Origin of the sequence: Micromonospora sp. NBRC 107095, assembly GCF_030269705.1 — a bacterium.
Classification (GTDB): Bacteria; Actinomycetota; Actinomycetes; order Mycobacteriales; family Micromonosporaceae; genus Micromonospora; species Micromonospora parva.
On the sequence record NZ_BSTU01000003.1, the window covers coordinates 115,343 to 172,592 of the forward strand.

Sequence of the window (57,250 nt, forward strand, 5' to 3'; positions counted from 1 at the left end):
AGGACAGCGAGGCGGACGAGGCGACCGCGCTGCGGAGCGCGGCACACCGGTTCAACCAGGGGTTGGCGACGTACCTGGACGCGGAGGAGGCGCTCCGCGCCACCGGCGACGACGGGCTGCGCGACGCGTTGGCGGCGCGGCGCAACTGGGTCCGGGCCACCTACGACTGGTCAGTGGTGGCTGCCCGGTACGCCTGATCGGCCGTCCGGTTGGTGGGATGGGACGGCTGGACGATCACCAGGGCTAGCCGATGCATGGCCACAGGCAATACTCTTCGGTAACCATCATGACGTGACGACCGTCACGCCACCACCCCCGAAGGCGGCTACAGCGATGGCTCTCGATGTACCGTACCGCTCCATCCCGGACATGTTTCTCAAGCGCGTGGCGGCCACCCCCGACCGGTTCGCGTTCGCGTCCCCGAACCCCGACGACTCGGGGCCCGTCTGGCTGACCTGGGCGCAGGTCGGTCAGCGCGCCAAGGCGGTCGCCGCTGGCCTGCACGGCCTGGGCGTCGGCCAGGAGGACCCGGTCGCGATCCTCGCCAACACCCGGCTGGAGTGGGTGATCGCCGACCTCGGCATCATGTGCGCCGGCGGCGCGACCACCACCGTCTACCCGACCACCGAGCCGACGGACGCGACGTACATCATCGCCGACTCCGGGTCGAAGGTGCTGTTCGCGGAGAACCCGGCCCAGGCGGCGAAGATCGCCGGGGCGACCCTGCCCGCGCTCACCCACGTGGTGCTCCTCGACGGTGCCGTCGACCCGACCGCGGCGATCACGCAGTTGACGCTCGCCGAGTTGGAGGAGCGCGGCACCCAGGCGCTGGCCGCCGAGCCGGATCTGATCGACATGCTGGTGGCCGGCATCGGCCCGGACCACCTGGCCACCCTGATCTACACCTCCGGCACCACCGGGCAGCCCAAGGGCGTCGAGCTGCTGCACGGCGGCTGGTGCTGGGAGGCGGTGGCGCAGGCCGAGGTGGGACTGCTGCGCGACGACGACCTGCAGTACCTGTGGCTGCCGCTGGCTCACTCGTTCGGCAAGACCCTGCTCTGCGGCGCCATCCACGTCGGCCTGCCCACCTACGTCGACGGCCGGGTGGACAAGCTGGTCGACCTGCTCTCGGTCATCCGTCCGACGTTGATGTGCGGCGCTCCCCGGGTCTTCGAGAAGGTCTACAACAAGGCGGTGACCACCGCGCAGGGCGCCGGTGGCGCGAAGGCGAAGATCTTCGGCTGGGCGGTCGGCATCGGCAAGGAGAAGATCGCCCTCGAGCAGGCCGGCAAGCCGGTGCCGGCCGGCCTGAAGCTGCGCTACGGGTTGGCCGAGAAGCTGGTGTTCAGCAAGCTCCAGGCTCGCCTGGGTGGCCGGATGCGGGTGCTGGTGTCCGGCGCCGCGCCACTCAGCCCGGAGATCGCCACCTTCTTCGCTGCCGCGAACCTGCCGATCTCCGAGGGCTACGGCCTGACCGAGACCAGCGCCGGCAACTTCGTGAACCCGCCGTCCGGGCTGCGGATCGGCACTGTGGGCCGGGCGATGGGCGACCTCGAGTGCAGGATCGACACCGACGGGGAGATCCTGGTCCGCGGTCGGCCGGTGATGCGCGGCTACCACAACCTGCCGGAGGAGACCGCCGCCGCGTTCACCGAGGACGGCTTCTTCCGCACCGGTGACATCGGCACCCTCGACGAGCAGGGCTACCTGCGCATCACGGACCGCAAGAAGGACCTGGTCAAGACCTCGGGCGGCAAGTACATCGCGCCGTCGCACATCGAGGGGATGTTCAAGGCCATCTGCCCGTACACCTCGCAGGCGGTCGTCGTCGGTCAGGCCCGCAACTTCTGCACGATGCTGGTCACCCTGGACCCGGACGCGATCCGCGGCTGGGCCGCCGGTGGCCCCCTCGAAGGGCGCAGCTACTCCGAGATCGTCGCGTCGGCAGAGGCCCAGACGATGGTCGAGGAGTACGTCGCCCAGCTCAACGCCAAGCTCAACCGCTGGGAGACGATCAAGAAGGTGGCGATTCTGCCGCGCGACCTGACGATCGAGGACGGCGAGATCACCCCGTCGTTGAAGATCAAGCGGCGTGGTGTGGAGAGCAACTTCGCCGCCGAGATCGACAAGATGTACGCCGGCACCCTCGCCGAACTCTGAGCCGAGTGGGTCCCGTGCCGGCCGGCGAGCCGGCACGGGACCTCACAGGTGGTGGCCCCGCCACCTGGTGTGTTCCTCCTCCGCGGCGAGCTGTTCCTCGAACGCCATCTGTCGGACCCCGCTGCGCCGCCGCGAGTCGACGACCGTCTGCGCAGCCACGGCCAACGCCGTGGCCACTGCCAACATGGCCAACGCGATCAGCTCGGGCAGCGCCCCCGCGACCGGCACCAGCGCGACCAGCAGCAGGATCCCGCCGATCGTGGGCCAGCGGGGAGCACCGAGCATCTTCCGGCCGAGGACGATGAGCGCGAGCAGGTAGAGCCCGACCCCGCCGTAGAGCGCGAGCAGGTCGAAGCTCGGCAGCGGAACGCCCCAGCTCGGCGTACTGGGATCGGCACCCTGGTGGATCAGCCCCTTGAGCCCGAGCGCGAACAGGATGATGCCGGCGATGACCGGCAGGTGCAGGTAGCTGTAGGCGTTTCGGGCCAGGGCTGCGCGGGCGTCCGGGTCGCGGGTGCGGTGCAGGGTCTGTTCCATCCCGAGCGCCAGGGTGTCGAAGTACGCCCACCACATCGCCGCGGCCACCGCGATGCCGAGGACCGCGGCGAACAGCACCGGCCAGGTCAGCGGCAGACCGGTGGTCTCCTCGGGACTGAATCCGAGGGAGATGATGGCCTCGCCGAGGGCGACCAGGACGATCTGACCGTGCCGCTCCGCCCAGTGTCCGGCGGAGAGCACCGTCCACCCGGTGCCCTTCAGCGCCAGTCCGGCGCCGTACTCCACGCCGATGGCCGCGATCCAGCACAGCAGGCGGGCCACCGACTCGGCCGTTCCGTCGAAGAGCCGCTGCGGCAGCAGCCCGGCGACCACGATGAGGCTCGTGGCCAACACCGCCGGCAGGGCGAGCAGTTGCCAGCGTCGACGCACGTTCAGGTCCCGGCGGCCGAGCCACAGGAAGATCACCGACTCGCTCGCCCGGACCAGGAAGTAGCAGGCCGCGAAGACCAGTGGACCGAACAGGCCACCGGGACGGTCGACGAACGCCTTCGGCAGACTCAGCGCCAGGACGAACGCGGCGGCGATGGTGACGAAACCGACCGCCGGGACGATGCCCTGGTCGGTACGGATCAGGTTGCCCAGCACGGCGAACCCGGACCAGCACCACCACAGCAGGGCCAGCAGCACCAGGTACTGGACCAGGCTGCGGATGGTCGGATTGCCGGCGGTGGCCGTGGTGACGTGCAGGAAGGCGAAGACGAAGACAAGGTCGTAGAAGAGTTCGAGCGGGGTCGCCCGCGAGCCCGGCGCGCTCCGGCGGACCCCGCGCGCCCCCCGGTCCTCGCCCATCAGGCGATTGTGGCAGTCGAACAGGGCCTTCCGGGCATATCGTCGCGATACCTGTGCTGGCCGACCGGCGACGATGACGCCGACGGGGCATGGTGGCCGGCGACGGCTCAGGCGATGACGGCCGGCTCCCGCCAGCGCTGTCGACCCGTGCGGTCCAGGTCGTAGCGGATCGCCGCGATCCGCCCGACGGCCTCCACCAGGTCCGCCGCGGGCAGGGTGAACGGCAGCCGCAGGAAGCGCTCCAGGGTGCCGTCCAGGCCGAACCGGGGGCCGGGCGCCAGTCGTACGCCGACCTCCTCCGCGGCCCGGGCCAGCGCGCTGGAGACCGGGCCGTCCAACTCGGCCCACAGCGTCACTCCACCCCGCGGCACGGTGACCCGCCACTCGGGCAGTTGGTGCGCCAGCGCGCCGAGCAGGGCGTCCCGCTGCACGGCCAACTGGACTCGGCGGTCGGCGACGATGGCCTCGGCGTCGGCGAGCAGGTGCACCGCGACCAGTTGGTCCAGCACCGGGCTGGCCATGTCGACCCCGACCCGCACGGCGGCCAGTCGCTGCACCTGCGGCGCGGACGCCCGCACCCAGCCGATCCGCAGGCCACCCCAGTAGGGCTTGCTCATCCCCCCGATGCTGATCACCCGACTGTGCCGGTCGTAGGTGGCGACCGGGGGTGGCGGCTCGGTGCCGTCCATCGACAGGTCCACGAAGGACTCGTCGATGACCAGGTCGGTGCCGACCGCGTGCGCGGCGGCGACCACGCGCTCGCGCAGTGCGGCGGGCATCAGGTGCCCCGTCGGGTTCTGGAACTCCGGAATCAGGTACGCCAGCTTCGGCCGGGTCTGCCGCAGACTGCCCAGCAACAGGTCGGGCTCCCAGCCGGCGTCGGCGGCCAGACCGTGGGTGGTGATCCGGGCCCGCCGGCCGGCCAGCGCGGCGAGGGCGTTGGGGTAGGTCGGGGACTCGACGAGCACGCTGCCGCCCGGGGCCAGGGCGAGCCGCAGCACCAGATCCAGTGCGTGCTGGGTGCCGCTGGTGACCATGATCTGATCGGCCGAGGTGGGCAGACCCCGGGCCGCGTACGCGTCGGCCACGGCCTCACGCAGCTCGATGATGCCGGTCGGGTGGTAGCCGGCCCCGCTCAGGTAGCGGGGCAGGTCCTCGGCGGCGGCCCGGGCGGCCGACAGCAGCTGCGGTGGGGCGGCCAGCGCCGCGACGCCGAGGTCGAGCATCTCCCGGTCGTCCAGCGGGGTCCACAGCCCGGTGCTGGCCACCCGGTGGTTGCCCGGCAGCATCGTCCAGCTACCGGCCCCTCGGCGGCTGGCCAGGTGCCCGCTCTCGCGGAGCTGCCGGTAGGCCGCGGTGACAGTGGTCCGACTGATCCGCAGCGCCTCGGCCAGCTCCCGTTCGGCCGGGAGGCGGACGCCCAACGGCAGCCGGCCGTCGGCGAGCAGCCCGCGCACCGAGCCGGCCAGCGCGGCGTAGTCGGGGCTTCGCCGCCGGCCCGGCAACGCATGCCACTGCCCGAGCAGACGGGCCAATTGGACACCGCGTACCTGCCCGGTCATGGCCACTCCTCGGATATTGGCTTCTTCCTCGATGAGGATTGGCACCTAGGGTGGCATGCATGGCACTGCTTGGCAATCTGCGGCACCGGCCGGTCCGACGGCTGGTCCAGCTCTACCTCGGGCTCACGCTCTACGGCGTCAGCATGGCCCTGATGATCCGCTCCGACCTGGGCCTCGACCCGTGGGACGTGTTCCACCAGGGGCTCTCCGAGCTGACCGGGCTCTCCTTCGGGACGGTCACCATCGGCGTCGGCGCGCTGGTCCTGCTGCTCTGGATCCCCCTGCGGCAGCGGCCCGGCCTCGGCACGGTCAGCAACGTCGTGGTGATCGGCCTGGTGGTGGACGCCACGGTGGCCCTGCTGCCCGCGGGTGGCCCGCTCAGCGTCCGGACCGCGATGCTGATCACCGGGATCGTCGCCAACGGCGCCGCCACCGCTCTGTACCTCGGCGCCCAGTTGGGCCCCGGCCCTCGCGACGGCCTGATGACCGGGTACGTGGCCCGCCGGCCTGGCCGGTCGGTCCGGCTGGTGCGCACCGTCATCGAGGTCACCGTGCTGGCGCTGGGCTGGCTGCTCGGCGGCACGGTCGGCGTGGGCACCGTCGCGTACGCGTTGGCCATCGGTCCGTTGGCCCAGTTCTTCATCCCGCTGTTCGCCGTGCCGGAAGCTCCGGCACCCGATAGCGCCGTGCCGGAGGGCGGCACACCCGACCGCCCCGCTCCGCCACCGGGTAGCCCCGCGCCGGTCACGCCCGCCGGCTGAAACCTCACCGACCGTCCGCGAACCGGTACGTGGTGGTGGTGCTGCACACCGGTTGGCGGGTGGGTGTTCCCTTCCGCGACGCGCGCCGTCATCATCTCTGCATGGGGGAGAACGGTTGGCGCTGGACGGACGCCTGGATCTTCGTGTCGCTCGTCATCGCGAGCGGCGCCGGACGGCACCGTCGGTCGGCGACAAGCCGACGACCGGAGGGCGTTCGCCTGGCCGACGTGCTCTCCACCGCCGACCACCTCAACCACGCGATCCCGCAGCGGCACGAGGTGGAGGCCGCGGTCCAGCGGCTGGTCGGGGCCGGGCTGGTCAGCGTCGCCGACGGCTGGTTCCGGATCACCGCCGAGGGTGAGACGCTGTGGCGTACCCGCCCGCGCGCGGGTGTGGCGACCATGGTGGACACCGTGCAGGGTGTGTTGACCCGTCGGCACGCGCCCGGCAGCGCCGACTGGATCCTGGACGAGGCCGACCACGCGGCGGCCGTCCAGGAGTATGCGGTCCGGTCGATCCCCACCCCGCGTCGGTCACCGGAGGGGCACTCGGGCGAGCGCTGAGCGGCTCAGCGCACCGGGTGGCCGCCGAGGCGCAGCGCGTCCTTGACCTCGGCGACGGTCAGTTCGCCGAAGTGGAAGACGCTGGCGGCGAGCACCGCGTCCGCGCCGGCGCCGATCGCGGGCGGGAAGTGGGCCACCTCACCGGCGCCCCCACTGGCCACCACCGGCACGTCCACGACCGCCCGCACCGCGGCGATCAACTCCAGGTCGAAACCCGCCTTGGTGCCGTCGGCGTCCATCGAGTTGAGCAGGATCTCCCCCGCGCCCAACTCGGCGCCCCGGTGTGCCCACCACACGGCGTCGATGCCGGTGCCGCGTCGACCCCCGTGCGTGGTGACCTCGAAGCCGCTGGGCGTGGCACCGGTCGACGACCGGCGCACGTCGAGGGAGAGCACGAGCACCTGCCGGCCGAACCGGTCGGCGATCTCGGCGATCAGCTCCGGTCGGGCGATGGCGGCGGTGTTGACGCCGACCTTGTCGGCCCCGGCACGCAGCAACGTGTCCACGTCGGCGACCTGCCGCACCCCACCGCCGACGGTCAGTGGGATGAACACCGACTCGGCGGTGCGGCGTACCACGTCGAGCATGGTGCCGCGGTCGCTGGAGGACGCGGTGACGTCGAGGAACGTCAACTCGTCAGCGCCGGCCCGGTCGTACGCGGCGGCCAACTCCACCGGGTCACCGGCGTCCCGCAGGTCGAGGAAGTTCACGCCCTTGACGACCCGTCCGGCGTCGACGTCCAGGCAGGGGATCACGCGTACCGCCACGCTCATGCCGCGAGCCTATCCTCCGCAGACGGCACGGCGGCCGACCCGATCGGGTCGGCCGCCGTGGGAGAGGTCCGCGTCACACCCGGACGAGCATCTTGCCCAGGTTCTCGCCGCGCAGCAGGCCGAGGAACGCCGCCGGGGCGTTCTCGATGCCGTCCACGATCGTTTCGTCGTAGGACAGCGTGCCGTCGCGCAGCCAGCCCGCGACGTCGCGCACGAACGCCGGTCGCACGTCGTGGTGATCGTTGACGAGGAAACCGCGCAGGGTGAGCCGCTTGCCGATGACGAGCGCCAGGTTGCGCGGGGCGGCCGGCGGCTCGGTGGCGTTGTACTGCGCGATCATTCCGCAGATGGCGGCCCGACCGTGCAGGTTCATGGCCGAGATCGCCGCCTCCAGGTGGTCGCCGCCGACGTTGTCGAAGTAGACGTCGACGCCGTCCGGGGCGGCGGCCCGCAGCGCCTCGCGGACCCCGTCGTGGTAGTCGAAGGCGGCGTCGAAGCCCAGCGCCCGCAGCCGCTCGACCTTGGCCGGCGAGCCGGCGCTGCCGATGACCCGGCCGGCGCCCTTGAGCTTGGCGATCTGGCCGACCAGGCTGCCGACCGCGCCGGCGGCGGCGGAGACGAAGACCGTCTCGCCGGGCTTCATCGCGGCCACCTCCAGCAGCCCGGCGTACGCGGTCAGCCCGGTCATGCCGAGCACACTCAGGTACGCGCTGACCGGGGCCACGCCCGGGTCGACCTGACGGACGGCGGTCGCGTCGAGCAGCGCGTACTCCCGCCAGCCGAGCCCGTGCTGGACGGTGGCCCCGACGGCGATGTCCGCCGCCTCGCTGGCCACCACCTCGCCGATCGCGGCTCCGTCGAGCGGCGCGTCGAGCGCGAACGGCGGCACGTACGACTTGACGTCGTTCATCCGTCCGCGCATGTACGGGTCGACTGACATGAACTGGTTGCGGACCACGATCTGGCCTGGTCCGGGCGTCGGGACGTCGGTCTCGACGAGCCGGAAGGTGTCTTCGGTGGGCCAGCCCTGGGGGCGGCTGGCCAGGTGGATCTCGCGGTTGCCGGTCACGGGTGGTTGTCCTCTCGTCCGCGGGTGGGGGCCTGGTGCCGCGATGTCACGCGGGCAGGGTCTCGCGGACGGTCAGCGTGACGTCGACGTTGCCACGGGTGGCGTTGGAGTACGGGCAGACCTGGTGGGCCTGCTCGACGAGCTGCTTGGCGACCTCGCGGGACGCGGCGGGCAGGTCGACGAGGAGCTGCACGGTGAGCCCGAAGCCGCCGCTGCCGTTCGGGCCGATGCCCACCTCGGCGGCGACCACGGAACCGGTCACGTCAGCCTTGGCCCGGCGGGCCACCACCCGCAGCGCGCTGTGGAAGCAGGCCGCGTAGCCGGCGGCGAAGAGCTGCTCGGGGTTGGCCGCACCGCCGGCGCCGCCCATCTCCTTCGGCACGGCCAGGTCGAGCGCGACAGTGCCGTCGGAGGTCTCAACGTGGCCGTCCCGGCCGTCGCCGGTGGCGGTTGCGGACGCGGTGTAGAGAACCTGCATGGTGCTCACTGCTCCTTCTGTCGGTGGATGGTGTCGGTGACCCGGGTGAGGGTGTCGCGCAGCGCCACCAACTCGTCGAGGCCCAGCCCGGTGGCCTGAGCGATCCGCAGCGGGACGTCGCCGAGCTGCTCGCGGAGCGCCCGGCCCTGCCCGGTGAGGCCCACCTCGACCCGCCGCTCGTCGCGGGCCGACCGCCGCCGCACCACCAGGCCCGCCCCCTCCAGCCGCTTGAGCAGCGGGGAGAGCGTGCCGGAGTCCAGCCGCAGCTCGGCGCCCAGCTCGGACACCGTGGGGGCGTCGTCGGGACGCTCCCAGAGCACCAGCAGCACCAGGTACTGCGGGTAGGTCAACCCGACCTCGTCGAGGATCGGCCGGTAGACGTCGGTCAGTGCGCGCGACGCGGCGTAGAGCGCGAAGCACACCTGCCGGCGCAGCACCAGGTCATCGGTCACCGTTGAAAAGTAGCCCACAATTAAGTTGTGCACAACTTATCTGTCCGCGCGTTGGCCGGCAGGCCGACCGGTTATCTGTCCGCGCGTTGGCCGGCAGGCCGACCGGACGCGTACCTCAGCGACCGCCGAGGTACGCCTCCAACTCCACCTCGACCAGATGCTCCGGATCCAGCAGACCGGCCACCACCACCAGGGTCGCCGCCGGCCGGACCGCACCGAAGACCGCGTTGTGGGCCCGACCCACCTCGTCGGCGTGCAACCGGTCCGTCACGTACATCCTCGTGCGCACCACGTCGCCCGGCTCCGCACCCACCTCGGCGAGCGCGGCCAGCCCGATCCGCAGCGCCTGCGCGGTCTGCGCGGCCGGATCACCCACGTGCACCACCCGGCCGTCCACCGTGGCCGTGCACCCGGCCGTCCAGGCCCGCTCACCGGCACGGACCACCCGGGAGTAGCCGTAACGCTGCTCCCACGGGCCACCCGAACCGAGCCGAGTCGTCGTCACGCCTCGGCCAGCGTCCGCAGCGCCTCCGCCACCGTGAAGGCACCCGCGTAGAGCGCCTTGCCGGCGATGACACCCTCCACCCCGACCGACTCCAGGGTCGCCAACGCCCGCAGGTCGTCCAGGGTGGACACCCCACCGGAGGCGATCACCGGCCGGTCGGTACGGGCACACACCTCGCGCAGCAGATCCAGGTTCGGCCCGCGCATGGTGCCGTCCTTGGTGATGTCGGTGACCACGTACCGGCTCGCGCCCGCCTTGTCCAACCGCTCCAGCACCTCGTACAGGTCACCGCCGTCGCGGGTCCAACCCCGCGCCGACAGGGTGTGACCCCGCACGTCCAGCCCGATGGCCACCCGGTCGCCGTACTCCGCCACCACCCGGTCACACCAGACCGGATCCTCCAACGCGGCGGTCCCGATGTTCACCCGGGCCGCCCCGGTGCCCAGCGCCGCGCGCAGCGACTCGTCGTCCCGAATGCCACCGGACAACTCCACCTTCACGTCCAACTGGCGCACCACCTCCGCCAGCAGGTGCGCGTTGGTGCCCCGACCGAACGCCGCGTCCAGGTCGACCAGGTGGATCCACTCCGCGCCGTCCCGCTGCCAGGCCAGCGCGGACTCCAACGGGTCACCGTAGACGCTCTCGCTTCCGAGGGCGCCCTGCACGAGCCGGACGGCCCGGCCGTCAGCGACATCCACGGCGGGTAACAGGGTGAGGCTCAACGTCTTCTCCTCGATCAGGTACGACGGTCCAGGGCGATCACGACGATCGCCGGCAGTACGAGCAGCAAGAGCACGATCAGCGCGATACGCAACGCCAGGTTGTCAACGAACGTCCAGATCAGGATCAACGCCGCGCCGGTGAGCAGCACGATCGCGGCCCGCTCACCCCGACTGTGCCGGGCCAGCCGCCCGGAACGACCCCGCCGCAGCCGCGGCGTCAACCGACGGACCACCGCCCGACGGCGCTGCCGGCGAGCGACCTGGCGCTGCCGGACCGCCCGCTCCCGGGCCTGCTCCGCCTCCCGCTGCGCCCGCCGGCGGGCCCGCTCCCGACTCACCGCGACACCCGCCGACCGGGCACCGCGCGACGACGCTCACCCACCGCTGGGCAACGTGGCGAGCCAGTTGCGCAGCAACGCGGCACCGGTCTCGGCGGACTTCTCCGGGTGGAACTGGGCCGCCGACAACGAGCCACGCTCCACCGCCGCGACGAAATCCGTGTCGTGGTGGGCCGTGGTCACCGTGGCCCCCGCGGCGGCCAGCGCCGCCGGGTCGCCCATCGCGTACGAGTGGACGAAGTAGAAACGGCTCTGCTCCGGCAACCCGGCGAACAGCACCGACTCCCGGGGAGCCCGGACCGTGTTCCAGCCCATGTGCGGCAACCGGGCGGCAGCCAGCCGGGTCACCCCGCCGGGCAGCAACCCCAGCCCCTTGGTCACCACGCCGTGCTCGTCACCGTGCTCGAAGAGCACCTGCATACCCACGCAGATGCCCAGCACCGGCCGGCCAGCAGCCACCCGCTCGGCGATCACCGGACCGGCGCCCAACGCCTCGATCCCCGCCATGCACGCCGCGTACGCGCCCACACCCGGCACCACCAGACCATCGGCGGCAGCCGCGGCGGCGAGATCGTCGGTCACCCGGACATCCGCCCCGGCGGCGGCCAGCGCCCGCTCCGCCGAACGCAGGTTGCCCGAGCCGTAGTCGAGCACCACCACGTCACTCATGCCACCACCCCGATCACCCGTTCTCCGGCAGCAGCCGCAGAACCCCGGCGACAGTGGCGAGCACCGCGAGCGCCGCGGTGACCAACACCGCGACCTTCGGCGCGCCCTGCCGGTAGAGCGACCAGGTGCCACCCACCAGCACCCCGGCCAGGATCAACAACAACGTCGGCAACGCCGCGCTCATCAGAGCCACCTTCCATTCGCGACTGCGGGGCTCCGCTGCGCTGCACTCCTCGCGCTCATCAGAGCCACCTTCCATTCGCGACTGCGGGGCTCCGCTGCGCTGCACTCCTCGCGCTCATCAGAGCGCGCCCTTCGTGCTCGGGATGGCACCCGCCGAACGCGGGTCGATCGACGTCGCCTCGCGTAGGGCGCGGGAGACCGCCTTGAACTGGGCCTCCACCACGTGGTGCGCGTCCGGGTGACCGCCCGGCCGGGCCGCCCGCAGCACGTCCACGTGCAACGTGACCCGGGCCGCCTGGCCGAAGGACTCCCAGATGTGCCGCGTCATGCTGGTGGCGTACACCGGGCCGATGTACGGGGCGAGCACCGGCTCGTCGTGCACCACGTACGGCCGACCGGAAAGGTCCACCGCGGCCCGGACCAGCACCTCGTCCATCGGCACCGTCGCCGAGCCGTAGCGCCGGATGCCGGCCTTGTCGCCCAGCGCCTGGTCGAAGGCGGCACCCAGGGCGAGCGCGGTGTCCTCGATCGTGTGGTGCGCGTCGATCTCCAGGTCACCCACGGTGCGCACGGTCAGGTCGAAACCGCCGTGCCGGGCGATCTGGTGCAGCATGTGGTCGTAGAAACCGACGCCGGTGCTGATCTCGGCGGCACCGGTGCCGTCGAGGTCGATCTCGACGAGGACCTTGGTCTCCTTGGTGATCCGCTCCACCCGGGCGGTCCGGCTCATTGAACAGTCTCCATCGCAGAAAGGAAGGCGTCGGTCTCGGCGGCGGTGCCGGCGGTCACCCGCAGCCAGCCGGGAAGGCCGACGTCACGGACCAGCACCCCCTGCGCCAGCAGGGCGTTCCAGACGACGGTCTGGTCGCCGCCCACCTCGAAGAGCACGAAGTTGGCGTCGCTGTCAGCGACCCGCAGCCCGCGCTCGCGGAGCGTCGCCACGATCCGGTCCCGCTGCGCCATGATCGCGCTCACCGTACCGAGAAGGGCATCGCGGTGGGCCACCGCCGCGCGGGCGGCGGCCTGGGTGAGCGCGGAGAGATGGTACGGCAAACGGACGAGCTGCACCGCCTGCACCACCGCCGGGTCGGCGGCAAGGTACCCCAGCCGGCCGCCGGCGAAGCCGAACGCCTTGCTCATCGTCCGGGTGACCACCAGCCGCGGGTGCCCGGGCAGCACCGCGAGGGCGCTGACCGTCCCCGGCCGGGCGAACTCGGCGTACGCCTCGTCGACGACCACCATGCCGGGCGCGACGTCGAGCACCGCGGCGATCACCGCCGGGTCCAGTGCCGTGCCGGTGGGGTTGTTCGGCGAGCAGAGGAAGACCACGTCCGGCTGGTGCTCGCGGACCTGGGCGACCGCCTCCTCGGCGGTCAACCCGAAGTCGACGCCGCGCTCGGCGGGCACCCAGCGGGTGCTGGTGCCGAGGGCCAGCAGCGGGTGCATCGAGTACGCCGGAACGAAACCGAGCGCACTGCGCCCCGGGCCGCCGAACGCCTGCAACAACTGCTGCTGGATCTCGTTGGAGCCGTTGGCCGCCCACACCTGCTCGACGGTGAGCCCGTGCCCGAGATAGTCGGCCAGGTCGGCGCGGAGCGCCACCGCGTCCCGGTCCGGGTAGCGGTTCAGCTCGCGCAGCTCGGCCGCGATGGCCTTGCTGATCGCCTCGACCACCGGCTCCGGCACCGGGTGGGAGTTCTCGTTGGTGTTGAGCCGCACCGGCACGTCCAGTTGCGGCGCCCCGTACGGCGACAGCCCTCGCAGGTCGGCACGGATCGGCAGGTCGTCAAGGCTGCTCACGCCGACCCTCCCGGGAAACGGGCCTGGACCGCCTGGCCGTGCGCGGGCAGGTCCTCCACGTTGGCCAGGGTGACCACGTGCGGCGCCACGTCGCGTAGCGCGGCCTCGGTGTATTCGATCAGGTGCACGCCACGGAGGAAGGACTGCACGGACAGACCGGAGGAGTGCCGGGCACAGCCGCCGGTGGGCAGCACGTGGTTGGAGCCGGCGCAGTAGTCGCCGAGCGACACCGGCGACCAGGCGCCCACGAAGATCGCCCCGGCGTTGCGGACCCGCAGCGCCCACTCCCGGGCGTCGGCCGTCTGGATCTCGAGGTGCTCGGCCGCGTACGCGTCGACCACCCGCAGCCCCGCCTCAAGGTCGTCGACCAGGACCACGCCGCTCTGCTCACCGGTCAGCGCCGTGGTGACCCGCTCGGTGTGCTTGGTCGCCGGCACCTGCCGGGCCAGTTCGGCCTCGACCGCCTCGACCAACGCCGTCGACGGGGTGACCAGCACGCTCGCGGCGAGCGGGTCGTGCTCGGCCTGACTGATCAGGTCGGCGGCCACGTGCGCCGGGTCGGCCGTGTCGTCGGCCAGGATGGCGATCTCGGTCGGCCCGGCCTCGGCGTCGATGCCGACCACGCCGCGTAGCAGCCGCTTGGCGGCCGTCACCCAGATGTTGCCGGGCCCGGTGATCAGGTCGACGGGGTCGCAGCGCAGCTCACCCGCCGGGTCCACCGCCGCGCCGTACGCCAGCATCGCCACCGCCTGGGCCCCGCCCACGGCGTACACCTCGTCGACGCCGAGCAGCGCGCACGCGGCGAGCACCCGCGGATCGGGCAGGCCGCCGTTGTCCTTCTGCGGCGGGCTGACCACCACCAGCGAGCGCACCCCGGCCGCCTGGGCGGGCACCACGTTCATCACCACCGTCGACGGGTACATCGCCAGGCCGCCGGGCACGTAGAGGCCGACCCGGTCGACCGGCAGCCACCGCTCGGTGACCGTACCGCCGGGCACCACCTGGGTCGTGTGCTCGGTGCGCCGCTGGTCGGCGTGCACCCGACGGGCCCGGGCGATGGACTCCAGCAGCGCGGCCCGCACCGCCGGGTCGAGCACCCCCTCCGCCTCGGTGATGGCCTCGACCGGCACCCGCAGCACCTCCGGGGAGATGCCGTCGAACCGGACACTGGCCTCCCGGATCGCTGGGTACCCATGCTCACGGACGGCCTCCACCAGGGGCCGGATGCGCTCGACGGCGACGGACACGTCGAGCTGGGCGCGGGGCAGCAGACGGCGCGGGTCTCCGAGACCGTCGCGCAGGTCGATCCGATTCAGCACCCTTGCGAGTCTAGGCGGCCGACCCGAGGTCCACCCGAGCCGCCCGTCCGCCGGGACGGTGAGCCGGACCACGCCCCGGTGGGCGAGATTGGTTAGGCTCGACCCTGTGACCGCACGGCTGCCGGTGTTCCCGCTCGCAACGGTGCTCTTTCCCGGGTTGGTGCTGCCGCTGCACATCTTCGAGGAGCGCTACCGGGCGCTGGTCCGACACCTGGTCGGCCTGCCCGAGGGCGCCCCCCGTGAGTTCGGCGTGGTGGCCATCCAGGCCGGCTGGGAGGTGGCGCCCGCCGGTCCCGGTGCCCGGGCGACGCCGGGCGTCGGCGAGGTCACCCTGCACGAGGTGGGTTGCACCGCTGAGCTGCGGCAGGTGACCGAGCTGGCCGACGGTGGTTTCGACATCGTCACCGTCGGCCGCCGCCGGTTCCGGATCGCCGAGGTCGACGACAGCGCCGAGCCCTACCTCACCGCCGACGTGGAGTGGCTGCCCGACCCGGGCGGCCCGGACGAGTTGGCCGACCTGCTGGCCGCCCGGGTGATCGCGGTGTTCCGGCAGTACCTCGGCCTGATCCGCTCCGACCCGGAGGAGATCTCCGAGCAGCTGCCGGAGGACCCGACGGTGCTCTCGCACCTGGTGGCGGCGACAGCGGCGCTCACCGTCGACGACCGGCAGCGGCTGCTGGCGATCGACGACACCGCCTCCCGGCTCCGCGCCGAGCTGCGGCTGCTCAACCGCGAGGCGGCTCTGCTGCGTCAGGTGCGGGCGGTTCCGGTGCCGCTGGCGGAGCTGGCGTCCCCGCCGACACCCAACTGAACTCCCCCGGCTCGGGCTCCGGGCGCAGCCCCGGCCACCGTGACCAGCCCGCCAGCAGGGTGTACATGACCGCGGCCCCGAACGCCGGCAACAGCAGGTTGCCGTGCGGCACCGGCAGCACCCCGAGCAGCCAGTCCACCCCGCCGGCGCGCAGGTCGGCGGGCTTGTCGAAGGCCTGCCCGACCGGGGCGGTCGCCAGCAACCGGTCGAAGGTGGCCAGGCCGATCCGCCGTCCCACCTGCCAGGCCACCGGCGCGGCGACCAGAGTGCCGAGCACCGCGGCGACCAACCCGACCGGGCCTCGCCGCCGACGCAGCACGACCCACAGCGCGAGCGCCACGAGCAGCCCGAAGGCGAGCCCGAGCAGGCTGAACCAGCCGTCGGCGGCGATCGGCTGCTCCGGTTGCGGCTCGGCGTAGATCGCCCCCTCGGCGGTCTTGAGCACCGGGGTGTCCGGCGCGAGCGCGGCCCAGAGCAGGCCGAGCGGGATACCCAGCGCGGCCAGCGCGAGCACCGCGCCCACCACCGTCGCCAGGGTCCGCAGCGGACGACGCGGTTCGTCGAACCGAAGGTCCAAGGAGCTCTGGTAAGCCGCCGAGGCGGGCGGCTGCCCTGGGTCGAACCCATCCGGCGCCGCCCCGGGCGACGGGTCGGCCTGCGGCGGATCCGCCTCCGGGGTACGGGGTGGCGCGGGTCGGACGGGCTCGTCGACGGGCCGCTCAGGGTCGGGGTTGTCCGGGCTCACCCGATGATCCTCTCAGGCCCGGTGCGGGACGGGGGCTCCGGTGGCGGCAGACCAGCTCACCGGGCGAACGGCTCCACCATCATCGCCGCGGCCCGCAGCCACGCCTGCCGGGTCTCCGGCTGGAGTTGGTGGTACTCGATCGACGACCCGGTCTCCAGAGCCGGGTCGTACGGCACGACGGCCACACCACGGGTGCGCGTGGCGAAGTGCCGCTCCAGGTCGTCCTGGAGCGTCGAGCGACCCGGGGTGGGGCAGGAGATGAGGGTGATCGCGTTGTCCGCCAGCTCACCCATGCCCTCCTCGTGCAGCAGGTCGAGCATCCAGTCCGCGCTGAACGCCGCGTCCTCCCGGGGCACCGTGGTCACCACCAGCTGGTCGGCGGCCTGCATCACCGTGCGCCAGTTGGGGCTCTCCACGTTGTTGCCGGTGTCCACGCAGACCACGTCGTGGGTACGCCGCAGCAACTCCAACACCCGCCGGACGGTGAACTGGTCCAGTCGTTGGGCGAAGCGCGGGCTCTCCTCGCCGGCCAGCACGTCGTACGAACCGTCGGAGGCGTGCCGCAGGTAGTCGTCCAGCCGGTCCAGCAGGGTCGCGCCCTCCAGGATCTCGATCTGGGCCAGGTCGCTGATCAGGTGCCGGATCGTCCGGGCGTGCCGGGCGCTGCCGGCGCGCAGGCCGAGGGTGCCGCGCAGTTCGTTGTCGTCCCAGGCCAGCACGCCCTGGCCGCGGACGCTGCCGACCGTCGCGGCGGCGAGCACGGTGGCGGTCGTCTTGTGCACGCCGCCCTTGGGGTTGGCGAAGGCGAACACCCGGGGCGTGCCCAGATCCCGTTTGAGCACCCCGTTGGCGCGTTCCTGCTCCTGGTCGACGGCCTGTGGCCGCCACTCGATCCGGGCCGGGTAGGCACGTTCGGCGACCGCCGAGCCGACCGCCGGTGCGGGTGGCGGGGTGACGGGCGGGACGACGGGCGGTGGCGGGGCGACGACTGGCGGCGGGGTGACCGGCGGGGGTGGCGCCGCCGGGTAGCCCGTCTCCGGCTGGTAGCCGGTCTCCAGCAGGGCGTACCGCGACTCGACCGGCGGTTGACCCGGCCGGTAGCCGTTGTCCAGCAGGGCGTAGCGCGACGGGACCGGCTCGGGTCCGCGTGCCGGCGGCTCGGGCTCGGCCCGGTACGTCGGCTCGGCCCGGTAGCCCGGCTCAGCCCGGTACTCCGGCGTGACGCGGTAGTCCGGCTCGGCGCGGTAGCCGGGATCGGCGCGATAGCCCGGCTCGGCCCGGTAGCCGGGATCGGCGCGGTAGTCCGGCGGCTCGGTCCGGTACGCCGGCTCCGCGCGGTAGTCCGGCTCGGCCCGGTAACTCGGCTCGGCCCGGTACGCGGGCTCCGCCCGATAGTCCGGCTCGGCGCGGTAGTCCGGTTCCGCGCGGTACGCGGGCTCGGCCCGGTAGGCGGGGTCGACCCGGTAGCTCGCCTCGGCCCGGTAACCGGGCTCCGCGCCGTACGACAGGTCGGCGGGATGCCCGATGGCCGGTGCCCGCCCGGCGTAGCCGTTCGGGGCCGCCCGCCGGGGCAGCGGGTCCGGTGGCGGCTCCTCGCCGCGCCGCTCGGGCTCGGTCTGCTCGGCGCCGCGACCGCCCAGCCGGGCTCGGTCCAACAACGCACGCCACCGCGGCGCTGGTTCGGCCGGCCGGCCCCAGCCGGTCTCACTGCCCTCCACGGCCCGCCCTCCCAGCGCCATCGATCTCTGTCTGACAGGCTACGAACCCAACCCTATTCGGACCACACCTCAGAGCGCACACCAGCCGGCGCAGATCACGACGACGGCGACGGCGACGGCGACTCGGCGACGGTGGCGTCCGGCGAGGTGGTGACGCTCGGCGGCGTCGACTCGGTGGGCTCCGGCTCCGACGGTTCGGGTAACGGAGTCGTCACGGCTGGTGCGGGTTCCGACGATTCGCCCACGGAGGGCGAGGGCACTGGTGCGCTGATCAGTGGCGCGGGCCGCTCGGACCGGGTCGGTGTGGGGCTCGGCCCGGTGTCGGCCGGCGGGCGCACCACGTCGCGCTGCTCGGGCAGGGGCGGCGTGAAGACCGTGCGGTCCAACCGGTACACCTCGGGGGCGGGGTCGACAGCCCGTACGTCCGGCCGGGTCGCGACGCCGCGCAGCGCCACCGGCGTCGCGCGGACCACCGCCGCGTAGACGCAGGCACAGCCGGCCCGGTAACCGGCCGCCTCGGCGGCGGCCACCTCCGCGCCGCTGGTGTACTGCTCCCGCAACTCCCGCTCGCCCACCCCGTCGCCGTCGACCGCGGCGGCCCTGGCCCGGTAGTCGGCGGCCTCGGTGTCCTTACGGGCCGCCACCTGTCGCATCCCGGCGACCACGTCGTCGGGCACCCGCAACGCGGGGATCTTCACGATCTCGGTCTGCCGGCCGGGCAGCGGAACCCGCCCGAAGACGGTCGACACCCCGACGTCGCCGAGCACCGTCGCCAGCCGCTGCGGAGGCAGGTACGCGTCGAGCGTGACCAGCGCGTACGTCGTGCCCTCGGCGGCCGGGGCGGACGCCGGCAACGCCGCCAGGTCGGCCGCGGCCGACCGCAGGTAGGCGGGGACCGAGTCGCCGTCGACGACGCCGACCCGTGTCACCTCGCCGACCGTCCGGTCGCCGACCGGTGTGTCGTCGACGGCCCAGACGGCGGTGCCCAGCACCGCCGCCGCGGAGAGCACGGCGGCCCAGCTGAGCACCCCGGAGCGCGCCGACCGGTCGCCCAACCGGGCCACGGCCCGGGTCAGCGGCGGCAGCAGCCGTTGGTCCAGCTGCCGCAGCAGGTTGCCGGCGCGCACGGGCGGGATCCCCTCTGTGGATCGGTGTAGGGCGGTCGCCGCTCAGTCACGCAGGATCTGGAGCGCACGGTCCAGGTCGTCAGGGTAGTCGCTGACGAACCGGACCTCGTCCCCCGTTCGGGGGTGCAAGAAGCTCAGTTCGCGGGCGTGCAGCCACTGTCGGGCCAGGCCGAGACGGGCCGAGAGGGTGGGATCGGCACCGTAGGTGAGGTCACCCACACAGGGGTGCCGCAGGGTGGAGAAGTGCACCCGGATCTGGTGCGTCCGGCCGGTCTCCAGCCGGACGTCGACCAGGCTCGCCGCCGGGAACGCTTCCAGGGTGTCGTAGTGGGTGATGCTCGGCTTGCCGCCGGAGACCACCGCCCACCGGTAGTCGTGGGTGGGGTGCCTGTCGATCGGCGCGTCGACGGTGCCCCGCAGCGGGTCCAGGTGACCCTGCACCACCGCGTGGTAGCCCTTGTCGACCTCGCGGTACTTGAAGGCCCGCTTCAAGGCCGTGTACGCCTGCTCGCTCTTGGCCACCACCATGATCCCGGTGGTGCCCACGTCGAGCCGGTGCACCACGCCCTGCCGCTCGGCGGCACCGCTGGTGGAGATGCGGTGCCCGATTGCGGCGAGCGCCCCGATCACCGTCGGCCCGGTCCAGCCGGGACTGGGATGCGCGGCCACCCCCACCGGCTTGTCGACCACGACGATGTCGTCGTCGGCGTAGACCACGCGCAGGCCGGGCACCGCCTGCGGCACCACAGTCGGCGGCGCGACCGGGGCGGGCAGCGTGACGTCCAGCCAGGAGCCGGCCTTGACCTTGTACGAGTTGGGCCGGGCGGCGCCGTCGACCAGCGCGTCCCCGGCGTCGACCAGGGCTGCGGCGGCGGTGCGGGAGAGCCCGAACAGGCGGGACACGGCCTGGTCCAGGCGCATGCCGTCGAGGCCGTCCGGAACCGGAAGGGAACGGTGGTCGCCGCCGGCGGCGAACGCGGAGGTCATGCCCGCTCCCGCTGCTCGGCGCCCGACGCGGCGTCCGTGGTGGCCGGGTCGTCGTCGCGCCCCGCCCGCCGGCCGTCACGCTGCCGGCCGGTCAGCTCCAACAGGACGGCCAGCAGCACACCGCAGACCAGCGAGCTGTCGGCCAGGTTGAACACCGGCCAGACCTGACCGTACGGGTCGAAGAGGCTGATCATGTCGACCACGTGCCCGTGGAAGGGGGACGGCGCCCGGAAGATCCGGTCGACGAGATTGCCCAACGCGCCACCCAGCACCAGGCCGAGGGAGACCGCCCAGGGCAGCGAGCGCAGGCGCAGTGCCATCCAGACGATCCAGCCGACCACACCGATGGTGATCAGCGGGAAGACCCAGGTGTGGTCGGCGCCGATGCTCCAGGCCGCGCCGCTGTTGCGGGTCAGGCTCAGGTAGACGAACCCGCCGAGCAGCCGGACCGGCTCCCGGTCGGTCAGCGCGGCCAGCGCGAGGTGCTTGGTGACCAGGTCGGCCAGCAGGGCCACCAGGGCGACTCCGGCCAGAATCGCGACGGCCCGGGGCCGGCGTGTGCCGCCGCCCGGGTCGGTGCGGCCGGGTTCGGCGGACGGTGCTGCGGTCATGCGCTCCCCATCGACAGTCTTGGCGGTGATCGCTCACCGTCTCATCGCCGCCGGGGAGCGGACCTCAGCGCCGCTCCTCCAGCTGCTTGCACGTCACACACAGGGTGGCCGACGGGAAGGCGGCGAGGCGCTCGACCGGGATCGGGTTGCCGCACCGCTCGCACCAGCCGTAACCACCCTCGTCGAGACGCTCCAGAGCGCGCTCCACCTGCGTGATCCGTTCCAGAATGCTGTTGGCGAGAGAGATCTCCTGCTCCCGCTCGAGCGTCTTGGTGCCCGTGTCGGCCTGGTCGTCCCCGGCCGAGTCGGTCAGCCGATCGCGCTGCAGCTCGGTGATCTCACTCAGCGTCTGATCGTACTCGGCACGAAGCTCGTCCCGCCGCGCCGCCAGCGCCGCCCGGATCTTCTCGGTCTCGGCCGTGCTGCGGGTGGCCTTGGCCACCGGCTTGCGCCCGGCGGTCCTGGTGTCGGCTGGCTTCGCCATGGGTCGCTCCCTCGGCCGGGGAACCGCGCGGTCCGCGGCGCCTGGGTCAGGGGGCGCCGACCATGGCGTCCCCTATGTACGAAAAGGGGCGCGCGGCGACGATGGCCGCGCACTCCGGAGGTTGGCAAGAATACGGAACGTACAGGCGTCCGACAACGTGCCGCACCGTCGCACCGTCTAACAGCCCCTAGCCCTGCCAAACTGGGGCAAAGGGAACGCTAGCAGATCAATTGACCACCTCATCCCCGTACTCACCAAACCATCGGGCCAGGTGACCCCGCCGACTGACCGCCCGCAACCGCCGTTCCGCGGCATCCCGCACCCCGGCGGTCGCCACGATCAGCAGACTGTCGCCGGTCTTCAACCGGGTGTCGGGGGCGGGCACGAAACCCACCCCGTCGCGCAGCACCAGGGTCACCGACGCGCCCAACGGGAGCCGCAACTCGTCCACGTGCACACCCGCCAGTCGCGAGCCCGGCGGCACCTCCACCTGGAGCAGATCCGCCCGCATCCGCTCCAGCGGCGCGGTCTCCACATGGATCTCGGCGGCCTCCGCCGGCGCGGTCACCCGCAACCAGCGGGCGAACGGCCCCAACGTCCCGGTCTGCACCAGCGTGAAGATCACCACCAGCACGAAGACCACGTCGAAGAGCCGCTCCGCGCCAGGCACCCGCTCGGAGAGCGGAATGGTGGCCAGCACGATCGGCACCGCCCCGCGCAGCCCGGCCCAGGACAGGAACGCCTGTTCTCGAAGCCCGACCCTGAACGGCAACGCCGAGACGGCCACCGACAGCGGTCGGGCCAGCAGCACCAGCGCCAGACCGGCGACCACCGCTGGCAGCACCGCCGAGTCCAGCCGGCCCGGCGAGGCCAGCAACCCGAGCAGCACGAACAGCCCGATCTGGGCGAGCCACGCCAGCCCGTCGGCGAACCCGAGGATCGCCTGCCGGTGCGACAGGCGGGCATTGCCCAGCAACACCCCGGCCACGTAGACGGCGAGGAAGCCCGAGGCGTGCAGAACCGCCCCGGCGGCGTACGCCAGCACCGTGATGCCCACCGCGGCGATCGGGTAGAGCCCGGCCGAGGGCAGGGCCGCCCGGCGCAGCGCCCAGGTGCCGGCGACACCCGCGCCCACCCCCACCGCCGCGCCGACGCCCAGCTCGTAGCAGACCAGCGCGACCTCGTACCACCACGGGTGCGAGAAGCCCTGGTGGGACAGCAGCACCACCAGCAGCACCACCGGGGCGTCGTTCATCCCCGACTCGGCCTCCAGTGTCGCCACCAGCCGAGGCGGCAACCGCAGTCGGCGCAGAGTGGCGAAGACGGCAGCCGCGTCGGTGGACGAGAGCACCGCGCCGTAGAGCAGCGCCAACCGCCAGTCCAGCCCCAGCAGCAGGTGCACGGCGACGCCGACCACCACGATGCTGACGATCACGCCGACCGTGGAGAGCGCGGAGGCCAGCCCGAGCACCGGGCGCAGCGTGGTCCACCGGGCGGTGAGGCCGCCCTCCGCGATGATCACGATCAGCGCGCAGAAGCCGAGGGTCCGGGTCAGCTCGACGTCGTCGAAACGGATGCCCAGCCCGCCCTCGCCGATCGCCACGCCCAGCGCCAGGTAGACCAGGAGGCTGGGCACGCCGAGGCGGGTGGAGAGTCGCACCGCGCCGACCGCTACGAGCAACACCGCCGCACCGAGCAGCAGCGCGATGTCCAACCCCGGCGTCACGGCTGCCTTGCCCGGGCTGTCCTCACTCGGCGGATCCGTCGCGCAGGCGGCGCAGCACTTCGGAAACCTCCGGGCCGGGCCGATCGACGATGAAGAGTTTGTCCCGGCTGGCCGCGCCGGACCGCAGTGACACCGCGGCCAGCCGGACGCCCAACGCGCCGGCCAACGCCCGCCGGGCCGCCTCGGTGGCCCGACCGTCGACGGCCGGGTCGTGGACCGCGATCACGAGGGCGGGCCCGTGCGGGCCGTCGAAGCGGCCACCCACCCGGTCCCGGGAAGCACCGGGCTTCACCCGCACCGCCACGGTGAGCGTGTCCTGCGCGGGCACCGGGCGCCGCTTCAGATCGGCCGGACGTCGGCGAGGAGAGCGGTCGCCGGCGCGCAGTGCGCGCACGGCGTGAAGCCGAGCTCCACGGCCTCGGCGACCGGCAACGTCTCGGGCTGCCAGCCGACCAGGTGGGGGCAGGTGTCGAGGTGGTAGCGGGGGCGGCCGTCGACGACCTCGACGGCGTCGAGCAGTCGGGCCACCCGGGCCGCCTCGGCGGTCGTGATCTGCTGGGCGGCCGGCTCGTCGACCGCCGTGACCGCGCCGTCGAACCCGTCGTCGGTCGAGGCCACTGTCGGCGACGCCGGGCTGACGGGCCGGGCCCGCGAGGACACCTCGTCGGCCACGACCGGCGACGCCTCGTCGACGCGCGAGTCGTACGGCGACGCGTCGTCGATCGGTGGGACGTCGTCGACCGGCGGCGCGGGTGGTTGCCGCCACCCGGTGCCGCCGGTACCAAACGTCGTGGGCATGTGCTGGATCGGCACCTCCGGCTCGACCAGCGGCGGCCCGTACGCGACATCCGGCGTGGCCTGGCTGGCCGTGCGGGGTACGTCGGGGTGCCGCCGGTCGGGATCCGCCATGGCGCGGTTGGCGGCTGCCTGGCGGGCGCCCACCACCAACGCCACGGCGGCCAGCAGACTGGCTGCGATGGAGATGACCAACAAGAAGCTGGAGCCACCGGCCAGGCCGAGCACCAGTAGCACCACCGCGACGAGGATGAGCAGCAGACTTGCGACTATCACGGCTCACCCCCGCCGCGTCGAACCGTCCAGGCCGGGCCGGCGACCGTCACCATTGGCGGACAGCGATCGCCGGCCGGTGCTCAGCGTCCGGCTTCGAGGGCGCCGGAGCGCCCGCCGCCGCCGTACGAACCAGCGAGGCCCGCGGCGGCCAGCCCGTTGCCGCCGGCGACGCGGCCGGCTTCGGAGCGGGTCATCTCGGCCTCGAGGCCCTGGCCACGACCGTCGAGGTCACGCAGCTGGCTCTCCAGGTACGCCTTGAGCCGGGTGCGGTACTCGCGCTCGAACTGCTTGAGCTCCTCAATGTGCTTCTGCAGCGCCGTGCGCTTGGCGTCCAGGCCGCCCATGGCCTCCTGGTGCCGCTGGCGGGCGTCCCGCTCAAGGGCGTCAGCCTTCGCGCGCGCCTCCCGGGTCACCTCCTCGGCCTTGCTGCGAGCCTCGGACAGCAGCTGGTCGGCCTCGCGGCGCGCGTCGGACACGTGGTCGTCAGCGGTGCGCTGGGCCATCATCAGCACGCGCAGGGCCTGCTGCTCACCGTCACCGGTGACGCCGCCGGCCGGGCCGCCGGTCGCGCGGACCTGCTCCAGCTCGGCCTGCATCGCGCGGGCAGCCTGCTCGGCCGCCGACTTGTCGCGCTGCACCCGGTCCAGCTGGGCCTTGACGTCGTTGAGCTCCGCCGCCAGTCGGGCGTCGCCGCCGGGGCCGGCGGGGGCACCGCCACGGCCGCCGCGCTCCACCTGGGCGCGCAGCTCGTTGTTCTCCTCGATGAGACGGGCGAGCTCGCGCTCGACCTCATCCAGGAAGGCGTCGACCTCCTCCTCGTCATACCCCCGTTTGCCGATAGGCGGCTTTTTGAAGGCGACGTTGTGGACGTCGGCCGGGGTCAGCGGCATCGAAACTCCTCGGGTCAGTTGCGGCCGCGAAAGCGCGTCGGTCATCAGGCAGATGCCCTGATCGACGGCCCTAACACGAACTCCATCAGCACGAACAGGATAACCAGGAGCACAAGGGAGGCCAGGTCGATGCTCACGGTACCAATTCGCAGCGGAGGGATCACACGCCTCAACGCGTTGAGAGGGGGATCAGTGACGCTCCACACGGATTCCAATCCTGCCGATGCTCCACGCCCCGGTTGCCAGCGACGGCCGTACTGCAGGACGGCGCTCAACACGAACCGGGACAGTAGAAGGAGCAGGAAGACATAAAGGATCAGGTACAGCACTTGCAGTAAGATCGACAACACGGTCAGCGACGTCCCTCGGGTCGGGCGGGGTCAACTCAGACTGAAAAAGCCGCCCTCAGCGATCTTGGCTTTGTCCTCAGCGGTGACCTGGACGTTAGCCGGTGAGAGCAGGAACACCCGATTGGTCACGCGCTCGATCGTACCGCGCAGGCCGAACGCCAGCCCGGCGGCGAAGTCCACCAGACGGCGGGCATCGGCCTCATCCATCTCGGTGAGATTGATGATCACCGGGACGCCGTCGCGGAAGTGCTCACCGATGGTGCGCGCCTCGCGGTACGTGGTGGGGTGCAGCGTGGTGATCTGGTACCGCTGCTCCTCCTCGGGCAGGGCCCGCTCGCGCGCCGTGACCTGCGGTGCGAGAGCCAGGTTGTCCCGGGTGTGGTAGGTCAGCGCGCCGGAGGTCTCGCCCGCAGACGACCGGGTGATCGACCGTACGCTGGACCGCTCGATCCGCTCCGGGCGCTCACCGTCACCGCGCTCGGACTCGCTCAACCGCCCGCTCGGCCGCTCGGAGAGTCGACCCCGCCCGCTGTCGCGCGGCCGCGGAGCCGGCGGCTCCTCGGCGTCGTCCTCGTCGTCGTCGGCGAACTCCTCGGCGTACCGGCTCTGCCGGTAACGCGAGTCGCGGTAGCCACCCTTGTCGTAGCCACCGTCGTCGTAGGCCCGCTCGTCGTCTTCTTCGACCAGACCGAGCCAGACCCCCGCCTTGCGCAGTGCACCCATCCCGCGCCCTTCCGTCCGCCGTGCGGCACGCGCCCCCGTGCCATGTCGCCCGTCGCGAGTGGACAACCATGCCCATCGGACCGGAACGGCAATCCCCCGGCGCGCGATTCGCGTCGCACGCCACGACCCCCGACTAGGAGACGCCCGCCCCTGAAACAACACTGATGTAATTTGCTTGTCTCGCGGTCAGGCTACCGCAGCGTGGGACGCATTCCGAGCAACGCGCTACCGACGCGGACATGTGTCGCGCCGTAACGGATCGCGATGTCGAAATCCCCGCTCATGCCAGCGGACAACGCGGTGGCTCCCGGATGGACGACCCGAAAGGCGTCGGCGACCTCGGCGAGCCGGGCGAACGCCCGCTCCGGCTCCCACCCCAGCGGGGCGACCGCCATGAGACCGACCAGACGCAGCCCGGGTGCCTCGGCCACCGCCTCGGCCACCGGCTCCAACCCGGCGCCCGGATCCGCCGAACCGGGTAGTGCCCCGCCCCGGGCCGCGTCGCCGTCGATGCTCACCTGCACCAGGGCGTCGAGCGGCGCCTGCCGTTCGGCGGTCGCGGTGGCCAACGCCCGGGCCAGCCGGACACTGTCGACGGAGTGCACCACGTCGGCGTAACGGACCACCGAGCGGGCCTTGTTGCGCTGCAACTGGCCGATGAAGTGCCAGCGGGGACGCACCCCGGCGGCGGCCACCTCGGCGGCCTTACCGGCCGCCTCCTGGTCGCGGTTCTCCCCCATGTCGGTCACCCCGAGCCCGGCCAGCGCCACCACGTCGCTGGCCGGGTAGGTCTTCGTCACCGCGATCATCGTGACCTCGACGCGGTCCCGGCCGGCCTGCGCGCAGGCGTCATCGATCCGGGACCGGACCTGCGCCAGACCGGCCTCGAGTTCGGCGCGCCGATCCGGTCGTACCGTGGCTGAGCTGTCGGTCATCGGCGGTGCTCAGGACCCGTTCTTGAGGAAGTCGGGAACGTCCACGTCGTCGAAGAGCACACGACGCGGCGACTGGGCCGGAGCCGGGTTGGTGGCCGGAGCGGGCACCGGGGTGCTCTGCGGTGCCGGCTGGTTGGTGTTGCTCTTGCGGGTCGGTTCGGCCGCCTTGTACGCGGGCGTGCCGCCGTCGAAGCCCGCCGCGATGACCGTCACCCGCACCTCGTCACCGAGCGCGTCGTCGATGACCGCACCGAAGATGATGTTGGCGTCCGGGTGGGCCGCGTCGGTGACCAGCTGGGCGGCATCGTTGATCTCGAACAGGCCCAGGTCGGACCCGCCGGCGATGGAGAGCAGCACGCCCCGCGCGCCGTCCATGCTCTGCTCCAGCAGCGGGCTGGAGATGGCCGCCTCGGCCGCCTCGACCGCGCGGTTCTCGCCGCGGGCGCTGCCGATGCCCATCAACGCGCTGCCGGCGCCGCTCATCACGCTCTTGACGTCGGCGAAGTCCAGGTTGATCAGACCGGGGGTGGTGATCAGGTCGGTGATGCCCTGCACACCCGAGAGCAGCACCTGGTCGGCCGTGCGGAACGCGTCCATCATGCTGATGTTGCGGTCGCCCAGGGCCAGCAGCCGGTCGTTCGGGATGACGATCAGCGTGTCGCACTGGTTGCGGAGCTCGTCTATTCCCGACTCGGCCTGCACCTGGCGGCGCTTGCCCTCGAAGGAGAACGGCCGGGTCACCACGCCAATGGTCAGCGCGCCGAGCTTGCGGGCGATGTTGGCCACCACCGGCGCGCCGCCGGTGCCGGTGCCGCCACCCTCGCCACAGGTCACGAAGACCATGTCGGCGCCCTTGAGCACCTCCTCGATCTCGTCGCGATGGTCCTCGGCGGCGTTCTTGCCGACGTCCGGGTTGGCCCCGGCCCCCAGGCCACGGGTCAGCTCGCGCCCGACGTCGAGCTTGACGTCGGCGTCGCTCATCAGCAGCGCCTGCGCGTCGGTGTTGATCGCGATGAACTCGACGCCCTTGAGCCCAACCTCGATCATCCGGTTGACGGCGTTGACGCCGCCACCCCCGATGCCGACGACCTTGATGACCGCCAGGTAGTTGTGCGGAGGTGTCATCTCCGGTCCTTTCCTTCGAGATTGGCTTCGGCCGACCGGGTACGGCGTGGCCAGCCCAGCGGCCGACGACAGCTGTCACCAGCGAGGATCAGGGGTGAACCCTAACCCTCTACTAGAGGCTTACAGTTATGTCAACCACTGATCCTCTTCGGGGCAACGTAAGCGCCACCGCCCGATGAGCCAAGGACCCGGGCGGCGTGTCGCCGAGCGGAGCGCGACGGGTCACGTCCCCGTACGCTCACCGGTCAACGGAAGGTCACCACATCCGGCGCACTCACGTCGATCCGGTCGGTGTCCTCGTCGAGCAGCGCGGTGGCCACCCGGGCCTTGTCGGTGCCCCGCGTCGCGTCCCCCCAGATCACCGTTCGGTCCCCCCGCAACCGCAGGCTGATCCGGGCCAGACCCTCCACGTTCACGTCCACCAGCTCCGCGCGCAGCTGCGGCGTCAGCGCGACGAGCACCTCCAGCCCGGCCCGGGTGCCCGGGTCGTCGGCGGCCGGCCGGGACACCGTCACCTGCGGCAGGCCGGCCGGGCGTCGCTCCACCGTCCGGAACGCCACCCCGCTCCCGTCGATCACGGCGAACGCCTTCCCCTGCGGCACCACCGCCACCGCGGTCCGCTCGGTCACCCGCACCACCAGCGCGTCGGGCCAGTCCCGGGACACCGTGGCCCGCTCCACCACCGGCAGCGCGCCGACCCGTCGGGCTGCGGCGGCCAGGTCCACCCGGGCCAACGGCACCCCGTCCGGAACGCCGACCGCGTCGTGCACCTGCACCGGCGTGGCCAGCTCGGCACCCTCCACCCGCACCTCACGCACGCCGAACAGCCCGGTGCCGAGCACCGTCCAGGCGACCAGCCCGGCCAGGGCGAGCACCCCGGCGGCCACCGCCCACGGCAGCGCCGCACGCATGCGACGCTGCCGGGCACGCGCCATGAACCGGCGGGTCGACGGCGGCACCGCGTCGCGGCCCGCCCGGACCAGCTGCCACCGCCGAACCGGACCTCGGCGCGGGGCGCCACCGTCGGCGGCGCTGGTCCGCCCCCGGGCCGGGCCGGGACTCATCCGGCCGTCGGCGCCGAGCCGCCGGGCACGGCGGTGCCACCGAGAGCCGCACCGTCGCCACCGGACGTGGCCCCACCCGGCACCGGATCACCGATCGCCGGGGAGGTGGCCACCGGGTCGACGGTCGCGGTGGACGCCGAGCCGGCCGTACGCTCACCCAGGGCGGCCAGCAGTTCGTCGCCCATCAGCGAGATCGGCGGGGCGCCCATGGTGACCACCACGTCCCCCGAGCGGGCCCGACGGGCCACCTCGACCGGGGCCTGCTCCCACGACTCCACGAAGACCTTGCGGTCGGCGGGCAGCTCCACCGCCGCGATCAGCGCCGCCGAGCCCTCGCCGGGCTGACGCAACTCACCCGGCCCGAAGACCTCCAACAGCACCACCTCGTCGGCGATGGCCAACGCCGCGGCGATCTCCGCCTGGTTGTCGCGGGTGCGGTACAGCCGGTACGGCTGGAAGACCACGATCAGCCGGCCGTCCCCGGCGACCTCGCGCAGCGTCTGCATCGCCAGCGTCATCGAGGTCGGGTGGTACGCGTACTCGTCGTAGACCAGCACGCCGTCCGCGACACCCTTGCGCTCGAAGCGCCGACGCACGCCGGGGAAGACCGCCAGCGCGGCCTCCGCCGCCTCCAGCGGCAACTCCAGCAGGTACGCGGTCAGCACCGCGGCGGCGCTGTTCAGCCCCATGTGCCGTCCCGGCACCGGCAGCCGGAACTCGCCCAGCGACCGACCGTCGACAGCGGCCAGGTAGCGCACCCCGCGGGCGGAGGAGACCATCTCCGTCAACCGCAGGTCGGCGTCGTCCGCCTCGCCGTAGGTGAACACCCGCCGTCCCTCGGCGCGCAGGGTCTCGGCCAGCCGTCGACCGCCCGGATCGTCGGCACAGGTGATGATGAACCCGTCCGGGTCGGTGAGGCGGGCGAACTCCACGAACGCCGCCTCCAGCGTCGCGTAGTCACCGTAGGTGTTCAGGTGGTCCGCCTCGATGTTCGTGATGATCGAGACGTACGGGCGGTAGATGAGGAACGAGCGGTCGCTCTCGTCCGCCTCGACCACGAAGTGCTCGCCGGTGCCGTGGTGCGCGCCCGAGCCGACCTCGGAGATCTCCCCGCCGATCACGAAGGACGGGTCCACCCCGGCCTGCTGGAGCACCATCGTCACCATCGAGGTGGTGGTGGTCTTGCCGTGCGTGCCGGCGACGGCCACCGCCCGACGGCCGGTCATCGCCGCGGCGAGGGCCTCCGAGCGGTGCAGCACCCGCAGGCCGCGCCGACGCGCCTCGACCAGCTCCAGGTGGTCCTGGGGGATCGCCGACGAGTAGACGACGGTGTCGACTCCGTCGAGGTTGCTGGCCTCGTGGCTGAGGTGGATGGTGCCGCCGAGCGCCCGCAGGCCCGCCAGCGACGGCCACTCCCGCAGGTCGCTGCCGGAGACCCGGATGCCCCGGGTGAGCAGCAGCCGGGCCACGCCGAGCATGCCCACCCCACCCACCCCGATCAGGTGGACGGCGCCCAGGTCCTCGGCGGTGAGCGTGCCGGCCGGGGTGAACTGCGCGGTCATCGGGCCACCGCCGCCAGCACGAAGGAGCGCAGGGCCTCGTCGCCGTCGCGCCGGCCGTACGCCCCGGCGGCGGCGCCCATCGTGTACAGCCGCTGCGGGTCACGGATGAGCGGGATGACGGTGCGCTCCAGCCAGTCCGGGGTGAGCTCCGCGTCGTCGACCAACAGGCCCCCGCCGGCCTCCACCACCGGCAGCGCGTTGCGCCGCTGCTCCTGGTTGCTGTGCGGGTACGGCACGTAGATCGTGGGCAGTCCGATCGCGGCCACCTCGGCGACGGTCATCGCCCCGCCCCGGGCCAGCATCAGGTCGGCGGCGGCGTAGCCCAGCTCCATCTCCGACAGGTACGGCAGCGTCACGTACGGCACCGGCAGGTCGGTGGGGATCGGCACCGGCTCGTTGCGAGCGCCCATCACGTGCAGCACCTGCACGCCGTTGCGGGCGAGTTCCTTGGCCGCGCCGGAGACCGCCAGGTTGATCGAGCGGGCGCCGGACGAGCCGCCGGAGACGAAGAGCACCGGCAGGTCCGGGCGGAGCCCGAAGTGGGCGCGGGCGGCGTTGCGCAGCGCGTACCGGTCCAGACCGGTGATGGCGCGGCGCAGCGGCACCCCGACCACTGTGGCGTCCCGCAACGACTCGGCCTGGCTCGGCTGGTTCGGGAAGCCGACGGCGACGTTCTTGGTGAACTTCATGCCCAGCCGGTTGGCCACGCCCGGTGGCACGTTCACCTCGTGGATCACCATGGGCAGCTCACGACGCCACGCGGCCAGGTAGGCGGGCACCGAGACGTACCCGCCGAAGCCGACGACCACCTCGGCGCGCACCTCGTCGATCACCTTGCCCGCCGCGCGGGCCGCCGTCCACATCCGGCCCGGGGTGCGGACCAGGTTCATGTTGACCGAGCGGGGCAGCTGGTACGCCGGGATCTGCCGCAGGTCGTAGCCCTGCGGCGGGATCAGGTCGTTCTCCATGCCCCGGGGTGTGCCGAGGCAGGTGATCCGGACGCCCGGGTCGTGTCGGCGCAGGCAGTCGGCGAAGGCGAGCAGCGGGTAGACGTGCCCCCCGGTGCCACCTCCCGCGAGCACCACCGAACGCAGCGGACCCATCAGCGTCTCCTCTCGCTCGCCGTACCCCTGCGGTTGCGGTCCTGGCGGACCGCGCGCGGCACGGCCTGGTCGTCGTGGCGCCGCTCGCGGGACCGGGGCACTGACCCTCGGCCTGCGGGCGGCGTCGCCGGCCGGCGACGCCGGCCGGGAAGCGGCGGCAACGGGGCCCAGAGTAGTCGGACCCACCGGGCCGGCGGACGGGCATGCAGTGCTCTGGCCGCATCGGGTTCGGCGCGGGCGAAGGACGCCAGCATGCCGATGCCGGCCAACGTCACCACCAGGGCACTTCCGCCGTCGGAGATGAACGGCAGTGGCAGGCCGGTGATCGGCAGCAACCCGACCACCCCACCGATATTGATCACGGCCTGGCTGACCAGCCAGGTGGTCACGGCCGTGGCGGCGAGCCGGCGGAACGGGTCGTCGACCCGGCGGGCGATCCGGAACCCGGTGTACGCGAGGACCGCGAACAGGCTGAGCACCACGACACAGCCGATCACGCCCAGCTCCTCGGCGATGATCGCGAAGATGAAGTCGTTGTGCGCCTCGGGTAGCCAGTCCCACTTCAGGCTGCCCTTGCCCAGCCCGACACCGAACCAGCCGCCGTGCTCGATGGCCAGCCGCCCCTGGTAGAACTGCAGGCAGTCGTTGAGTTTGCAGGTCTCCGGGTCCGGTGGATTGAAGAACATGTCCAGCCGCGCGAGCCGGTAGTTGTCCGCGCCGCGCTCGCCCGAGCCGGCGCCCAGCGAGGCCACCGCGACGAGCAGGCCGATCCCGACCAGGCCGGCCGCCGCCAGGGCGCCGAACACCCGCATCCGCACCCCGGCGGCCCAGAGCAGGCCCACGACCAGGGCCAGCAGGCAGAGCATCGTGCCCGTGTCGTTGTACCCGACCAGGACGAAGAGCAGGCCCACGATCGGGAACAGCGGGGTGGCCAGCTCGCGCCACCAGCCCAGCGCGGCGCCCTTGCGGGCGACCAGGTGCGCGCCCCAGAGCACCATCGCGAACTTGGCCAACTCGGACGGTTGCAGCTGGATCCCGCCGATGAACAGCCAGTTCAGCCGTGCCTCGATCGGGCCGATCTGCCCTGACTCCTGCCGGGTCAGCCGGGCGTACGCGAGCAGCAGGTTGAGCAGCAGCAGCAACCCGATCGAGGTGAACAGCAGCGGCCGGCCCAGCGACCGGTAGGTGCTGGCCGGCAGGCGCTGGCAGATCCAGAACGCGCCGATGCCGATCACCGCGAAGATGGCCTGTTTGGTCACCGAGGCCGAGGCGTTGCCGTCCTCGGCGTAGTCCTTCACGCTGGTCGCCGAGAAGACCATGGTCAGCCCGATCAGCAGCAGCAGACCGGCGCAGGACAGCAGCAGGTAGTAGGAGGTCAGCGGTCGGTCCAGCAGGCCGCGCAGCGCGGCGAGGCCACCGGCCGCGTCGATGCCGCGCAGCGGGGTGGCCGCCACGGCCTCTGGCTCGCGTCCCGCCGGTCCGGACTCCCGCGCCCCCGGCCCGGGTTCACGGGCCGCCGCGCCGGGCTCCGGGCCGCGCGCCCCGGCGGTCACCGGGGTACGCGCCGCGCTCGGCGACCGTCGCGGCCGTCCGACAGTCCCATCCTCGGTGCCGATTTCCTCCCCCACCCCGACATCATCACCGCTGAACACGCCCCGCCGCCCCACAACGCCCCACCGGGCGTGTCGAACCCGCCCCCAGGGCTCGGCGGGATCAGGTCATGTTGGCGAGGAACTCGCTGTAGAACAGGCCCAGGGCGATGGCCACGCCGATGCCGGCGATGATCCAGAAGCGCACCACGATGTTGACCTCGCTCCAGCCGGCCAACTCGAAGTGGTGCTGCAGGGGTGACATCCGGAACACCCGTTTGCCGGTGGTCTTGAAGGAGATGATCTGGATCACCACGGACATCGTGATGATCACGAAGAGCCCGCCGATGATCGGCAGCAGCAGGATGGTGCGGGTGGACATCGCCATGCCGGCGATCAGACCGCCCAGCCCGAGCGCGCCCGTGTCACCCATGAAGATCCGGGCCGGAGAGGTGTTCCACCACAGGAAGCCCACACAGGCCCCGGCCGCCGCCCCGGCGATCAGCGCGATCTCCAACGGGTCGCGGACCTCGTAGCAGTACGGCTGGGTGTAGCTCGGGTCGGCACACCAGTGCCGGTACTGCCAGAACGCGATGAGCGCGTACGCGGCGAGCACCATCACCGACGCGCCGGTGGCCAGACCGTCCAGACCGTCGGTGAGGTTGACGCCGTTCGTCGCCGCCATCACGACGAAGATGAAGATGATCACCGCGCCGACCTTGCTGACCTCCAGGAAGTCGATGTCCCGGATGAAGCTCAGCGTGGTGCTGCCCACCGTCTCGGTGTTGGTCGCCTCGCCCGAACCATTGGTCATCGTGCTCGGGAACCACAGCGCGATCACCCCGAAGACCGCACCCACCAGGATCTGCCCGAGCAACTTGCCGCGCTTGTTCAGCCCGGCGCTGTTGCGCTTGCGCACCTTGAGGAAGTCGTCGAGGAAACCCACAGCGCCGGAGAAGACCATCAGACCCAGCAGCACCAGGGCGGTGATGGTCGGCTCCACCTGGGCGATCTGCTGGTCCGGCAGGGTGGTCAGGGCGAGGTGCCCGGCCACGTACGCGATCACCGTGGCCAGGATGAAGACCACGCCACCCATGGTGGGCGTGCCCTTCTTACCCTGGTGCATGGCGGGGCCGTCGGACCGGATCGGCTGACCGGCCTTGAGCCGGGTGAACACCTTGATCGCGATCGGGGTGCAGAAGAGCGAGACGAGGAAGGCCACCCCGATGGCGACGATGACCGCCCTCATTCGGTGCCACCTTCGGTCGCGACTGCGGGGCTCGCAAGCTCGCTCCTCGCGCTCCGGGTCGACTCCCCGTCGGCGTCGGCGCGCAGGGCGTCGGCCACCTCCCAGGTCCGGTACCGGGAACCCTTGACCAGGACGACGTCACCCGGTCGTAGCTCGTTCCGCAGCACCTCGACGGCCGCCGCCTGATCGGTGAGCAGCACCGACTCTCCTCCCCAGTTCGCTACCGCTGTCGCGCCTTCGTGGATCGGCGCAGCCGGCTCACCCACCACGAGCAGCCGGTCGACACCCAACTCGGCCGCGAGTTGGCCGACCTCGGCGTGGCCGTCGTACTCGAACGGGCCCAGCTCGGCCATGTAACCAAGCACCGCGACGGTACGCCGCCCCTGACCCATGCTGGCCAACGCCCGCACCGCCACCGCCATCGAGGCCGGGTTGGCGTTGTACGAGTCGTCGATCACGGTCACCCCGTCGGGACGGTCGAAGACGTCCATCCGGCGGGTCGAAACCAACCCCAGCTCGCCCAGGGCCGTGGCCAGCTCGGCCAGCGGCATACCCAGCTCCCGGGCGACTGCGGCCGCCGCGAGCGTGTTCCAGACCTGGTGACGGCCGGCCAACCGAAGCCGCACCGGCGCGCGTCCCTCCGGGGTGACCAGGGTGTACGACGGGTGCCCCCGCTCGTCGAGCGTGACGTCCTCGGCGCGCACGTCGGCGTCGGGCGCCTCGCCGTAGCGGACCACCCGGGCCCGGGTACGGCTGGCCATCGCGTCCACCCGGGGGTCGTCGGCGTTCAGCACGGCCAGCCCGTCCGGCTCGAGCGCCTCCACCAGCTCGCCCTTGGCCAGGGCGATGGTGTCCTGCGAGCCGAACTCGCCGATGTGCGAGGTGCCGACGTTGAGCACCACGGAGATCTGGGGCGGCACCAGCTCGCACAGGTACCGCACGTGCCCGACCCCGCGCGCGCCCTTCTCCATCACCAGGAAGCGGGTGTCCGGGTCAGCCTGCAGCGCGGTGTACGGGTGCCCCAGCTCGTTGTTGAACGAGCCGGGCGGTGCCACGGTGGCCCCGAGCCGGGAGGTCAGCTGACCGATCAGGTCCTTCGTGGTGGTCTTGCCGGACGAGCCGGTGACGCCGATCACGGTCAGCCCGGGCAGCCGGTCCACCGCGGCGCGGGCCAGCCGGCCCATCGCGGTCAGGGCGTCGTCGACCAGCACCATCGGCACCCCGGGCACCTCGCGGCTGCCCAGCACCGCCACCGCGCCGGCCTCGATCGCCGTCGTCGCGTAGTCGTGCCCGTCGACCTTTTCACCCGGGAAGGCCACGAAGAGCGAACCGGGGCCCACCTTGCGCGAGTCGAACTCCACCGAACCGGTGACGGTGACGTCCGGGTCGGCGGACACCAGCCGACCGTCGACCGCGGCGGCCACCTCGGCCAGGCTCAGCGCGATCACCGCTGGCCCGCCAGGTCCCCGAAGCGGGCCCGCAGGGCCTCGGCCAACTCGGTGCTGTCATCGAACGGAAACACCTCGCCCGCCACCTCCTGGCCACGCTCGTGTCCCTTGCCGAGCAGCGCGATCACGTCGCCCGGCTCGGCCAGCCGGACCGCCTCGTCGATCGCGGCACGGCGGCCCGCCACCTCGATGATCCGAGCGGACGTGCCGGCCCGGTACGCCCCGGCGAGTACCTCGGCGCGGACCTCCCCCGGGTCCTCGGTACGCGGATTGTCGTCGGTCACCAGCACCACGTCGGCTCCCTCCGCCGCGGCGGCGCCCATCACCGGCCGCTTGCCCCGGTCCCGGTCCCCGCCGGCGCCGATCACACAGATCAGCCGGCCAGCGCTCAACTCGCGCAGCGCGGCCAACGCGGCGACTATCGCGTCCGACTTGTGGGCGTAGTCGACCACCCCGCGCACCGGCGCGGCCACGTCGACGAGCTGAAGCCGGCCCGGGACGCCACCGCAGGCGGCCACACCGGCCGCGGCGGTCACCGGGTCCACCCCGGCGCCGACCAGCGCGGCGATGGCCAGCAGCGCGTTGGCCACGTTGTGCCGACCGGGCAGCGCGACACCGGCGGACAGGGCCACGCCGTCCGGGCCGTGCGCGGTGAACCGCTGCGCGTACCCCTCGCCGCTCACCCCGTCGGCCCACCAGGTCGCGCCCTGGTCACCGGCCGCCGAGTAGGTGACAGTGCCCGGCTTGAGCAGTGGCTTCAACGCCGGGTCGTCGTGGTTGAGCACCTCGACAGCGCAGCGCCCGTCGAAGAGCTGGGCCTTCGCGGCGAAGTAGTCGTCGCTGTCGGCGTGGAAGTCCAGGTGGTCCGAGCCGAAGTTGGTGTAGCCCCCGACGGCGAACCGCACACCGCCCACCCGGCCCATGGCCAACGCGTGGCTGGAGACCTCCATGACCACGGCGGTGACCCCACGCTCGCGCGCGGTGGCCAGCATGGCGTGCAGGTCGGTCGCCTCGGGGGTGGTGCGCACACTGTCGATCACCAGGTCACCGAGCCGGGTCTCCACCGTGCCGACCAGCCCGGTGGTGTGCCCGGCGGCCCGCAGCCCCGACTCGATCAGGTACGCGGTGGACGTCTTGCCGGCGGTACCGGTCACCCCGATCACGGTGAGAGCAGCGGTCGGGTCGCCGTACACAGCCGAGGCCAGCTCGCCGAGCACGGCGCGCGGGTCGGGCACCACCAGGGCGGGCAGGCCACTCTGCGCCGCCAGCTCCGCGCCCGCCAGGTCGGTCAGCACTGCCACCGCACCCGCCTCGGCGGCACCGCTGGCGAACTCCGCGCCGTGCCGACGGGCGCCGGGCAGCGCCGCGTACAGGTCGCCGGGGCGAACCTCCTGGCTGGCGTGGGTGACCCCGGTGACGACCACCGCGGCGGCGTCCGCCGGAAGGTCGACGGAGAGCCGGATGGCGAGATCACCGAGCCGAATTCCGGTCACGGTACGTGGACGTGGATTGCCGGGCACGGCGTCAGACCCTACCCGGTCGTCCGGTTCCGGCCGCACAGCCGCCCCGGTGGTTCGTCGGCACTCACCGATGATGTCCCGCCATTGCTGCTCAGCGCGGATAGACCACAAACTTGGGCGCGGATCCAGCGGCGGAAGGCGGCACCCGGTAGTGACGCAGAGTGAACTGCATCATGTCCCGGAACGCCGGCCCGGCCACCGCGGCACCCCCGTTGTTGGGTGCGTACACGAAGACCGAGATCACGTACCGGGGATTCTCGGCGGGAGCCATCCCGATGAAAGAGGACACCTCACCGGGCTGCTTCTTGCCGTTCACCAGCCGCCACCCGGTGCCGGTCTTGCCGGCGACCCGGTAACCGGGGACGGCGGCGGTCAGACCGGTGGCGCGGTCGACGGTGGTGACCGCCTCCAGCATGGTGCGCAGGGCCGCCGCGTTCTGCGGGCTGAGCACCGAGCGGGTCACCGGGGCCGGCGCGGGGGTGCGCTTGCCGTCCGGGCCGATCACCTCCTTGACCAGGTGCGGCTGCACGTACGTGCCGTTGTTGGCGATGGCGGCGTACGCGGCGGTCATCTGCAGCGGAGTGGCGTCGACGCTGTGCCCGATCGGCACCGACCCGTACGACGACCCGCTCCACTCGTCGGCCGGCAACAGGCGCCCACTGGCCTCCCCGGGCATCCCCTCGCCGGTGGGCTTACCCAGCCCGAATCGCTTCTGGTAGTCGATCAGCCGGTCCCGGCCGAGCCGGTCGGCGACAGTGATGGCGCCGACGTTGGACGAGTAGGCGAGCATGCCCGGGATGCTCATCCGCTTGCCGTCGGCCGGGTGCGTGTCGGGGAACCAGGTGTCGCCCATCTTGATGGCGTTGGCGACGGGGAACGTGGTGTCCGGGGTGATCACCCCCTCCTGCAGCGCCGCGCCGTAGGTGATCGCCTTGTGCACCGAGCCCGGGTCGACCACGAAGCTGGTCGCGGCGTCCTCCCGGGCGACCGGGTCGCTGGGAAGCGGCTTCGCCGCGTCGTAGGTGGGGTTGCTGGCCTGGGCCAGCACCGCGCCGGAGGGAATCTCCATGATCACGGCGGCGCCGGTGCCGCCCGGCACCTTGGCCATGCCCGCGCTGAGGATCTGCTGGGTGCGGAACTGGAGGTCACGGACGATGGTGAGGGCCAGCGAGCTGCCCGGCTTGGCGGGAGTGGTCCGGCTGTAGCCGCCCGGGATGGGCGCTCCGAGGTCGCCGAGGCCGGCCTCGAACACCCGCTTGCCGTCCTGCCCGGCGAGCACGTCGTCGTAGCGGGCCTCCAGCCCCTCCAGGCCGTCCATGTCCTGGCTGGTGAAGCCGATGAGGTTGGCCGCCAGGTCACCGCCGGGCACGTCGCGACGTTCGTCGCGGTGCACCCCGATACCGGGCAGCTCCAGCGCCTGCACCCGCTTGGCGGTCGGGATCTCCACACCCCGCGCCAGGTAGGCGAACGTGGACGCGATGCCGTTTTCCAGTTTGCGCGGCCTCATCAACTCCATCAGCTTCGACACCGGGATGCCGAGCAGCGGCGAGAGCGCCTTCGCGGTGCCGGCCGGATCTTCGACCTTGGTCGGGTCGGCGTACACGTACCGCGCCTCGACGCTGCGGGCCAGCGGCGCGCCGGTGCTGTCGTAGATCGCGCCGCGCGGCGCCGGCAGCTCGACGGTGCGGGTGCGGTCGGTGACGCCGCCCCCGGCGTACGCCGGAGCGTCGACCGCCTGAAGGAAGATCAACCGGATCCCGATGACGGCGAACAGGGTCAGCGCGAGCACGGTGCCCAACCGCAGCCGCAGCCGCGAGTCGGCGAGCTTCGGTGGGCGTCGCGGCTTGCGGGACGGCCGCCGGGCCGCCGGCCGGTCGGCGCGACGCGGCGCGCGTGGCGTGGTGCGACGACGCGGTGGCGGCTCGTCCCCACCCGGGCCCCGGGGAGTACGCGGCACGACGGTGCGCACCACCCCACCGCGTCCGGCGGCCGGAGCGTCGCGCCGGCCGGCCCGGGCGGCGGCCCGGCCGCCGTCGAGCACCTGCAACGCCGGCCGGAACGGGTCACCGGAGCGGGTGCTGCGTGGCGTACGCCGCTGCTCGGCGCCCTGTCCCCGTGTCGACGTGCCGCGCTCCTCGCGGACAGTGCGACCCCTCGGGGTGTACGCGCGCGCGCCGGAGATGCCTCCGATGCCCGGCTCGCCGGTGCGCGGCTCGCCGTCGGCGGGCTTGGCATCACGTGCAGAACCGCGCCGGGACCCCGTAGGGTCCCGGCGCGGCTCGTCCGACCTCGGTGGCACCGGTCAGCCTCCCGCACCCTGGCTGGTCACCGACGGCTGGCCGTTCGCCGGCTGCGGCACCTCGAGGGTCTTGCCGTCCGGCAGCCGGATGTAGCCGGGCTCGCCGGCGTCGACCAGGCCCAGCCGCCGCGCCTCGGCGGTCAGGTTGCCCGGCGCCTCGGCCTCGGCGATCTGCTTGTCCAGCTGCTGCTTCTCCAGGTCCAGTCGAGCCTGCTGCTGCTGCAACCGCTCCAACCGGAACGCGTTCTCATTGATCTTGGTGTTGACCGCCAGGATGCCCAGCACCCCGCCGACCACCAGCACCACGATCAGCGCCGCGAACGGCGCCCGCGGCACTGAGATCGGCGGCGGCGGCGCCACCCGCAACCGGGGCGGGCGGGCGACGGCCGCACTGCCGGCCTTCTCGACCGGACGCAGCGCGGCGGTGCCCTGAGTCGGGAACTCGCGCGCCCCCCGGGCGCGAGTCTCCCCCTGCCGGTTCACTCGATCGATGCGTGACGTACCGTTACCGAGGCGCGGAGCCCGCTCCGCCGCGGTCCGGCCCCCCGACCGCGGTGCGCGCTGCCCGACGCCGGTGACGTCCCGGCGGTCGCGCTTGTCAATGCTCATGTCCCTCCCCCTCAACATCCGTCCCTCTAGCCGTCCCGGTGCCCCTGACCCCCCACGGATCAGGCGGACCCAGTGCCCGGTTGGTGCATTCCCTTCACCCGTCGGCGAGACCGTTCGCGGTCGGTCCGCCCAAGCTCTGTCGCGTTCGGGTCGAGTCGCTCCGCGGCCCGCAGCCGCACCGAGGCGGCCCGCGGGTTCGCGGCGACCTCCGCCTCCCCGGGTAGTTCGGCGCCCCGGCTGAGCAGCCGGAACGTCGGACCGGACCCGGGAAGCTCGACCGGGAGGTCAACCGGGCCCTTACTGCGGACCCGGTCCGTGAGGGCCGCCTTGGTGAGCCTGTCCTCCAGCGAGTGGTAGGACAGGACCACCATGCGACCGCCCACGGTCAGTGCGTCGAGTGCGGATGGCAACGCTGTCTCCAGCGCTGCCAACTCTCTGTTTACCTCGATCCGTAAAGCCTGAAACGTTCTCTTTGCCGGGTGACCGCCCGTTCGTCGGGCTGGTGCCGGAATGGAGTCCCGAACCAGCTCCGCCAGCAGCGCGGACGAGGTGATCCGGGCCCGCTCCCGCTGCCGGATGATCGCCGAGGCGATCCGACCGGCGAACTTCTCCTCGCCGTAGACCCGCAGCACCCGGGCCAGGTCCGGATGCGCGTACGTGTTGACCACCTCCTCGGCGGTCACCCCCCGGGTCTGGTCCATCCGCATGTCCAGCGGCGCGTCCTGGGCGTACGCGAACCCGCGGTCGGGCGCGTCCAACTGCAACGACGAGACACCCAGGTCGAACAGGATGCCGTCGATGGCCGGATAGCCCAGCCTCTCCAGCACGTCCGGCAACTCGTCGTAGACGGCGTGCTCCAGGTGCACCCGATCGGCGAACCGGGCCAGCCGGACCCGCGCGTGAGCGAGCGCCTCGGTGTCCCGGTCGAGCCCGATCAGGACCGTCTCCGGATGCGCCTCCAGCACCGCCTCCGCGTGCCCGGCCAGGCCGAGCGTCGCGTCGACGTAGACCGTCCGGCCGCCTCGACCCAGCGCGGGGGCCAGCAGCTCGAGGCACCGCTCGAGCAGCACCGGCACGTGCGTGCCGCGCAACTCCCCCATGTCGACCCCCACTGGTTGAAACGTCCGTTCTTGTCGTGCGCCTGTCGTCGGACGGCGCTGCCGTCGTACCGCCAGATCCCCATCCGCTCCCGCCTGACACCGGACCGTCGCCCAGTGACTGGATCGTGCGCCTGGCACCGGGGAAGTGATGCCAGGAACTCGAAAGCGGCTGGAGATCTCGCAGTACGTCGGGCGCCGTTACCGCCCTACAGGCCGCCGGGCAGCACCCCCTCCTCGATGTCGGCGAAGTCGTCTTCGCTCTCGGCGAGGTAGGTCTCCCAGGCGACCTTGTCCCAGATCTCCACCCGCGTGCTCGCGCCGATCACCACCAACTCGCGGTTGAGTGCGGCGTAGGCGCGCAGGTGGGCCGGAATGGTCACCCGACCCTGCTTGTCCGGAACCTCGTCGTGCGCACTGGCGAAGAAGACCCGGCTGTAGGCCCGGGCCGCCTTGTGTGTCATCGGCTGTGCGCGCAACTGCTCCGCGATCCGCTGGAACTCAGGAGTCGGGAAGACGTAGAGGCAGCGCTCCTGCCCTTTGGTGACCACGACACCCCCCGCCAGCTCATCCCGGAACTTCGCCGGAAGGATCAACCGGCCCTTTTCGTCCAGGCGCGGAGTGTGGGTGCCGAGAAACATCGGCCCAACCCCCTCGCCCTTGAGCGGCGTTCGCGGCGCCGCTGACCCCCCGGGCCGGTGAGCCCTCCCGGCCTCACCATTGGCCCCCACTCTACTCCACTTCCCTCCACCCGCAACCAAATTCACCCGCGCGGCGCGCCTTGCTTGGCGGCGAAACCGCACGTCACGAGGGGTGGAGCGGAGTGGAGGGCGCCGGCGGCCCCTCGGCGTGGTCCGCTTTCCGACATTGATCGACTCCGTCCGGGGGACGCCGACCCGGCCGCCCGCGCAACCACCACGGCCGAACGGTTCACCGTCGGCGGCGATCTGGTGGGGCCGGCGGTCCGGTAACCTCGCTCGCGTGACGGACGCGAAAATGCCCCTACGGGCCAAGGTGGCCAGCTCCGTGTCACGGACCGCCGCGGCGCTCTCCCGGGCGGCCGGCCGTGGCGACGGTTCGGTGATCGGCGGGTGGATCGGCCTGAAGATCGACCCGGACCTGCTGGCCCACCTGTCGGCCGGGCGCGCGATCGCGCTCGTCTCCGGCACCAACGGCAAGACCACCACCACCCGGTTGACCTCCGCCGCGGTCGGCGTGCTCGGCCGGGTCGCCACCAACTCGTTCGGCGCCAACATGCCCAGCGGGCACACCTCGGCGCTGGCCAAGGCCGGCAGCACGCCGTACGCGGTCCTGGAGGTCGACGAGCACTATCTGGCCCAGGTGCTGGAGGCGACCGAGCCACACGTGGTCGCGCTGCTGAACCTCAGCCGCGACCAGCTCGACCGCGCCAAGGAGGTCGCCATGATGGCGCAGCTCTGGCGCGCGGCGCTGGTCCGGCACACCGACGTACGGGTGGTGGCCAACGCCGACGACCCGCTGGTGGTGTGGGCCGCCACCCCGCCGGGCGATCCCGCCCGGGGCATCAAGCCGCCGCACGTGACGTGGTTCAGCGCCGGCCAGCGCTGGCACGACGACTCCTGGGTCTGCCCGGAGTGCGGCTCGACGATCCAGCGCTCCGGCGAGCAGTGGTGGTGCACCGGCTGCCCGCTACGGCGACCGGAGCCGCACTGGGTCGTCGAGGACGAGGGCGTGCTCGACCCCACCGGAGCCTGGCACAAGGTCTCCCTCCAGCTGCCCGGCAAGGTCAACCTCGGCAACGCGGCGACGGCGCTGGCGGTGGCGGCCGAGTTCGGCGTCCGCCCGGTCGACGCGGTGTCCCGCCTCGGCATCGTCACCTCGGTCGCCGGCCGCTACGCGCAGGTCGACAAGGACGGGCGCAACATCCGGCTGCTGCTGGCCAAGAACCCGGCCAGCTGGCTGGAGGCGTTCGACATGGCCGACGAAGCGCCGACCCTGCTCTCCATCAACGCGCGCGACCCCGACGGCATGGACACCTCCTGGCTCTACGACGTCGACTTCGCCCCGCTCCGTGGCCGGCAGGTGCTGATCACCGGCGACCGGGCGTACGACCTGGCGGTGCGGCTGGACGTCAACGACGTGCCGTTCCAGCACGTCCGGACGTTCGACGACGCGCTCCGGGCGGTCCCGCCCGGACGGCTGGAGGTCATCGCGAACTACACCGCGTTCCAGGACATCCGAGCGGAGTTGGACCGTGTCATCTGAGAGTCTGCGCATCGTCTGGATCTACCCCGACCTGCTCTCCACCTACGGAGACCGGGGCAACGCCCTGATCCTCGCCCGTCGGGCCCGTCAGCGCGGGATGCCCGTCGAGGTGCTGGAGGTCCGCTCGGACGAGCGGCTGCCCGCGACCGCCGACATCTACCTGGTCGGCGGCGGCGAGGACGGCCCGCAGGCGCTGGGCGCCCAGCGCCTGCTCGCCGACGGCGGCCTGCACCGCGCTGTCGCCCAGGGCTCGGTCGTGTTCGGCGTCTGCGCCGGCTACCAACTGCTCGGCACGTCGTTCTTCGCCAAGGGCGTGCAGTGCCGCGGGCTGGAGCTGCTCGACCTGCAGTCCGACCGGGGTGAGACGCGGGCCGTGGGCGAGCTGGCCGGTGAGATCGACCCCCGGCTGGGCCTGCCCCCGCTCACCGGCTTCGAGAACCACGGCGGTCGCACCCACCTCGGTCCGGAGGTCTCCCCGCTGGCCCGGGTCACCGCCGGGGTGGGCAACGACGGCGCCACCGAGGGCGCGTGGCGCGGCAAGCTCCTGGGCACCTACTCGCACGGCCCGGCGCTGGCTCGCAACCCGGCCCTGGCCGACCTGTTGCTGCGCTGGGCCACCGGGGCGCACCAGCTCCCGCCGTTGGACGACACCTGGTCGGACCGGCTCCGCAACGAGCGCCGCTCCGCGGTGGCCGCCGCCCGGGCATGATCCGCGCCGTCCGGCGGCTGCTCCGGCAGCCGTCGGCCGTCCGGTTCGCCCTGCTGGTGCTGCTGATCGGCGCCTGCGGGTTACTGCTGCTGCTGGTGCCCCACCCGGATCCGGAGCAGCTGCCGTTGGTCGCCGACCGGCTGGGCGACCTGGCCCCGGTGGCGGCGATCCTCGGGGGCGCGCTGCTGCTGGTGGCGCTGGTGCCCCGGACCTTCATCACGCTCGCCGCGGGCGCGATCTTCGGCCCCCTGGAGGGCGCCGGGTACGCACTGGGCGCCGCGTTGGTGGCCGCCGCGATCGGGTTCACCGTCGGCCGGTTGCTCGGTCGGGAGTTCGTCGCCGAACGGGTCCGTGGTCGCCTGGCCCGCCTCGACGGCTGGTTCGCCCGGCAGAGCGTTTTCGGTGTGGTCACCGTCCGGCTGCTGCCGATCGCCGGCTTCGGGCTGGTCAGCTACGGCTACGGCACGACCGGCGCCCGAGTGCTGCCGTTCCTGGCCGGCAGCGTGATCGCATCCGCGCCGACCGCCTTCGGCTACGCGGCGATCGGCGCGGCGGTCAGCTCCCCGGGCCAGGTCAACTGGTACGCCGCCGCTCCGGCCAGCCTGGGTCTGATCGCCAGCCTGGTGCTCATCCACCAGTGGTGGCGCGCCGAACGCCGCCGGCGACGCATGCCGGTCTGATCACGCCCGAGCCGACCGGCGGCCCGTGCTGGAGCCGACCGGCGTGCTGAAGCCGACCGGCGGCCGTGCTCATCCCCCGCCCTCTCGCCCGGGACGTGGCACCGGGAGCGGGCGGATTTCCCGAAGACCGTGATGACTCAGAGGCATCTTGATGCCTCTGAGTCATCACGCTCGTTTCCGCGTCCGCCACCCCGGGCCGTCACCGAGCGTGCCGGAACACCGGTCACCCCACCGCGTCCCGCACCGGCCGAGGATCAGACGACGACCGAGACCATCCGGCCCTTGACCACGATGACCTTGCGGGGTTCCTTGCCGCCCAGCGTCGCGGCCACCGCGTCCAGGGCCGCCGCGCGGACGGTCTCCTCGGCGGCGTCGGCGGCGACCTCGATGCGGCCACGAACCTTGCCGTTGACCTGCACCGGGTAGGTCACCGTGTCGGCCACCAGCAACGCCGGGTCGGCGGTCGGGAAGTCCGCGTACGTCAGCGAGGTGTCATGGCCCAGCTTGCGCCACAACTCCTCGGCCAGGTGCGGGGCGAACGGCGCCACCATCAGCACCAGCGGCTCGGCCACCTCGCGGGGCGTCGCCGACAGCCCGGTCAGCCCGTTGGTCAGCTGGATCAGCTTGGCGATGGCGGTGTTGAACCGGATGCCGTCCATGTCGCCACGGACCCCGTCGATGACCTTGTGCAGCAGCCGGCGGGTCGCCTCGTCGGCCGGGTCCTCGCTGATCCGCAGGGCGCCGGTCTGCTCGTCGACAACGGCCCGCCAGACCCGCTGCAGGAACCGGTACGAGCCGACCACCGCCCGGGTCTCCCAGGGGCGGGACACCTCCAGCGGGCCCATCGACATCTCGTACACCCGGAAGGTGTCCGCACCGTACGCGGCGCACATCTCGTCGGGGGTCACCACGTTCTTCAGCGACTTGCCCATCTTGCCGTACTCGCGGTTCACCGCCAGGTCGCCCAGGTAGTAGGCGCCGTCGCGCTCCATGACCTCCTCGGCCTGCACGTAGCTGCCGCGCGAGTCGGTGTACGCGTACGCCTGGATCATGCCCTGGTTGAACAGCTTGCGGAACGGCTCGAACGACGACACGTGCCCCAGGTCGAACAGGACCTTGTGCCAGAAGCGCGCGTACAGCAGGTGCAGCACGGCGTGCTCGGCGCCACCGACGTACAGGTCGGTGCCCCCGCAGTCGCCCTCGCCGCGCGGGCCCATCCAGTACCGCTCGTTCTCCGCGTCCACGAACCGGTCGGAGTTGCTCGGGTCCAGGTAGCGCAGCTCGTACCAGCAGGAGCCGGCCCACTGCGGCATCACGTTGGTTTCCCGGGTGTAGCGCTTCGGCCCGTCGCCCAGGTCCAGCTCGACCTCGACCCAGTCGCGCCGCCGCGACAGCGGGGTCTCCGGGTTGCTGTCGGCGTCGTCGGCGTCGAACGTCTTCGGGGAGAAGTCGTCCACCTCCGGCAGCTCGACCGGCAGCATCTCCTCCGGCAGGGCGATGGCCGCGCCGGTCTCGTCGTAGACGATCGGGAACGGCTCGCCCCAGTACCGCTGCCGGGAGAACAGCCAGTCGCGCAGCCGGTAGGTCACCGCGCCGGTGCCGTGTCCGTTCGCCTCCAGCCACGCGATGATCGCCGCCTTGGCGTCGGCGACCCCCAGGCCGTTCAGGTCCAGGCCGCGCTCGGGCGCGGCGCTGTTGATCGCCGGGCCGTCACCGGTGTACGCCTTGCCGTCGAAGCCCTCCGCCGGCTGCACGGTCCGCACGATGGGCAGCTCGAAGACCTCGGCGAACGCCCAGTCCCGCTCGTCCTGCGCCGGTACCGCCATGATCGCGCCAGTGCCGTAGCCGGCCAGGACGTAGTCGGCGATGAAGATCGGGATCTGCCCGCCGGTGACCGGGTTGGTGGCGTACGCGCCGATGAAGACGCCGGTCTTCTCCTTGCTGTCGGACTGCCGCTCGACATCGGTCTTGGCGGCTGCCGCCTTCCGGTACGCCTCGACGGCCTCCCGGGGGCTGGCGTGCCCGCCGGTCCAGGCGTCCCGCGTGCCGGCCGGCCAGTTGGTCGGCGCCAGCGTGTCGACCAGCTCGTGCTCCGGCGCCAGCACCATGTAGGTGGCGCCGAAGATGGTGTCCGGCCGGGTCGTGAACACCCGCACCGGCGCCGCGCTGGTCGGGAAGTCGATGTGGGCACCGGTGGAGCGGCCGATCCAGTTGCGCTGCATCAGCTTGATCGGCTCGGGCCAGTCCAGGCTGTCCAGGTCGTCCAGCAGCCGGTCACCGTACGCGGTGATCCGCATCATCCACTGCTTCAGGTTGCGCTTGAAGACCGGGAAGTTGCCCCGCTCGGAGCGGCCGTCGGCGGTGACCTCCTCGTTGGCCAGCACGGTGCCCAGCCCCGGGCACCAGTTCACCGGCGCCTGCGAGACGTACGCCAGGCGGTGGTCGTCCACGACCTGCCGACGTTCGGCGACGCTCAGCTCGGCCCAGGCCCGGCCGTCCGGGGTGGGCCGGTTACCGCCCTCGAACTCGGCGATCAGCTCGGCGATCGGGCGGGCCCGGCCGGCGTCGCGGTCGTACCAGGAGTTGAAGATCTGCAGGAAGATCCACTGGGTCCAGCGGTAGAAGTCGGTGTCGATGGTGGCCACCGAACGGCGCTCGTCGTGGGCCAGCCCCAGCCGGCGCAGCTGCGCCTTGTACCGCTCGATGTTCGCCACCGTGGTGGTGCGCGGGTGGGTGCCGGTCTGCACCGCGTACTGCTCGGCGGGCAGACCGAACGCGTCGAAGCCCATCGCGTGCAGCACGTTGCGCCCGGCCATCCGCTGGTAACGGGCGTAGCAGTCGGTGCCGATGTAGCCCAGTGGGTGGCCGACGTGCAGGCCCGCACCGGAGGGGTACGGGAACATGTCCAGCACGTACAGCTTCTCCGCGCCGGCGCGCGGGTGGGTCGGGTCGGCCAGCGGCCCGGTCGGGTTCGGTGCGTGGAAGGTGCCCTCGCGCGCCCAGGTGTCCTGCCAACGGATCTCGATCTCGTCGGCCAGGGCCGCGGTGTACCGGAACGGGGGAATGTCGCCCGCCGGTGCGGCTGCCTCACTCATCGTCTCTCCTCGCTTCGCTTCGCTTCGTCTCGGCACCACCGGGCCGGGCCGGCGGCGGGCACAAAAAAGCCCCTCGCGCAGGAGGGGCCGCCGTGCTGTCGCTGCGTTCAGCGCATCAGCACGGCCCGGTAAGAAGCAGGAAGACTCCGGCCATGCCCCGCAGTGTACCTCGCCCACGGTTCGTCCTGCCGGCCCCCGGGCGGCTCGAAGCCGTTCCCCCGAGCTGGCGAAAATCGGTGCGTAACCGACGGACTACCTGCGGGGGTCGGCGATAACGACAAACATGGTTAGCCTGAGAGACCAGTGAGATTCCTGCGGCAAACGAGGCTCGGCGTCGCGAACCCAACGGCGGGTCCAGGTGCTCTCTGTGCAGAGCTGCCGTGACGGCGACGAGGAGGAGGCCCGTGACACAACAGACCTGGGACGAGGTGGGCGGCCTGTTGCCGCACGACGAGTTCCGCGCCGCCAGCGAGGCCATCGTGGCCAACATCGAGCAGGTCATCGAGGGTAAGACCGCCACCGTGCGGCTCGCCCTGGCCGTCCTGCTCGCCGAGGGTCACCTCCTGATCGAAGACGTCCCAGGTGTCGGCAAGACCAAGCTGGCCAAGGCCCTCGCGCGGTCCATCGACTGCACGGTGCGGCGCATCCAGTTCACCCCCGACCTGCTGCCCAGCGACGTCACCGGGGTCAGCGTCTACAACCAGGAGACGCACGACTTCGAGTTCCGTCCGGGCGCCGTGTTCGCCAACCTGGTGGTCGGCGACGAGATCAACCGGGCCTCGCCGAAGACCCAGTCGGCGTTGCTGGAGTGCATGGAGGAGCGGCAGGTCACCGTCGACGGGGTGACGTACCAGCTCCAGACCCCGTTCATGGTGATCGCCACCCAGAACCCGATCGAGATGGAGGGGACCTACCCGCTGCCGGAGGCGCAGCGCGACCGGTTCACCGCGCGCATCGCGATGGGTTACCCGGATTCCAACGCCGAGCTGGCCATGCTTGACGGGCACGGCGCCACCGACCCGCTGCACGAGCTGCGCGCGGTCTCCGACGCGGCCATCGTCCGGCAGCTCATCGCCACCGTCCGGCAGGTGCACGTCGCGGACGCTGTCAAGCAGTACGCGATCGACCTGGTCACCGCCACCCGCGAGGCCCCCGACCTGCGGCTCGGCGCGTCCCCCCGGGCGACTCTGCAGTTGCTGCGCACCGCCCGCGCGGTCGCCGCCCTGGAGGGCCGCGACTACGTCCTCCCCGACGACCTGCAGGCCCTGGCGGTGCCGGTGCTCGCCCACCGGATCATCCCGACCGCCGACGCGCAGCTCGCCCGACGCACCACCGACGCCATCGTCTCCGAGCTGGTGCACCGCCTGCCGCTCCCCCACGACCGGCAGCGCAACCCGTACGACACCCGGCCCGCCACCGGAAACGGCCGCGCGCCCTACGAGCCGCGGAGGCCATGACGTGCGTGCCGGGCTACGCGGGCTGACCACCCGCGGGCGGTCCTTCCTCGCCGCCGCGGTCGCGGCGGCGATCTCGGCCGGCATCCTCGGCGAGAAGGACCTGCTGCGGGTGGCCGTGCTGTTGGCCATCCTGCCGTTGCTGGCCGCCGCCTACGTCGGGCGCAGCCGCTACAAGCTGGCCTGCAACCGTTCCCTGGACCCGCACCGGGTTCCGGTCGGGGCCAACTCCCGGGTGGTGCTGCGCCTGCAGAACCTCTCCCGGCTGCCGACCGGCACCCTGCTCCTGGAGGACCGGCTGCCCTACGCGCTGGGCAGCCGGCCCCGGGTCGTGTTGGAGCGGCTCGGCGCGCACCAGGCCAGCTCCGTGGCGTACACGGTGCGGGCCGACGTGCGGGGCCGCTACGACGTGGGCCCGCTGGTCGTCCGGATGACCGACCCGTTCGGCCTCTGCGAGCTGACCCGGTCCTTCCCCAGCACCGACCACCTGACGGTCATCCCGCAGGTCACCCCGCTGCCGTCGGTCCGGCTCCCCGGGGAGTACGCGGGCAGCGGCGACAGCCGTGCCCGCTCGGTGGCGGTGCACGGCGAGGACGACGCGGCGACCCGGGAGTACCGGCGCGGCGACGACCTGCGCCGGGTGCACTGGAAGTCCACCGCCCGCACCGGTGAGCTGATGGTGCGCCGCGAGGAGCAACCGTGGGAGAGCCGCGCCACCGTCGTGCTCGACACCCGGGCGTACGGCCACCGCGGCGAGGGGCCGACGGCCAGTTTCGAGTGGGCGGTCTCGGCCGCCGCGAGCATCGCCGTCCACCTGCGGCAGGCCGGTTACAAGTTGCGGCTGGTCACCGGCGCGGGGGCGGACGTGGACGCCTCGGAGGCCGGCGGGGACGGGGCGCTGCTCGACCACCTCGCCGAGGTACGACTGGATCAGCGTGCCGAGGTCACCGGTCTCGTGCAGCGGGTCCGCCAGCGCTCCGACGGTGGTCTGATCATCGGCCTGTTCGGCACTGTCAGCGTGGCCGAGGCGGAGCTGCTGGCCGGGCTGCGGGGCAACAACGCCACCTGCGTCGGCTTCCTGTTGAACAGCTCCACCTGGCTCAGCCTGCCGGAGAAGGCCCGCGCCGAGGCGGAACACGCGCACGCCGCCGCCGTCCTCGCCATGTTGCAGAGTGGCTGGCGGGTGGTCGGCGTCGATCACGGCGGCCGGCTACCGGCGCTGTGGCCGCAGGCCGGCCGGGGTGCGCAGGGGTTCGCCATGCGGGCCGCGCTGGCCGAGACGGTCGCCGGCGGTGTGCGATGAACGGAAGGCTCCCCTCATGATCAGCAGTCGGAACATCGGCGTGGTGGCGGCGGTGGCCACGCTGCTGGCCGCCGCGCCGCTGTCGGCCATCTTCCAGGGCTGGACGTGGTTGATCGAGTCCATCATCGCGGTCGCCGTGGTGGCCGGGGTGGCCGCGCTGACCCGGCTCGTCCGGGCACCGCTGTGGGGTCAGGTGCTGGGCATGCTGGCCGGCCTGATGCTCGCCCTGACCTGGTTGTTCCCCAGCGGCGAGGAGCTGCTCGCGATCCTGCCGACCCCGGGCACCTTCGCGTACTTCGGTGACCTGCTCGCCGGCTCCATGCAGGACATGCGTTCGTACGGGGTCGAGGTCCCGGACACGGACCCGCTGCTGTTCATCGCCGTGCTCGGCGTCGGTGCGGTCGCCGTGCTGGTGGACGTGCTGGCCGTGGGGTTGCGTCGGCCCGCCCTGGCCGGGCTGCCGATGCTCGCCATCTACTCGGTGCCGGTCGCCGTCTACGTCGACAGCGTCCCCGCGGTGCCGTTCGTGGTGGGCGCCGCCGGTTACCTCTGGCTGCTGGTCACCGACAACGTCGACCGGGTGCGCCGCTTCGGGCGGCGGTTCACCGGTGACGGCCGCGACGTCGACGTGTGGGAGGCGTCCCCGCTGGCGTCCGCCGGCCGCCGGCTCGCGGCGGTCGGGGTGGCCCTGGCGGTGCTGCTGCCGTTGGCAGTGCCCGGCATGACCGGCGGGCTGCTCGACTCGCTCAGCCGAGGGCCCGGCAACGGCACCGGGAACGGGAGCGGCTCGGGTGGCACGTCGGGTCGGATCGACCTGTTCGCCTCGCTCGCCGGGCAGCTCAACCAGTCCCAGGTAGCCGACCTGGTGAAGGTGAAGACGTCCGAGCAGAACCCGTTCTACCTGCGCTACGCGGTCGCCGACGAGCTGCGCCCCAGCGGTTTCCAGGCGCGCAACCCCAGTGGCCGGTCGGTGAACCGGGACCTGCCGAACCCGGCCGAGAGGGCCGGCCCAGGCGTGCAGCAGGCCACCTACCAGGCGACGGTCGAGGTCACCAAGAGCCTCAGCATGTCGCTGATGCCGGTGTACGCCGAGCCGACCCGCACCGACGACCTCAGCGACAACTGGCTCTACGACACCAACCAGCAGGTGGTCTTCTCCAACCGGGAGAACTCCCGGGGCCGGAAGTACTCCTTCGACTACGTCCGCTCGACCTTCACGCCGGCGGCGTTGCGGGCCGCGCAGCCGCTGCCGGCCGACCATCCCGTACGCCGGCAGATGACCGCCACCCCCGCGCCGGTGCCCGAGGTGGAGGAGCTGGTCAAGGGGCTGATCCAGGGCAAGCGCACGGACTACGACCGGGTGTTCGCGATCTACCAGCACTTCTCGGCGGACAACGGGTTCAGCTACCGGCTGAGCACCGAGAGCGGCAGCAGCGGTCAGGACATCGTCAACTTCCTGACCAACAAGGTCGGCTACTGCCAGCAGTACGCCGCCGCGATGGCCTGGCTGGTCCGCTCGGCCGGCATCCCGGCCCGGGTCGCGTTCGGGTTCACCAACGGCAGCAAGCGCGACGGTGACACCTTCACGCTGACCAACCTCAACCTGCACGCCTGGACCGAGGTCTACTTCGACGGGGCTGGTTGGGTGCCGTTCGACGCCACCCCGGCGTACGGGGTCCCCGGCTCGACCCGGTCGGCCTGGGCGCCGGACAACGACGCGCCGGAGGCGCCCAGCCCGGAAACCGACGTCCCGACCACCCCGACCGACCCGGGAGCCTCGGCCGGGCCGACCAGCCCGGACAACGCCGACCGGGACACCGACGAGGGGTTCGCCTCCGGTGGGACGACGCCGGACGAGCAGCCACCGGTCTGGCCCTGGTGGGCGGCGGCCCTGGTGGCACTGCTGGCGCTGCTAGCGGTGCCGGCGCTGCGCCGGTTGGCGCTACGCCGCCGACGGGGTGGCCGCGAGGTGCGCGCGGCGGTGGCCTCCGCCAGTGTCGACGGCGACAGTGAGCCGGGTGCGCGACCGGTGGTGGTCAGCGTGGACGCCAGCCGGGCCCGCGCGGACGCGCACGCCGCCTGGGCGGAGCTGCTCGACACGCTGGTGGACTTCCGCGTCCCGGTCGATCCGACCGAGACGCCCCGGGCGACCGCGGACCGACTGGTCCGGGACGCTCTGGACGACGACGAGGCGATCGGGTCGGCGCGGCTGCTCGGCCGTGCGGAGGAGCGGGCCCGCTACGCGCGGGATCCGCTGACCGGTGAGCGGTTGTTGCCGGCGCTCCGCGCGGTCCGTGCGGCGCTCGCCACCCGGGCGGACCGACGGACCCGCCTGCTCGCCACGGTGCTGCCGCCCTCGGTGTTGCTGCGCTGGCGCACCACCCTGGCGGACAGGTCCAGCCGGATGGTGGCGTTCACCGGGCGGGCCCGGTACCGCCTGCTGCGGTGGAACCCTCGCCGGATGCTGGCCGACCGGGCAGCTCGCTGACCGAGCAGTTCCAGATCTGGGGCGGCGGCCACCACCGCCGCCCCACCTGTCTGCCCGCCTAAGCTGCCGCCACCCAAGATCGTGCCCGATCAAGAAGAGGCCCCTCCCTGGCGCACGATGCCACCACATCCCGGGATCGAGCACGATCATGCGGAAAGGTGATCCTGCGGAGAGGAAAGGTGATCCTGCGGAGAGCGGTCAGCGGGGAAGAAGGGCATGCGGATACGACGGAGGTCACCGGGGGCTGTGCCCGGCGACCGCTCGTCGCGGCGTACGGCCCGCCTCAGCGGCGGGACCGGCTCAGCGGCGGGACCGGCTCAGCGGCGGGACCGGCTCAGCGGTGCCCCTCCGGGCGCTGCCGCCACCTGTCCTCCATGCGGTCCAGGATCGACGACCTGCGACCGGATCGGCCACCGCGCGGTCGACGGCGACTCGTCGTGCCGCCCACCACGTGCAGGTCGGGTGACTGCGCCCGCCGGTGCGACTGCACCGCGAACGCGGCCGACGCCAGCATGACGACGAAGCCCGCCACCGCCAGTGGTGGAGTCTTGATCACCGCGCCATAGACCAGTAGAGCCAAGCCAGCGATGATGACGCCGGCGGCGACGAGCAGGCGACGCCGCGCATGGAAGCGCGGATCGCTGGCGCGCACGGCCGAGGCGAATTTGGGGTCCTCGGCAAGCGACCGCTCGATCTGCTCGAACAGCCGCTGCTCGTGCTCCGAGAGCGGCACGGCACTCCTCCCCGGTCACGTTGGTCGGGCCCACTCGGGCCGACAGACCGTGGCAGCCATCCGGCTGCTTACCCGCAAGTCTACGAGGGGGGTCGCGCGTCGGAAAGCGGGACGACCTATGGGCGGGGTGGATTTTCGTTTCGACGGCGATCACGGTCGCCCATCAGACTGGCCGGACCTATGACGGACCGCCCGAAACGGGCAGCGGCGGCGTCCGCGGCAGCTTCCGCCTCGCGCCAGCCACGCTCGGGGGCGCCGAGGGTGAGTTGCCGGGGAGCGCCCTTCGCCGGGGCGAGTCCTTCCACCCGGACACCGACGAGTCGGATCCGCTCGCCCGGGTCCAGGGCCGTGTAGAGCGCCCAGACCGTGTCGAACATCTCACGGGCGGTGTCGGTGGGCACATCGAGGGTGCGGGATCGGCTGACGGTGCGGAAGTCGGCCAGCCGGACCTTGAGTGAGACGGTGCGCCCGACCTGGCCGGAGCCGCGTAACCGGACGCCGACCTTCGCGCTGAGCGCGAGCAACGCGCGGCGGATCTCCAACGGGTCGGCCACGTCGACGTCGAAGGTCACCTCGGCGCCGATCGACTTGTCGACGTGCTCGGGGCTGACCCCGCGCGGGTCGCGGCCCCAGGCCAACTCGTGCAGGTGCGACGCCGAGGCGGCACCGACGGCGCGACGGAGCATGCCCACCGGCGCCTCGGCGAGGTCGCCGACGGTGGCCAGGCCGAGCTTGCGCAGCGCCTCGGCGGCCCGCTCCCCCACCCCCCACAGCGCGTCCACCGGCAGCGGGTGCAGGAAGTCGAGCACCTGCCCCGGAGGCACGACCAGCAGGCCGTCCGGCTTGGCCCGGGTGGAACCCAACTTGGCCACGAACTTGGTCGGCGCCACCCCGACCGAGCAGGTCAGCGCCTGCTCGTCGGCGACCCGGCGACGGATCAGCCGGGCGATGGTGGCCGGCGAACCGAAGAGCCGACGGGCGCCGGTCACGTCGAGGAACGCCTCGTCGAGGGAGAGCGGCTCGACCAGCGGCGTGACGTCCCGGAAGATCTGCATGACGGCCCGGGAGGCGGCCGAGTACGCGGAGAAGTCCGGTGGCAGGTACACCGCGTGCGGGCAGCGGGCCCGGGCCTGGCTGGTCGGCATCGCGCTGCGTACGCCGTACCGGCGGGCCTCGTAGCTGGCCGAGCTGACCACCCCGCGCGGGCCGACGCCGCCGACGATCACCGGCCGGCCACGCAGCTCGGGGCGGCGGCGCACCTCGACCGCGGCGAAGAAGGCGTCCATGTCGACGTGCAGGATCGGGCTGGCGGAGTCGTCGGCGTCGGGCCCGAAGCGCGGATCGTCGCCCCGGGGCAACGACTGACTGCGGCCCATCCCGGCAGGTTAACCCGGGGGTACGACACCACCATCGGCCAGTGGGCCGAACCGCCCCCGGGTCAGCCCCGGACGACCAGCAACGGCACTGTCAGCTCGGCGGCAGTGTCCGACCCGTGGTAGGCCACCAACTTCGACGCCATCGGCCGCTCGGTACGGCTGGCCATGACCGCGTACGTGTCGTTGCAGGTCACCACCACGTCGCCGACACGGCCCAGGTGTTCCTCGGGCACCGGCCCGAACCAGCCGGTGGCCACCACCTCGTCGCGGGTGCGTACCCGGGCCGTGGCGCCCAGTACCGCCGACCAGGCGGCCAGCACGTCCTCGGTCGCGCCCGGCTCGGTGTGCAGGTAGCGGACCCGGGCCTCGCCGGCCACCAACCGCACACCGGCCCGCAGCCGCGGATCGGTGTCCAGGTCGAAGCGGTGCGCGGCGGGGATGTCGAGCTGCCCGTGGTCGGCGGTGACCAGCAGCGCCGCGTCCGGGGGCAGCCCGTCGACCAGCCGGGCGAGCAGGGCGTCCACCTCGGCGGCGGCGACCCGCCAGGGCTCCGAGTCGACGCCGTAGACGTGGCCGTAGCGGTCCAGGTCGGCGTGGTAACCGGAGACCAGGGTCGGCCCGGAGCCGGTGGCCAGCGCGGCCAGCATGGTGGCGGCCACCGCCTCCCCACCGGCGGCGCCCCGGAAGTCGCCACCCCGGTTGGCGGCGACTGTCAACCCGCTGCCGCCGAACTCCGGCCGACTCACCACTGTCGTCGTCACGCCGGCGGCGCGGGCCCGCTCCAACTGGGTGGGCACCGGCTGCCAGTGCAGCGGCGACGGATCGGCGGCCCAGTCGGTGTGGGTGAGCACCCGATCGGTGCCGGGCACCCGCACGGTGAAGCCGAGCACCCCGTGCGCGCCCGGCGCGACACCGGTGCCCAGCGACACCAGGCTGGTCGGGGTGGTGGACGGGAAACCGGCGATCAGCGGGCGGGCCACCGTCGCGGCGAGCCCGGCGAGCGTCGGCGCATACGGCGCCGCGGTCGGCAGCTGGTACCAGCCGAGCCCGTCGACCAGCAGTACGGCGATCCGGCGTACCCCGGCCAACGAGGGCACCAGCCCGAGCGGGTCGGCCGAGCCGGGCACCCCCAGCACTGCCAGCGCGCTGGGCAGCACGTCGGCGAGCCGGCCGCCGCCGTGCTGCGGCCCGAGGATCGCCAGCGGCGCCGGCACGTCACCGGCCTCGGCGGTCATGCCGGCCGGCGGGCGAACAGGTGCAGTTGGGCGGCCAGGTCCCGGTACGGCGACTGGGCGGCCAGCGCACGTTCCAGCTCGACCAGGGCTGCGGGCTGCCCGTCGGCGACCGCGGCCGGCAGCAGGTCGGCCAGCACGCGTACCCCGTGGATCTCCTCGACCACCAGCCCGGCGGCGCCGAGCAGCGCGGCGGCGCCCGGGGCGTCGTAGCGTCGGCGCAGCGTGTCGCGCGGCCCCGCGGTGCCGGCCGGATCGGCGGCCACCGTGGTGGCGACGTCCAGGTGCCCGTTCATCGCCCGGCCCAGCACGGCGGCGGCCCGGCCGGCCACCAGCACACTGGCCGCGCCGCCCGGGCGCAGCGCACTGGCCAGCGCGGCTACCACCGGCGT

Annotated in this window: 54 protein-coding genes and 1 pseudogene (2 of these 55 cut by a window edge); 11 read left to right on the top strand and 44 right to left on the bottom strand. The window is 72.6% G+C overall.

Features of this window, described 5'->3' with window-relative positions; translation table 11 throughout:
- Together QSK15_RS17285 and QSK15_RS17290 are read left to right on the top strand one after the other, a co-directional pair.
- A protein-coding gene (locus QSK15_RS17285) for a terpene synthase family protein (RefSeq protein WP_285795233.1) crosses the window boundary here: on the top strand, positions 1–197 show its final stretch. Its footprint begins 679 nt before the window's first position; 197 of the gene's 876 nt are visible here — the last part of the coding sequence; its start codon lies off the left edge, out of view; its stop codon occupies positions 195–197.
- A gap of 136 nt (positions 198–333) precedes the next feature.
- Positions 334–2,160 (top strand): AMP-dependent synthetase/ligase, encoded by a 1,827-nt coding sequence (locus QSK15_RS17290; protein WP_285795234.1) that lies wholly within the window; start codon positions 334–336, stop codon positions 2,158–2,160.
- Between the two features lie 42 nt (positions 2,161–2,202).
- Here the strand turns inward: QSK15_RS17290 and QSK15_RS17295 are convergent, their stop codons facing one another.
- Together QSK15_RS17295 and yczR are read right to left on the bottom strand one after the other, a co-directional pair.
- On the bottom strand, positions 2,203–3,507 hold the full coding sequence (locus tag QSK15_RS17295; protein ID WP_285795235.1) for a low temperature requirement protein A: 1,305 nt from the start codon (positions 3,505–3,507) through the stop codon (positions 2,203–2,205).
- A gap of 107 nt (positions 3,508–3,614) precedes the next feature.
- Positions 3,615–5,069, bottom strand: a complete 1,455-nt coding sequence (yczR, locus tag QSK15_RS17300; protein ID WP_285795236.1) for a MocR-like transcription factor YczR — start codon at positions 5,067–5,069, stop codon at positions 3,615–3,617.
- A gap of 59 nt (positions 5,070–5,128) precedes the next feature.
- Here yczR and yczE point away from each other — a divergent pair, with 59 nt between their 5' ends.
- Both yczE and QSK15_RS17310 read left to right on the top strand, forming a co-directional pair.
- Positions 5,129–5,830 carry a membrane protein YczE gene (gene yczE / locus QSK15_RS17305; RefSeq protein WP_285795237.1) on the top strand — a complete coding sequence of 234 codons (702 nt, stop codon included), beginning with the start codon at positions 5,129–5,131 and terminating at the stop codon, positions 5,828–5,830.
- A gap of 101 nt (positions 5,831–5,931) precedes the next feature.
- Positions 5,932–6,393, top strand: a complete 462-nt coding sequence (locus QSK15_RS17310) for a hypothetical protein (RefSeq protein WP_030334457.1) — start codon at positions 5,932–5,934, stop codon at positions 6,391–6,393.
- A gap of 5 nt (positions 6,394–6,398) precedes the next feature.
- Here QSK15_RS17310 and hisF read toward each other — a convergent pair whose 3' ends face one another.
- The 12 genes from hisF to hisD form a co-directional block, all read right to left on the bottom strand.
- On the bottom strand, positions 6,399–7,166 hold the full coding sequence (gene hisF, locus QSK15_RS17315) for an imidazole glycerol phosphate synthase subunit HisF (RefSeq protein WP_285795238.1): 768 nt from the start codon (positions 7,164–7,166) through the stop codon (positions 6,399–6,401).
- Between the two features lie 73 nt (positions 7,167–7,239).
- Positions 7,240–8,235 (bottom strand): NADP-dependent oxidoreductase, encoded by a 996-nt coding sequence (locus tag QSK15_RS17320; protein ID WP_285795239.1) that lies wholly within the window; start codon positions 8,233–8,235, stop codon positions 7,240–7,242.
- Positions 8,236–8,281: 46 nt separating this feature from the next.
- Positions 8,282–8,713: an organic hydroperoxide resistance protein gene (locus QSK15_RS17325; RefSeq protein ID WP_285795641.1), complete on the bottom strand. Its 432-nt coding sequence runs from the start codon at positions 8,711–8,713 to the stop codon at positions 8,282–8,284.
- 5 nt (positions 8,714–8,718) lie between these two features.
- Entirely contained in the window at positions 8,719–9,165 is a 447-nt protein-coding gene (locus QSK15_RS17330; protein ID WP_285795240.1) for a MarR family winged helix-turn-helix transcriptional regulator, read from the bottom strand.
- Between the two features lie 115 nt (positions 9,166–9,280).
- Entirely contained in the window at positions 9,281–9,670 is a 390-nt protein-coding gene (locus QSK15_RS17335; protein ID WP_285795241.1) for a RidA family protein, read from the bottom strand.
- Positions 9,667–10,392, bottom strand: coding sequence for a bifunctional 1-(5-phosphoribosyl)-5-((5-phosphoribosylamino)methylideneamino)imidazole-4-carboxamide isomerase/phosphoribosylanthranilate isomerase PriA (gene priA / locus QSK15_RS17340; RefSeq protein WP_285795242.1), 726 nt, complete (start codon positions 10,390–10,392; stop codon positions 9,667–9,669). The genes QSK15_RS17335 and priA overlap by 4 nt, the downstream gene beginning before the upstream one ends.
- A 14-nt stretch (positions 10,393–10,406) precedes the next feature.
- Complete coding sequence (locus QSK15_RS17345) at positions 10,407–10,730, bottom strand: hypothetical protein (RefSeq protein ID WP_030334472.1); 324 nt, start codon at positions 10,728–10,730, stop codon at positions 10,407–10,409.
- A gap of 36 nt (positions 10,731–10,766) precedes the next feature.
- Entirely contained in the window at positions 10,767–11,399 is a 633-nt protein-coding gene (gene hisH, locus QSK15_RS17350) for an imidazole glycerol phosphate synthase subunit HisH (protein WP_285795243.1), read from the bottom strand.
- A 13-nt stretch (positions 11,400–11,412) separates the two neighbouring features.
- Complete coding sequence (locus QSK15_RS17355) at positions 11,413–11,583, bottom strand: CG2302 family histidine operon protein (protein WP_285795244.1); 171 nt, start codon at positions 11,581–11,583, stop codon at positions 11,413–11,415.
- Positions 11,584–11,700: 117 nt separating this feature from the next.
- On the bottom strand, positions 11,701–12,312 hold the full coding sequence (gene hisB / locus QSK15_RS17360; protein WP_030334475.1) for an imidazoleglycerol-phosphate dehydratase HisB: 612 nt from the start codon (positions 12,310–12,312) through the stop codon (positions 11,701–11,703).
- Positions 12,309–13,382 (bottom strand): histidinol-phosphate transaminase, encoded by a 1,074-nt coding sequence (locus QSK15_RS17365; protein WP_285795245.1) that lies wholly within the window; start codon positions 13,380–13,382, stop codon positions 12,309–12,311. The genes hisB and QSK15_RS17365 overlap by 4 nt, the downstream gene beginning before the upstream one ends.
- Positions 13,379–14,701 carry a histidinol dehydrogenase gene (hisD, locus tag QSK15_RS17370; RefSeq protein WP_285795246.1) on the bottom strand — a complete coding sequence of 441 codons (1,323 nt, stop codon included), beginning with the start codon at positions 14,699–14,701 and terminating at the stop codon, positions 13,379–13,381. The genes QSK15_RS17365 and hisD overlap by 4 nt, the downstream gene beginning before the upstream one ends.
- A 106-nt stretch (positions 14,702–14,807) precedes the next feature.
- Between hisD and QSK15_RS17375 the strand changes: the two genes are divergently transcribed.
- Positions 14,808–15,512, top strand: coding sequence for an LON peptidase substrate-binding domain-containing protein (locus QSK15_RS17375; protein ID WP_285795247.1), 705 nt, complete (start codon positions 14,808–14,810; stop codon positions 15,510–15,512).
- Here QSK15_RS17375 and QSK15_RS17380 read toward each other — a convergent pair.
- From QSK15_RS17380 to mraZ, 25 genes and pseudogenes are all read right to left on the bottom strand, one after another.
- Positions 15,427–16,257 (bottom strand): DUF2567 domain-containing protein, encoded by an 831-nt coding sequence (locus tag QSK15_RS17380; RefSeq protein WP_352232184.1) that lies wholly within the window; start codon positions 16,255–16,257, stop codon positions 15,427–15,429. The two genes, QSK15_RS17375 and QSK15_RS17380, sit on opposite strands and share 86 nt — an antisense overlap.
- A 56-nt stretch (positions 16,258–16,313) precedes the next feature.
- Positions 16,314–17,975, bottom strand: a complete 1,662-nt coding sequence (locus QSK15_RS17385; protein ID WP_502889626.1) for a MinD/ParA family ATP-binding protein — start codon at positions 17,973–17,975, stop codon at positions 16,314–16,316.
- A 95-nt stretch (positions 17,976–18,070) separates the two neighbouring features.
- On the bottom strand, positions 18,071–19,102 hold the full coding sequence (locus QSK15_RS17390) for a hypothetical protein (protein WP_285795249.1): 1,032 nt from the start codon (positions 19,100–19,102) through the stop codon (positions 18,071–18,073).
- A gap of 42 nt (positions 19,103–19,144) precedes the next feature.
- Positions 19,145–20,089: an RluA family pseudouridine synthase gene (locus tag QSK15_RS17395; RefSeq protein WP_151492262.1), complete on the bottom strand. Its 945-nt coding sequence runs from the start codon at positions 20,087–20,089 to the stop codon at positions 19,145–19,147.
- Positions 20,086–20,700: a signal peptidase II gene (gene lspA / locus QSK15_RS17400; RefSeq protein ID WP_285795250.1), complete on the bottom strand. Its 615-nt coding sequence runs from the start codon at positions 20,698–20,700 to the stop codon at positions 20,086–20,088. The genes QSK15_RS17395 and lspA overlap by 4 nt, the downstream gene beginning before the upstream one ends.
- Before the next feature lie 64 nt (positions 20,701–20,764).
- Complete coding sequence (locus tag QSK15_RS17405) at positions 20,765–21,184, bottom strand: TraR/DksA family transcriptional regulator (RefSeq protein WP_030334492.1); 420 nt, start codon at positions 21,182–21,184, stop codon at positions 20,765–20,767.
- Between the two features lie 226 nt (positions 21,185–21,410).
- Positions 21,411–22,910: a potassium/proton antiporter gene (locus QSK15_RS17410; protein WP_285795251.1), complete on the bottom strand. Its 1,500-nt coding sequence runs from the start codon at positions 22,908–22,910 to the stop codon at positions 21,411–21,413.
- A gap of 22 nt (positions 22,911–22,932) precedes the next feature.
- Positions 22,933–23,238, bottom strand: a complete 306-nt coding sequence (locus tag QSK15_RS17415) for a DUF167 domain-containing protein (protein WP_285795252.1) — start codon at positions 23,236–23,238, stop codon at positions 22,933–22,935.
- An 11-nt stretch (positions 23,239–23,249) separates the two neighbouring features.
- On the bottom strand, positions 23,250–23,981 hold the full coding sequence (locus QSK15_RS17420) for a hypothetical protein (RefSeq protein WP_285795253.1): 732 nt from the start codon (positions 23,979–23,981) through the stop codon (positions 23,250–23,252).
- 80 nt (positions 23,982–24,061) lie between these two features.
- Complete coding sequence (locus tag QSK15_RS17425; protein WP_036411965.1) at positions 24,062–24,871, bottom strand: DivIVA domain-containing protein; 810 nt, start codon at positions 24,869–24,871, stop codon at positions 24,062–24,064.
- 44 nt (positions 24,872–24,915) lie between these two features.
- The gene (locus QSK15_RS17430; RefSeq protein WP_030334503.1) at positions 24,916–25,221 is read right to left on the bottom strand and encodes a YggT family protein; all 306 of its coding nucleotides are present in this window, start codon (positions 25,219–25,221) and stop codon (positions 24,916–24,918) included.
- A 30-nt stretch (positions 25,222–25,251) separates the two neighbouring features.
- Positions 25,252–25,944, bottom strand: a complete 693-nt coding sequence (locus QSK15_RS17435) for a cell division protein SepF (protein WP_210862902.1) — start codon at positions 25,942–25,944, stop codon at positions 25,252–25,254.
- A 191-nt stretch (positions 25,945–26,135) separates the two neighbouring features.
- Positions 26,136–26,879 (bottom strand): YggS family pyridoxal phosphate-dependent enzyme, encoded by a 744-nt coding sequence (locus tag QSK15_RS17440; protein WP_285795254.1) that lies wholly within the window; start codon positions 26,877–26,879, stop codon positions 26,136–26,138.
- A 9-nt stretch (positions 26,880–26,888) separates the two neighbouring features.
- Positions 26,889–28,004, bottom strand: a complete 1,116-nt coding sequence (gene ftsZ / locus QSK15_RS17445) for a cell division protein FtsZ (protein WP_030334509.1) — start codon at positions 28,002–28,004, stop codon at positions 26,889–26,891.
- Between the two features lie 245 nt (positions 28,005–28,249).
- Entirely contained in the window at positions 28,250–29,068 is an 819-nt protein-coding gene (locus QSK15_RS17450; protein ID WP_285795255.1) for a cell division protein FtsQ/DivIB, read from the bottom strand.
- On the bottom strand, positions 29,065–30,630 hold the full coding sequence (murC, locus tag QSK15_RS17455) for a UDP-N-acetylmuramate--L-alanine ligase (RefSeq protein WP_285795256.1): 1,566 nt from the start codon (positions 30,628–30,630) through the stop codon (positions 29,065–29,067). The genes QSK15_RS17450 and murC overlap by 4 nt, the downstream gene beginning before the upstream one ends.
- A complete protein-coding gene (murG, locus tag QSK15_RS17460) occupies positions 30,627–31,733 on the bottom strand; it encodes an undecaprenyldiphospho-muramoylpentapeptide beta-N-acetylglucosaminyltransferase (protein ID WP_210861547.1) in 1,107 nt (368 codons plus the stop codon). Before murG ends, murC begins: the two co-directional genes overlap by 4 nt.
- Positions 31,733–33,187, bottom strand: a complete 1,455-nt coding sequence (locus QSK15_RS17465) for an FtsW/RodA/SpoVE family cell cycle protein (RefSeq protein ID WP_285795642.1) — start codon at positions 33,185–33,187, stop codon at positions 31,733–31,735. The genes murG and QSK15_RS17465 overlap by 1 nt, the downstream gene beginning before the upstream one ends.
- A gap of 259 nt (positions 33,188–33,446) precedes the next feature.
- Positions 33,447–34,571, bottom strand: a complete 1,125-nt coding sequence (mraY, locus tag QSK15_RS17470) for a phospho-N-acetylmuramoyl-pentapeptide-transferase (protein WP_285795257.1) — start codon at positions 34,569–34,571, stop codon at positions 33,447–33,449.
- Positions 34,568–36,019 (bottom strand): UDP-N-acetylmuramoyl-tripeptide--D-alanyl-D-alanine ligase, encoded by a 1,452-nt coding sequence (locus tag QSK15_RS17475; RefSeq protein WP_285795258.1) that lies wholly within the window; start codon positions 36,017–36,019, stop codon positions 34,568–34,570. Before QSK15_RS17475 ends, mraY begins: the two co-directional genes overlap by 4 nt.
- Positions 36,016–37,578, bottom strand: coding sequence for a UDP-N-acetylmuramoyl-L-alanyl-D-glutamate--2,6-diaminopimelate ligase (locus QSK15_RS17480; RefSeq protein WP_285795259.1), 1,563 nt, complete (start codon positions 37,576–37,578; stop codon positions 36,016–36,018). Before QSK15_RS17480 ends, QSK15_RS17475 begins: the two co-directional genes overlap by 4 nt.
- A gap of 52 nt (positions 37,579–37,630) precedes the next feature.
- A complete protein-coding gene (locus QSK15_RS17485; protein ID WP_285795260.1) occupies positions 37,631–39,838 on the bottom strand; it encodes a peptidoglycan D,D-transpeptidase FtsI family protein in 2,208 nt (735 codons plus the stop codon).
- A 3-nt stretch (positions 39,839–39,841) separates the two neighbouring features.
- The gene (ftsL, locus tag QSK15_RS17490; protein WP_285795261.1) at positions 39,842–40,447 is read right to left on the bottom strand and encodes a cell division protein FtsL; all 606 of its coding nucleotides are present in this window, start codon (positions 40,445–40,447) and stop codon (positions 39,842–39,844) included.
- Positions 40,437–41,547: pseudogene (gene rsmH, locus QSK15_RS17495) on the bottom strand (16S rRNA (cytosine(1402)-N(4))-methyltransferase RsmH). Before rsmH ends, ftsL begins: the two are co-directional and overlap by 11 nt.
- A gap of 206 nt (positions 41,548–41,753) precedes the next feature.
- Complete coding sequence (gene mraZ / locus QSK15_RS17500) at positions 41,754–42,185, bottom strand: division/cell wall cluster transcriptional repressor MraZ (RefSeq protein ID WP_030334529.1); 432 nt, start codon at positions 42,183–42,185, stop codon at positions 41,754–41,756.
- Positions 42,186–42,540: 355 nt separating this feature from the next.
- Here mraZ and QSK15_RS17505 point away from each other — a divergent pair, with 355 nt between their 5' ends.
- Genes QSK15_RS17505 through QSK15_RS17515 form a run of 3 tightly spaced genes read left to right on the top strand, consistent with a single transcriptional unit; the run spans position 42,541 to position 45,177 of the window.
- A complete protein-coding gene (locus QSK15_RS17505) occupies positions 42,541–43,788 on the top strand; it encodes a MurT ligase domain-containing protein (protein WP_285795643.1) in 1,248 nt (415 codons plus the stop codon).
- The gene (locus tag QSK15_RS17510) at positions 43,778–44,497 is read left to right on the top strand and encodes a type 1 glutamine amidotransferase (RefSeq protein ID WP_030334533.1); all 720 of its coding nucleotides are present in this window, start codon (positions 43,778–43,780) and stop codon (positions 44,495–44,497) included. The genes QSK15_RS17505 and QSK15_RS17510 overlap by 11 nt, the downstream gene beginning before the upstream one ends.
- Positions 44,494–45,177, top strand: a complete 684-nt coding sequence (locus tag QSK15_RS17515) for a TVP38/TMEM64 family protein (RefSeq protein WP_285795262.1) — start codon at positions 44,494–44,496, stop codon at positions 45,175–45,177. Before QSK15_RS17510 ends, QSK15_RS17515 begins: the two co-directional genes overlap by 4 nt.
- Before the next feature lie 254 nt (positions 45,178–45,431).
- On the opposite strand, the gene leuS is transcribed toward QSK15_RS17515, so the two are convergent.
- Positions 45,432–48,272, bottom strand: a complete 2,841-nt coding sequence (gene leuS / locus QSK15_RS17520; RefSeq protein ID WP_285795263.1) for a leucine--tRNA ligase — start codon at positions 48,270–48,272, stop codon at positions 45,432–45,434.
- A 404-nt stretch (positions 48,273–48,676) separates the two neighbouring features.
- Here leuS and QSK15_RS17525 point away from each other — a divergent pair, with 404 nt between their 5' ends.
- From QSK15_RS17525 to QSK15_RS17535, 3 genes are read left to right on the top strand one after another with little or no spacing between them, the layout of a single operon-like run.
- A complete protein-coding gene (locus tag QSK15_RS17525; RefSeq protein WP_030334536.1) occupies positions 48,677–49,729 on the top strand; it encodes an AAA family ATPase in 1,053 nt (350 codons plus the stop codon).
- 1 nt (position 49,730) lies between these two features.
- Positions 49,731–51,029 carry a DUF58 domain-containing protein gene (locus tag QSK15_RS17530; protein ID WP_030334538.1) on the top strand — a complete coding sequence of 433 codons (1,299 nt, stop codon included), beginning with the start codon at positions 49,731–49,733 and terminating at the stop codon, positions 51,027–51,029.
- A 16-nt stretch (positions 51,030–51,045) separates the two neighbouring features.
- On the top strand, positions 51,046–53,517 hold the full coding sequence (locus QSK15_RS17535; RefSeq protein ID WP_285795264.1) for a transglutaminase TgpA family protein: 2,472 nt from the start codon (positions 51,046–51,048) through the stop codon (positions 53,515–53,517).
- A gap of 334 nt (positions 53,518–53,851) precedes the next feature.
- On the opposite strand, the gene QSK15_RS17540 is transcribed toward QSK15_RS17535, so the two are convergent.
- The 4 genes from QSK15_RS17540 to QSK15_RS17555 all read right to left on the bottom strand — a co-directional run.
- On the bottom strand, positions 53,852–54,250 hold the full coding sequence (locus tag QSK15_RS17540; protein ID WP_030334542.1) for an SCO2097 family morphological protein: 399 nt from the start codon (positions 54,248–54,250) through the stop codon (positions 53,852–53,854).
- A 116-nt stretch (positions 54,251–54,366) separates the two neighbouring features.
- Positions 54,367–55,626, bottom strand: a complete 1,260-nt coding sequence (locus tag QSK15_RS17545; RefSeq protein ID WP_279518170.1) for a DNA polymerase IV — start codon at positions 55,624–55,626, stop codon at positions 54,367–54,369.
- A gap of 62 nt (positions 55,627–55,688) precedes the next feature.
- A complete protein-coding gene (locus QSK15_RS17550) occupies positions 55,689–56,861 on the bottom strand; it encodes an alkaline phosphatase family protein (RefSeq protein WP_285795265.1) in 1,173 nt (390 codons plus the stop codon).
- Positions 56,858–57,250: the 3' portion of a methyltransferase domain-containing protein gene (locus QSK15_RS17555; RefSeq protein ID WP_285795266.1), read on the bottom strand. The gene runs 375 nt beyond the window's last position; only the last 393 of its 768 coding nucleotides appear in the window; the start codon falls outside the window, past its right edge — the gene reads right to left on this strand; its stop codon occupies positions 56,858–56,860. The genes QSK15_RS17550 and QSK15_RS17555 overlap by 4 nt, the downstream gene beginning before the upstream one ends.

What these genes read in the sequence shown, in the direction of transcription:
- QSK15_RS17290 (WP_285795234.1), top strand. Translation starts at nt 334, where the DNA reads ATGGCTCTCGATGTACCGTACCGCTCCATCCCGGACATGTTTCTCAAG.
- QSK15_RS17295 (WP_285795235.1), bottom strand. Translation starts at nt 3,507, where the DNA reads ATGGGCGAGGACCGGGGGGCGCGCGGGGTCCGCCGGAGCGCGCCGGGC.
- yczR (WP_285795236.1), bottom strand. Translation starts at nt 5,069, where the DNA reads ATGACCGGGCAGGTACGCGGTGTCCAATTGGCCCGTCTGCTCGGGCAG.
- yczE (WP_285795237.1), top strand. Translation starts at nt 5,129, where the DNA reads ATGGCACTGCTTGGCAATCTGCGGCACCGGCCGGTCCGACGGCTGGTC.
- QSK15_RS17310 (WP_030334457.1), top strand. Translation starts at nt 5,932, where the DNA reads ATGGGGGAGAACGGTTGGCGCTGGACGGACGCCTGGATCTTCGTGTCG.
- hisF (WP_285795238.1), bottom strand. Translation starts at nt 7,166, where the DNA reads ATGAGCGTGGCGGTACGCGTGATCCCCTGCCTGGACGTCGACGCCGGA.
- QSK15_RS17325 (WP_285795641.1), bottom strand. Translation starts at nt 8,713, where the DNA reads ATGCAGGTTCTCTACACCGCGTCCGCAACCGCCACCGGCGACGGCCGG.
- hisH (WP_285795243.1), bottom strand. Translation starts at nt 11,399, where the DNA reads ATGAGTGACGTGGTGGTGCTCGACTACGGCTCGGGCAACCTGCGTTCG.
- QSK15_RS17355 (WP_285795244.1), bottom strand. Translation starts at nt 11,583, where the DNA reads ATGAGCGCGGCGTTGCCGACGTTGTTGTTGATCCTGGCCGGGGTGCTG.
- hisB (WP_030334475.1), bottom strand. Translation starts at nt 12,312, where the DNA reads ATGAGCCGGACCGCCCGGGTGGAGCGGATCACCAAGGAGACCAAGGTC.
- QSK15_RS17395 (WP_151492262.1), bottom strand. Translation starts at nt 20,089, where the DNA reads ATGACCTCCGCGTTCGCCGCCGGCGGCGACCACCGTTCCCTTCCGGTT.
- lspA (WP_285795250.1), bottom strand. Translation starts at nt 20,700, where the DNA reads ATGACCGCAGCACCGTCCGCCGAACCCGGCCGCACCGACCCGGGCGGC.
- QSK15_RS17405 (WP_030334492.1), bottom strand. Translation starts at nt 21,184, where the DNA reads ATGGCGAAGCCAGCCGACACCAGGACCGCCGGGCGCAAGCCGGTGGCC.
- QSK15_RS17425 (WP_036411965.1), bottom strand. Translation starts at nt 24,871, where the DNA reads ATGCCGCTGACCCCGGCCGACGTCCACAACGTCGCCTTCAAAAAGCCG.
- QSK15_RS17435 (WP_210862902.1), bottom strand. Translation starts at nt 25,944, where the DNA reads ATGGGTGCACTGCGCAAGGCGGGGGTCTGGCTCGGTCTGGTCGAAGAA.
- QSK15_RS17440 (WP_285795254.1), bottom strand. Translation starts at nt 26,879, where the DNA reads ATGACCGACAGCTCAGCCACGGTACGACCGGATCGGCGCGCCGAACTC.
- ftsZ (WP_030334509.1), bottom strand. Translation starts at nt 28,004, where the DNA reads ATGACACCTCCGCACAACTACCTGGCGGTCATCAAGGTCGTCGGCATC.
- QSK15_RS17450 (WP_285795255.1), bottom strand. Translation starts at nt 29,068, where the DNA reads ATGAGTCCCGGCCCGGCCCGGGGGCGGACCAGCGCCGCCGACGGTGGC.
- murC (WP_285795256.1), bottom strand. Translation starts at nt 30,630, where the DNA reads ATGACCGCGCAGTTCACCCCGGCCGGCACGCTCACCGCCGAGGACCTG.
- murG (WP_210861547.1), bottom strand. Translation starts at nt 31,733, where the DNA reads ATGGGTCCGCTGCGTTCGGTGGTGCTCGCGGGAGGTGGCACCGGGGGG.
- mraY (WP_285795257.1), bottom strand. Translation starts at nt 34,571, where the DNA reads ATGAGGGCGGTCATCGTCGCCATCGGGGTGGCCTTCCTCGTCTCGCTC.
- ftsL (WP_285795261.1), bottom strand. Translation starts at nt 40,447, where the DNA reads ATGAGCATTGACAAGCGCGACCGCCGGGACGTCACCGGCGTCGGGCAG.
- mraZ (WP_030334529.1), bottom strand. Translation starts at nt 42,185, where the DNA reads ATGTTTCTCGGCACCCACACTCCGCGCCTGGACGAAAAGGGCCGGTTG.
- QSK15_RS17505 (WP_285795643.1), top strand. Translation starts at nt 42,541, where the DNA reads ATGCCCCTACGGGCCAAGGTGGCCAGCTCCGTGTCACGGACCGCCGCG.
- QSK15_RS17515 (WP_285795262.1), top strand. Translation starts at nt 44,494, where the DNA reads ATGATCCGCGCCGTCCGGCGGCTGCTCCGGCAGCCGTCGGCCGTCCGG.
- leuS (WP_285795263.1), bottom strand. Translation starts at nt 48,272, where the DNA reads ATGAGTGAGGCAGCCGCACCGGCGGGCGACATTCCCCCGTTCCGGTAC.
- QSK15_RS17535 (WP_285795264.1), top strand. Translation starts at nt 51,046, where the DNA reads ATGATCAGCAGTCGGAACATCGGCGTGGTGGCGGCGGTGGCCACGCTG.
- QSK15_RS17545 (WP_279518170.1), bottom strand. Translation starts at nt 55,626, where the DNA reads ATGGGCCGCAGTCAGTCGTTGCCCCGGGGCGACGATCCGCGCTTCGGG.
- QSK15_RS17550 (WP_285795265.1), bottom strand. Translation starts at nt 56,861, where the DNA reads ATGACCGCCGAGGCCGGTGACGTGCCGGCGCCGCTGGCGATCCTCGGG.